Here is a 57,671-nt window from a genome sequence, read left to right as displayed (position 1 = left end):
GGCCGAAGAGATCGGATCGACGTACAGGGGGATATTTTCGTCCCGGCAGCGGTTGATCAGGTAAGCAAGGCTTTCTTCCGGAAAGTTCGTATCGAGAAAAACAGCGCGCGAGGCCGCGATATGCGACCACTTCTCCGCAATCATGTCGGGTACAACCTGATCGTAGATGTCCATATTTGCCAGGGCGACCGTCATCTCCCCATCCGAATCGAGCAGGGCGGTGTAGGTTCCCGTCCGTTCGGCAGGCAGCACCCAGACTTGACTCACATCAATCCCGTGCTTCTTCGACTCTTGCAGAATCCAGCCTCCCTCTTTATCATCGCCAAGACTGGTGATCAACGACACCGTGCAGCCGAGCCGACTCAGGTTTTCGGCCACATTGCGGGCCACTCCTCCACATGATTCAGAGATCGTGACCGGGTTGGATGAATGCAGCTGCACCTTCTGCTTGCCTGTGTGCCTTGCGGTCCAGATTGGCGCCGCCGATGCAGGTAACCAAGGCGTCCTCGCGGAGGATGTAAGCGCGCCCCTTGATTTCGCCGCGCTTTGTCAATGCTGCGATATAGCCGGCCACCGCCGAGCGGGAAATGCCGATCTTGCCTGCCAGCTCCTGCTGGGTGATAAAAGGATTGAGGCGGATATGCTGAAGAATCTGTTGCTCCTTGTCCAAGCGTTTCCCTCCCTTTGCGAAAGCGCCGCCCACCAAACATTAGTTTATCACGCAAACAAAAGTTTATCCAGTCTCCCTGCCCTCCCCGTTTCGCAGCATGAACGAAAAAAAGCCTGCAGACCCGTTTCTGAGCGAAACATCGCCTGCAGGCTGAACCTGTTTACAGCCGTTCCAACCCCTTATTCCGAATCCGCGGGGATTGTCGCGCGGGTATGCGCCGGCGTGTTTGGCAAGCGCATCATCAGAATCACGCCGATGACCCACCAGACAATCGCCATCACCCATTCATAGGGCCAGACCAGTGCGGCCGGCATCCCCGGCAAATACAGCACCGCGAGGAAAAAGCTGAGGACAACGGCGATGACTCCCACCGCGCTGCTCTTGCCGGCGCAAAAAGGCCTCGGCATATCCGGTGCTTTTTTGCGCAGGATCACAAATGCCAGTGATACCATCAAATACGTGATCACGATATTAAAACTGCCGGCGTCGCTCAACCATACCAGCATCTTTCTGCCGAACAGCGGCGCAAGGAAAGAGAGGATTCCGATAAACAGAATGGCGTTTGACGGCGTTTTGTATTTGGGATGCAACCTCCCCAGCCAGCTTGGCAGCATCCCGGATTCGGCCATGGCGTACAAGATGCGGCTGCCGCCGATGAAAAACGCGTTCCAGCTCGTCAAAATCCCGCCGATGCCGCCCAGGATCAATATTTTCCCGAACAAGGCGCTGTTGAAGACCGTCTGCATCGCATCCGCGGAAGCCAAATTGGACTTTTCCAGCGCAGCCTTGTCGAGTCCATTGGCGACGCCGAAAATTACCGCAATGTAAAAGACGATGCCCATGATGACGGATGCAAGCAGCAGCTTGCCCACTTGCTTGGCCGGTATATTGATCTCTTCTGCAGCCTGCGGAATCACGTCAAATCCGACAAACATGAACGGCGTCACCATCAACACCCCCGCGATGCCGCTGAACCCGCCGACAAATAACGGCTGCAGATTGGCCGGGTTGCCGCCGACCGCCGATCCGGCGAATAACAGCCCGCCTGCAACGAGGATCAAAACCGTGCAGATCAATTGAAACACAGCAGCCGGCTTAACGCCGATGTAATTGAGCCATGCGATAAACACCGAGCCTGCCATTCCGACGACGACCCAGGAAAAGTAGACATCCCAGCCCGCTATCGTCCACATGTACCCGACTTGATAATTCGGAAAGAGGTACTCCGTGACAGTCGGCAGCGCCACGGCTTCAAAGGCGACGACGGAAATATAGCCCAAAGCTATCGCCCATGACGTGACAAAAGAAGCTCTTATTCCCATCGCTCGCAAGGTATATTCGTGCTCTCCGCCAACTTTTGGCATGGCCGAGGTCAGCTCGGCATAGGTCAACCCCACGAAAAAAACGATGATTCCGCCGATCAAAAACGCCAGCATCGCTCCGATCGAGCCTGCCGAAAGGATCCAATCGCTGGACAAAACCACCCAGCCCCAGCCGATAATCGCGCCAAAGGCCAATGCCAGCACATCAAATCGCGATAATGTACGAATAAAACCGGATTGATTCTGTTGCATACATCCCCCACCTTTTTCAGTCTCGTTTCAAGCTGAGCTGATTTGCGCGTCCTGTTTTTATAATTTTTACAATATACAGACAACATTATACACGTCTCACCGGGAAAAGAAAACAAGGGGAGGGATCGGGACCGTCTCATAAGGGGGTTGAGATATGCCATGCGGCAAAGAAAAAGGAGGCAGCAGGCGCCTCCTTTAAAAGTTGAAATTGTCGGGGTCTTGTCCAACGCGTTTATTCTCGTTCAACCCGTCCAAAGCGGCCATGTCATCGGCGGACAGGACAAAGTCAAAGATCCCGGCGTTTTCAGCAATTCGCTCTGCACGGCTCGATTTGGGTATCGTCACCACGCCGTTCTGCAGGTCCCAGCGAAGGACGATCTGAGCCGGGGTCTTCTGATGCTTGGCTGCAATCGCCTGTACGGTCGAATTGTTCAAGATCTGTCCCCTGGCGAGCGGGCTCCACGCCTCCAGCTGGATTCCCTGTGCCTGGCAAAAACGGCGAAGTTCCTGCTGGGACAGCAGCGGATGGTACTCCACCTGGTTGACCATCGGCTTGATCTCACAGTCGACGAGCAGGTCTTCCAAGTGATGGACGTGGAAATTGCTGACCCCGATTGCCCTGACCCAGCCTTCTTTGTACAGCTTCTCGAGGGCTTTCCAGGTCTCTTTGTACTTCCCTTTGACCGGCCAGTGGATCAGGTACAGGTCGATCGTGTCCATCGCCAATTTTTTCCGGCTCGTCTCAAAGGCGGCCAGGGTCGATTCGTACCCCTGGTCTGTGTTCCACACTTTTGTCGTGATGAACAAATCTTCACGCCGCAAACCCGATTCTTTGACAGCCTGGCCCACTCCGGCTTCGTTGTCGTAAAGCGCAGCCGTGTCAATGCTGCGATACCCGTGTTCAAGGGCAAATCGAACGGCCCCTCGGACTTCTTCGCCATCCGGTATCTTGTATACGCCAAGGCCGAGCCAGGGCATTTTTACTTGGTTGTGAAGAACGGTACAGTCGCTCATGTGCTTCATCAGATCTCGCTCCTTTTCGGTAACAGGCTCTCCTTCCTTAAAGGTAACACGATATCCTGTCAGAATCTACCGACAAATACAAAGACCAACCGTCTGGCGGATATGGCGCTACGGTATGGCTCCAGCGGGGGGAGGCGGCGGGGTTTTGTCCAGTTCGAGCTGGTTTTGAAGCTCTGATTGTATCCGTGTTTGTTCATCCTGGTCCACGATATAATAGTAGATCCCATCGATGATGCTGCCTTCCCCGGCCATTTCGATCGAATTCACCTGTTCGAAGGCGAAGCGGTAGTCCTGCAGCATGTCCTTCCATTCGGAAAAGGTCACATTGGTCTTGACGTTTCGGCCCAATTGGTCCAGCACGCTTTTTGCCTTTGTCACGATATCTGGCCGTCCAACCTGTTTCAACATGCTTTTCACAATTTGCCGCTGCCGGCTGTTCCTGCCCAAATCTCCCCGGGGATCGTCATAGCGCATCCTGGCATAGGCCAGGGCAGCGCTGCCGTCCAGGTGCAGCGGCCCTTGGGGAAACGTGTGGTCCTCATAAGAAAAACTCATCTCGTTCTCCACGTCGACCCCGCCCAAGGCGTCAATCACCTGTTCAAACCCTTCCATATTGACAGAAATGTAATAGTCGATCGGGACCTGAAAAAATTGCTCGGCCGTTTTCACTGCCATGTCAACACCGCCAAACGCATAGGCGTGGTTGATTTTGTCAACAGTCCCGCGGTCCGCTATCTTCGTCCGGGTATCGCGGGGAATATTGACCAGAGTGGTCTGACCCCCGGCAGGGTTTACTGCAGCGAGAATGATCGCATCGGAGCGGCCGCGGTCGTTTTCCCGCTCGTCGACGCCTAATAGCAGGACGGATATGGGCTGCTGTTTTTGCACGGAGGCTTTCTGAGTCCTCAGCTCTGACTTTGCCGCTTGAAGCGGCTGGTACATTTGAGCTGCTGTTTTCTCCACGGCATGGTACAAGTAGTAGACATACCCCGCCGCTCCTGCCGCAAGCAGTGCAGCTGTACAAATCGCTATTTTCATCCATGTTCTCATAGGGCCGCCCCTCTTAGGCTACACATTCGTGACAATTTCCACTTTCGCATGGTGGGAACTGTTTTGCACCTGCAGCACTTTCTCTTGTTGTTCGGCTGAGAACGGCGCCTGATAATTGGGAACGATCTTCTGCAGCAGCTGCTTCATCCCCAGGTCGAATCGCTCTTCCACTTCATTCTCAACCAGTTGTTCCAATTGATCGAGATCACGCAAAAACTCATGCCAGGTAATCTGAAGCTGTTTTTCCACAAAAATCCTGCCATGCCTGGTAGCTGCGATCCCCTCTTCGTTCGTCAAAAGCTCCTCGTACAGTTTTTCACCCGGACGAATCCCGGTGTAAATGACTTTAATGTCAACTTCCGGCTCAAACCCGGACAGCCGAATCAGGTCCCGGGCCAATTTATCGATTTTGATCGGCTTGCCCATGTCAAGGATGAAAATTTCGCTGCCGGACGCCAGCGCACCAGCCTGGATGATCAGCTGCACCGCTTCGGGGATCGTCATAAAGTAGCGAACCATCTCGGGATGCGTGATCGTCACCGGACCGCCATGCTGGATCTGCCGTTTAAAAATCGGGATGACGCTCCCGCTGCTGCCCATGACGTTGCCAAAGCGCACAGCGACAAACTTGGTCTGACTCCTTTGGCCCAAACCGAGGACGAACATCTCCGCAACCCGTTTGCTCACACCCATGATGCTGACGGGATTGACCGCTTTATCCGTTGAGACCAGGACGAAGCGGGAAACGCCGTTGTGGTGCGACAGCTCAGCTACGTTCTTCGTTCCTATTATATTGGTTTTGATTGCTTCGACCGGGTTTCTCTCCATCAACGGAACGTGTTTATGTGCTGCCGCGTGAAAGACGACTTTCGGCAGATGAGCGGCAAAAACCGCTTTCATCCTCCTCCAATCCCTGACGTCGGCAATGACAGATTCAATCTGCAGCTGGGGATGCTGTTTTCGAAGTTCCAACTCGATCTCAAAGATGCTGTTTTCGCTATGGCCGAGCAGGAGCAGCTTCCACGGTTGATGGCGGGCGATTTGCCGGGATAATTCCGAGCCGATGGAGCCGCCTGCCCCTGTCACCAGGACCGTCTCGCCGCTGATGTAATTGGACACCTCGGTCAGGTCGACCGCCACCGGGTCCCGGCCAAGCAAATCTTCAATTTTCACATCCCGAATCATTTTCATGGAAATTTTTCCGCTAAGCAGGTCGGATACCTTCGGCAGAATCTTGATGCTTACCTTCATTCGATTGCAAATGTTCACGATCTCCGCAACCTCCTTTTTGGTCGCGGAGGGAATCGCGATAATGATGTCTTGAATGTCGTATTGTCGGATCACTTCAGGAATTTTTTCGCGGCCCCCCAGTACCGGCAAGCCCAAAATCTGCAAATTTCTTTTTGCCTTGTCATCGTCGATAAAAGCGACGGGATATTGTTCAGAGTCCGGGGAGTGGGTTAATTCCTTGGCCACCAAAACACCTGCGCTGCCCGCGCCGACGATCAAGGTTCTGCGCAGGTTGGGGCGCGATTTGGCCGAAGTGGCGGTAATGATTTTAAACATCATCCTGGCACCGCCAAGTCCAATCATCACAAATGCCCATGAGATCAAATAAATGGAGCGGGGAACGGCAAATGCGGGGACAACATACTGCAGCCCCCTTTGCAAGAGAAAGCAGCCAAGCTCAAGCAAGGTCGCAAGCTTAATAATCGAGATCAACTCAGCGACGCTTGCGAACATCAACACGGGGCGATACATGCGGGTGATGTACAAACCGGCCAACCCGAGAGCGACATGAGTGATTGCAGCATAAAGCAAAGCAGAGGTATTGGGGGCTCCTATGTCAAAATCAAATCTGACTTGATACGCCAGGACAACCGCAAGACAGATAATGCACGCATCTAAAAGTCCCATCAAGACCAAGCGGTTTTTGTAACTCATAATCACACCCCATATGACTCAATTTTCTCGGCACAGGCTTTACACATCACGGGATATTTGTATGAATATGTTATGTAGGTTTATGTACCTACGAAACGGGCTGGAAAACCGTCTCATACGATCATGATCTGGTCGTACTTCAGCATGACACTCCCCTCCGGTTGGCCTGTCAGGCGGCTGTCATTTGCCCGTCCCTGCAAATTCCGCAGGAGATAGCGGACAAAATTGAACCCGCACTCGTGCGCATGTGGGTAGCCCCCGCCAAAACGGGGGTTCATCTCCGAGACGACGAAGCCCTGCGGGGTGTAAAAACAGTCGATATCAATCGGCCCAACCGGCTTTACGGCTTTCAGTGTCTTCAGAACCAGTTCTGTCAAACGCTCATCTCTCACCGCCAGAGATTTGTCCGTCTCTCCGGCCCGCATCCGCAGCTTTTTTTTGCTGAAGATGGCGACCGGGGCGGCTGAAATCAGGTCCATATAAGCGTCCACACCGTATTCATCTCCGCTTACATATGGCTGAATCACGACTTCGCCGCTATGGGAACAGGCCGTTTGAAGCTCCGAAAGGCTGTCCGCCCGGCATAACCCCTGACTGGCACTTCCTTTCCTTGGCTTTACCAGCAGCGGAAAGGAAAGGGTCCCGGCTGCCAATGCCTCTTCTGCCGAAGCCAAACCTTGGTGCGTAGACACGCAGGGGACGCCGCTCGCCTGGAAGAATTGATACATCTTCCACTTGTCCAGGCACATCTCTGTCACAGCCGAATCTGACACGACCACCTGCACTTTTTCACGGAGAAAAGCCTCCTTGTAGCGCGACAGCACCACCAGCTCCGGGTCGATCAAGGAGAGGACTGCCGCGATCTGATGTTTTTTGCATATCTCCAGCAGCGTGTCTATGTAGTCGGCAGAGTCAATCCCCGGCACGATCTCAAAGCGATCCGCCGCGTGCAAGGCAGGGGCTGCTACGTCGCAATCCACGGCCACCACTTGCCCCAGATCTGCCCATTCGGCCTTAAAATACTGCAGCAGTCTCACCCGTCTGCCCACGCTGGCCAGCAAAATATTCATCGGACTCCTCCCGATCAGCGAATTTTTGACACAGACAACGGCTCAAAGCGGTAGAGCTGGTCGCTGAAAAATTGGGCCAACGTCTCCCGCCCTCGCAGTTCACGCCATTCGTTCTCACATCGCTGCACAATCGGAGGCCTGCCCTTGATAAACGGCGGATTAAACACCATCGTGTAGGCACCGGTATTTTCAAAGATGAAGTAGTCCCCCGCCCTGGGCAGCTTACCCGTTACCTGATGCAACAGGCAGTCCCTCTCCATGCAGGTGTACCCTACTACGTGAAACACCCCCGGTTCCCCGCCATTCTGTCGTCTGACGATCTGGTGCGGCAGGTTGTGACGGTGCATGGTGGGCTTGACGTTGTGGACGCTTCCGTCCACCAGGACAAACGTCTGCCCCCTCACATCTTTGACGTCGATCACTTTGCAGACGAATGAAAATGCATTGGCAGCCATCGCGATTCCCGGTTCCAGGATCAAGAGCGGGACATGTCCATAGGCTGCCATTTCCGCATGCATCACGCGGCAAACGGCCTCGGCGTAATCGTCAAACGTCGGCGTATTTTGAATCGGAAAAGATGGCGGCAGCTCTCCGTAGATGCCGCCGCCGACATCGATGTATTCAACCGTCTCCGGCAGGCAGACGCGGGCAAGCTGGCAGAGTTTTCCGGCGATCTTTTCGTAAACCGCCAAGCTGCGGTCGCTGGAAAAATGGCCATGCAACCCGCTAATCCTGAGGCTGGGAATGCGGGAGAGCTCCTCTACGGCGCGTTGAAAGGCCCCGTTTTCCACACAAAACCCGAACCGGCTCGCTTCGCGGCCGTCCTGCAGCGGGTTGACCCCGTTTTCCTGCAGGTCGAAATTGACCCGCAGGCCCACGCTCACCATCCGCTCGGGATAAGCTTCACAGTACCTTTTTACCAGTTCGATCTCGTAAAAGGAGTCCAGGTTGAGCAGGCTTTTGCCGTGCAGGGCCGCTTCGATGTCTGCTGCCTCCTTTACGGGGCCGTTGTAGATGATGCGGCTCGGGTCGACGCCGATTTTGAGAGCCAGATCGTACTCCAGCCGGGATACCACCTCGGCGTATCCGCCCAGTTTATTGATGAGGGCGCAGAGCTGCGGCAGGTAGTTGGTCTTGTACGAGTAGCCGATCAAAAAACGCGGGTAGCGGCTGGCAAACGCCTGATTGATTTTGCGGTAATTCTCCTTCAATTTCTCGCTGTCAAAAATGTAATAGGAGGATCCGAATAAACGATCCGCGCACGCTAATTGCTCGTAGGTGTACATGTGCCCTATCTACCACCTTTGCCGTATTCAAACATAGCTCCCTGAGCACCCGGCCCGTTTTGCAGTGATCGTCTCACACAGTCGATCACCCGCTCTTGCGCCGCTTCGGACAGATTGGAACCGGAAGGCAGGCAGATTCCGTTTTGAAACAACCGTTCCGAAACAGATTCGCCAGCGGAGTGGGGATAGTAGCGGCAGCCTTGGAACAACGGCTGCAGATGCAGGGGCTTCCACACCGGGCGAGCCTCGATGTTCTCCGCCTCCAGCGCTTCCACCAGTTGACCGGCTGTGACCGCGCACCGCCCGGGGTGCAGCCAGAGGGCAGTCAACCAGCGGGTAGCCCTGCCAAATGGCGCTTCCGGCATAAACTCTATCCCTTCTATGTCATGAAGTGCCTGATGGTATCGTTCGAAGACCAGTCTCCTGGCAGCGATTCTCTCTTCGATGACCTGCAGCTGCCCGCGTCCGACGGCAGCCAGCAGGTTGCTCAGACGGTAGTTGTACCCCAGCTCGCTGTGCTGGTAATGGCGGGCCGGGTCCCTCGCCTGCGTCGCCCAGAATTTCGCTTTCTCCAACGCTTGCTGATCATTTGACACCAGCATGCCGCCGCCTGATGTCGTGATCAACTTGTTTCCATTAAAGGAGTAGATCCCAAACTGTCCGATCGTTCCGCTTGCTTTGCCGCGGTACGTGGCTCCCAGCGACTCCGCGGCATCTTCGATCAACGGGACTTTGTATCGGCGGCAAATCTCGGAGATCGGGCCCAGGTCGGCACTTTGGCCGTACAGATTCACCACGATCACCGCTTTGGGCATCCGCCCGTCCTGCTCGGCATCGCGAAAGGCCCGCTGCAGGGCGTCTTTGGACATGTTCCACGTTGCCGGTTCCGAATCGATGAACACAGGTGCTGCCCCCAGGTAGAGGATGGGGCTGGCGCTCGCGACAAAGGTCAATGCAGAGCAAAACACCGTATCCTGGGCAGCCGTTCCGGCGAGGCGCAGGGCCATATGGATGGCCGCCGTTCCCGTGTTTGTCGAAACGCCCCCTTTTGCCCCGACGTAATCAGCCACTTCCCGCTCAAATGCATCCACCTGCGGTCCCAGCGGCGCAACCCAATTAGAGGCAAACGCGTCCCTGACAAACCGCTCTTCCCATCCGCTCAAATGCGGCGGCGACAGATAAATCCTTTCCTTCCCCACCATTCCGTTCGTCCCCCTGCAGACTCCTTTACTTTTCGCTGACCAGCTGCAGTTTTTCCAGCCTGCCGATCAACAGGCGCGCCACATCATCCCGCAAATCCTGCCGCTGCAGGGCGAAATCGATCGTCGCTTCAATGAAGCCGAGTTTGGTACCCACGTCGTAGCGCTTCCCTGTGCATTCATAAGCCATCAACGCTTGGTGTTTGGAGAGCGTCCGCAAGGCATCCGTCAGCTGGATTTCTCCGCCTGCCCCGGCTTCCTGCCGCTCCAAAACGGAAAATATCTCCGGACGCAGAATGTAGCGGCCCATGATCGCCAGACGTGACGGCGCATCTTTCGGGGACGGCTTCTCGATCAGATCGTTGATGTAGTAGATGCCTGGGCTGCCGAACAGGAGATTGGCCGCAACAATTCCATATTTTCCCACCTCAACTTCCTCTACCTGCTGCACTCCCACGATTGTCGTGTGAAAGTGTTCATACATGTCCATGAGAGACTGCAAATACGGCTTTTCCGCTACGACCACATCATCGCCAAGCAGGACGGCAAACGGTTCGTCCCCGATGAACTTCCGTGCGCACCAGATTGCATGTCCCAGTCCCTTCGCCTCTTTTTGCCGGATGTAGTGAATCTCTACCATGTTGGTGATGCGTTCGATCTCCTCCAGCTGTGCCTCCCTGTTTTTCGCCTGCAGGCTGGCCTCCAGTTCATACGACTTGTCGAAATGATCTTCGATCGCCCGCTTCCCCCTGCCGGTTACGATGATGATATCCTCGATCCCCGAGGAAACCGCTTCTTCCACGATGTATTGAATCGTCGGTTTATCGACTATGGGCAGCATTTCCTTGGGCTGCGCCTTCGTGGCCGGAAGAAACCGCGTTCCCAGCCCCGCCGCCGGAATAATCGCCTTTCGCACCTTCATCCGGTTGCCACCCTCCTTTGCCTTGTTCGCATGCCGCGAGCAGTACCGCTTCCACTTGCCTGGCCAGCTGGATTCGTTCGTACTTTTCTTCGGCAAGCCGGCGGGCACGTCTGCCCATCTCCGCCAGATCCCAGATACCGCTTTGCAAACGGAGTAACAGGTCAGCCAATTGGCCGGGATCAGCCGGATCGACGTAAAAACCAACCTGGTACTCCTCGACAAGCTGTTTCGTCCAGCCGGCTGAATTTACGATCACGGGTTTGCCGGCCGCGAGCGAATCAAAAAATTTATTAGGCGAGTTCGTAGCAAGGATGGGGAGATTTTGAAAAGAGGTAATGGTGACGTCTGCAGCAGCGAACAGCGCAGGCATTTTCTTTCGCGGAAGCGGCCCGGTAAAGATGACATTGCCCAACCCGTGCTGTGCGCACATCGCTTCCAACAGCGGCCTTGTCTTTCCGTCGCCTGCCAGCACGAACACGATGTCGTCCCTGCTTTGCTCCTGCAGCTTGATCGCTGCGTGGATGAGGTAATCCAGCCCGTTGGCGATCCCCATGGAACCGCCGTGCAGGACGACCAGTTTGCCCTGCAGCTGGTATTGCTCCCGCAACTCCGCTCGGCCGGCGATTTCCGGCCCAAACAGATCCAGATCGCAGCAGTTGGGAATCATCGTCACCTTGCGGGGAGAAATCCCCTCATCGATTACGCCTTGCAGCATCCCGGGGGACAAGGCGATAATGTGCTCCGCTTGTTGGTACGTCTTCCGTTCCAACCCTTTTAACAGACCGATCAGCAAACGGGAGCGGATGGCCCCGATCTGCCTGGGAGCCTCCGGCCATAAATCCCTGACCTCAAAAGTGAATGGTATTTTATTCCAAACCTTGATCAGCAGTGCCGGTATGGCTACCGTCAACGGTGTGGAGGTAGCCAGCACGACATCGTACTCCTTCAGGGCGAGGCCCTTGAGGCAGGAAAAGAAGACGAACTGCAAAAACGACAGGACCCTGCGGAAATACCCCATGTAATTGGAATAGTGATTTTTCACGGCGATGATGTCGATTCCGTCGATGGAGTAGAAGCTGTAGAACCGGCTTTGCCGCTCCGGAGAGTTCGACGCGAGCGAAGAATCTCCTGTGATCATCGTCACCTGATGGCCCTGCCCGACCAGGTATTTGGCGAACTCGTACGACCTTGTCCCCAGGGAACCCTCCCTCGTGCTAAAGTACTGATGGATATACAATAGCTTCATCTCACACAGCCCCTAACCATTCCCTTCCCCCGTCCGCATCGCTCCTGCCGACGCCGCAAACGGTAAAGCCGGCATCTGTCAGCATCTTTTGATCCAATACGTTCCGTCCGTCGAACAGCAGCTTTGCCCGCATCCGCTCTCCCAGCTCGGCGTATGGCAGATGGAGAAACTCTTCCCACTCGGTGACGAGCACGACCGCATCACATCCCTCAAACAGACTTTCGGCCGTCGGGCAGTACTCCACGGAAAGCATCGGATGCTCGCAGGCCAATTTTTCCATCGCTGCCGGATCGTACACCTTGACACGGGCGCCGCCGCCGACAAGCTGGCGGATGATGTCGAGCGAAGGGGCGTCCCGCAGATCATCGGTGCCAGGTTTGAAGGCCAGGCCCAAAAGCCCGATCGTCCTGCCGGCAAGCGTGTCAAGCCGGGCTCCCAATTTTTTCGCCACCTGCCCCCGCTGTGTTTGATTTGCATCAAGGGCGGCCCGAACGATTGACAATTCCGCCTGATGCCGTTTTCCGGCGTGAAGGATCGCCCGCGCATCCTTCCCGAAGCAGCTTCCCCCCCAGCCGATTCCAGCCTGCAAAAATTGGGGGCCGATCCTTTGGTCCAGGCCGATCCCCCGTGCCACGGCGGTGATGTCAGCCCCAACGCTTTCCGCCAGGTTGGCAAACTCGTTGATGAACGATACTTTCACCGCCAAAAAGGCATTGGCCGCATATTTGATCAGCTCGGCGCTGGTCAGGTCGGTGGCGACCAAAGGCGGCAGGCGAGTATGCCCCGGACGCGGGATCGCAAGCGGCGGTGTGAAATCCTGCAGCAAGACAGGCCGATAGAGCGTGGCCAGAAAGGTCTCTTCCTCATCCGATTCAATCCCGACGACAATCCGATCCGGGTAAAACGAGTCAAACATGGTTTGGCCTTCCCGCAAAAATTCCGGATTGGAGACGACAGATATCCTGCTCTTCATCCCCCGCATGGCCAACTTCTGCTGCAGCAGAGCTTTCATCTCGCTGCCGGTGCCGGGGGGGACGGTCGATTTTAGGAGGATAACCGGCATGCTGCCGCCGCCCACCCGGGCCCCAATCTCTTGGACTGCCGCCTCGACACAGGTGAGATCCACCCCTCCGCCCTCTCCTATGGGAGTGCCTACAGCGATGATGACAGCGTCAGCGCCTGAATCAAAGCTGTCCCAATCATCGGTAAAGCTGATTCTTCCTGCCGACGCCCGCAGTACCTCCTGCAATCCTCGTTCGTAAATCGGCAGTTCTCCCGCCCGCAGTTTTGCTATTTTTTCCGCATCGCTGTCGATCAAGGTGACTTCGTGGCCGATATAGGCCAGAACACTGCCAGTAGACAAGCCGACGTATCCGCAGCCAATCATGATGACCTTCAAGCTGCCACCCCGCTTACATCATTTCCTGATGATTCCGTGAACCGGTAAAATCCTGAACCGTAGCGCATCCGTCTTCGCTGATCCCGCGCGGATCAAGCACTTTTACGAGCGTAAGACAGAGGATTTTCAGATCGAGGCAAAAGGACTGATTTTCGACGTACCAAACATCCAACTCAAATTTCTCTTCCCAGGTAATCGCATTTCTGCCGTTGATCTGCGCCCAACCGGTGATCCCCGGCTTCACCTCATGTCTGCGGGCCTGGCGGGGAGTGTAGAGCGGCATGTACTCCATCAGCAGCGGACGAGGTCCGACGATGCTCAACTCCCCGTTCAGCACATTAACCAACTGGGGAAGCTCATCGATGCTGAACCGCCTTAACCACCGGCCAAACGGGGTGAGACGCTGTTCGTCGGGCAGCAGCCTGCCATCGGCGTCCGTCTCACTTGTCATCGTCCGGAATTTGTAGATCGTAAAAGGCTTGCCGTGCAATCCCGGGCGCTGCTGCTTGAACAGCACCGGCGATCCCAGTTTCCAGCGGATCATGAGGGCCGCAAGTATGAGTACGGGCAGAGCTGCCAGCAATAGAATGGCCGCGACAGCAATATCAAACCATCTCTTCACATGCCTTCCTCCCTGAGATTGTCAGCTGCCCTTTTCCACTCCGGCCTGTCTGATTTCTCCCCTGTTTTCCTGGTACATTTTCCGGCACACCCTACTTTAGACCTAGTCCCGCAAGCCAAACCCTGATGTGTCCTTCTTGCCGGCGTGACGGCCAGTCAGAGATCCCACCCTACAGTCTCCAAAGCGAAATGGATGCAGGACAGCTTGCTGGATCAAGCAACCCTTTGAGATCTGCGACAATTCCTTGCTTCTCTTGCAAGCAAGGCAGAACCCCTTCCCACCCCAGACTGGCGTATTCATCATGCGGGACTGCCAGTATGACAGCGTGAGCCTGCCGCAATTCCTCCGGCTTGCTCAGTCTCACCCCGTACTCTTGTTCTGCCTGGATGGGATCGGCCAGGGGATCGGTAACCTGTACATGTATCCCGAATTCCCTCAGTCCGTATACGATATCCAACACCTTCGAATTGCGCAGATCAGCTACATTCTCTTTGTACGTCAGACCCAAAATCGTTACAACCGCGCCCTTTATCCTATAATTCTGATGGATCAACTGCCTTACTACAGCCTGAACGATAAACACAGGCATGCCATCGTTGATTCTCCTGCCGGCGAGGATCACTTCCGGATGATAGCCAATGCTTTCGGCCTTGTACGTCAGGTAATAGGGGTCGACGCCGATGCAATGCCCGCCGACTAGGCCCGGTTTGAACGGGAGGAAGTTCCACTTGCTGCCCGCCGCTGCCAGGACTTCGCCGGTGTCGATGCCCATCCGATCAAAAAGGATCGCCAACTCATTTATCAGGGCAATATTGATATCCCGCTGTGTATTTTCGATTACTTTGGCAGCTTCTGCCACTTTGATCGAAGGTGCCCGATACACACCCGCTTCCACAACCATTCCATAGACATCGGCAATCATGTCGCAGGTCGCTTGGTCTTGCCCGGAGATCACTTTGACGATGTTGGAAAATCTGTGTCGCTTGTCTCCCGGGTTGATTCTTTCGGGCGAATAACCGACGAAGAAATCCTTTCCTGCACGCAAGCCAGAATGCCGCTCCAGAAGCGGTAGGCATACTTCTTCCGTCGCCCCCGGATACACCGTAGATTCATATACAACGATCGCACCCGGCGTCAGATTCTCTCCCACGGTCTTGGATGCCTGTATCAGCGCCGACAGGTCCGGCTGTTTCGCTTGATCGATCGGGGTAGGTACGGACACAATCACAAAGTCACAATCCCGCAACGAGTCCGGTGACACCGTGTAGGTGATGTTCGCCCTTTTTAGCTCTTCGGCCGTTAGCTCGCCGTAGATATCGATTCCTTGCGTCAAGGCAGCGATTCGCTTTGGATTAACATCAAAGCCAATGACTGGCTGTATCTCGCCAAATGCCGCAGCGACCGGCAATCCGACATATCCCAGTCCAACCACGCCGATTCGTCTATACATACTGAACTCCATAATATTCTGTATACCAATCGACAAACCTGGAAATCCCCACCTCGATGGGGGTGGCCGGCGAAAAGTGGATCAGTTCTGTCAGTTCGTCCACCGCGGCATACGTCTCGGGAACGTCCCCCGCCTGCAGGGGCAAAAATTCTTTTACTGCCCGGCGATTTAATTTTTCCTCCAAGATCGAAATAAATGATAAAAGATCGACCGGTTGATTGTTGCCGATGTTGCAGACTCGATAGGGAGCGTAGCTTGATCCAGGGTCAGGCCGGTCTTTGCGCCACGCCGGATTTGCTGCAGGCTTTAGAGGAAGCAACCGAACCACCGCTTCCACGATGTCATCGATATAAGTAAAATCGCGCTTCATCTTGCCCTCATTGTAAACCTGGATCGGCCTCCCCTCTACGATGGCTTTCGTAAAGGTTAACAGCGCCATATCCGGCCTGCCCCAAGGTCCGTACACCGTAAAAAAACGCAGGCCCGTCGTCGGCAGGCCGTACAGATGGCTGTAGGTATGCGCCATGAGCTCATTTGATTTTTTCGTCGCGGCGTACAGGCTGACGGGGTGATCCACATTGTCGCGAACGGAAAAGGGCATCGCCGTATTCGCACCGTAGACTGAACTCGAGGAAGCGTAGATGAGGTGCTCACATTGGACTTGTCTGCAGCCTTCCATGATGTTGAGAAACCCGACGATATTTGACTGGATATAGGCATGCGGATTTTTCAAACTGTACCGCACGCCAGCCTGTGCCGCCAAATGAATCACCACAGAGGGCATATACGACTGAAAGATCTGAGAAATGGTGTCTTGATCCTCCACATTCGCCCTTCTAAATGCAAAGGAGGGGTAGCTTTGCAGCATGTTTAACCTCTCTTGTTTGAGGGAGGTGTCGTAGTAATCGTTCAGATTGTCAATGCCAACCACGAAAAAACGATCTTCCAACAACCTCTTTGTCAGGTGAAACCCAATAAAACCGGCGGCCCCTGTCAGCAAAATCGTCATCATCACCATCTCCATCACATAATGTGTCGGAAGAAAATTGGTCGTAATATTCGCTCAATGTTGCCCCTTTGAAATAGCGGGAAGCAAGCTGGAACAGAATTTCCAAATCGCGGTACAGTCCTTCAATACTTTTATCTGACGGAAAAGTAGGACTGCCGCCCGGCATCAGTTCGGAGGAGTGAAGCATAAATTCGACATAGTCGCGCTTCTCCGCCAAAGCTATGGACAGGATCCTGAGCATATCGTTCCCGTTTTTGCCGTCCGGACGCAGCCACATATTGCGCAACAGTCTATTTTTAACACGTTCTCCCGCCACTTTTTCGATCAGCCGATCGTATTTTTTCAGATAGCGGAAACGCCTTGCCGGAATGATGGTAACCGGTACCTGGAGCAAGGCGGATCGACCGGATTGTCGTATCTGATGCAAGTCCATATAATAAGCGGTCGACGGATAATGCGTATAGTCAGTGCCTCCGTTTCCCCCTGGAGCGCCCGGATGGGATCGCCAAGAAACCCCTGGTGTCACAGAACAATCGACATGGTAGCCATTTTCCCCCAATATCTGGGCGTACGTCTCATTAAAGGCCCATCTTCCTGCGCGATGACTCCGCATTTTTACCTGGAAAATATCTTCGAGGGTACGGGTCAAACATTTCACTTTCTCCCGGATCTGCTGCTCAGGATATTCGATCAAATAGGGATGATGCCGGTTGTCGTTCTCTGTCAAAGGAACCAGCGGCGGCGAGTTCCAGGCGTGCAGATGCATCCCCACTTCGCCTGCCCCCCGGCGGATAGCATCTCTGGCCAATTCTTGGAACACGTCGCTATTCGCCATCTCCCAATTGGTTAAATACGTCGGTTTCAAGCCGTATTTTTCGCTCAGTGCCTGAAATCTGAAGAGAAATTTTGCATTTTCGGTTGTGATCGTGTCACGTCTGGCCCACAAGTTATCCCCTTCCGTATCGATCGTGATGATGAACGCTGGTTTTCTCATTTCCACGGAATGCCAATCACCCCTTTCCCTGTTTGGAGATGTACTTCGCAAACCGCCTCAACCATATTTCCAAGGCGAGCGGATTGAAGATATCCTTGTACCAGATCGAACCTTTCCCTGGAGCCTGCCGGCAAAAATAGTCGTATTTTTTTAACAGGCGGTTTCGATCAATAATCCCGTAGGTAAAAATCAGGCTGTCTTCGCCAAAGTAGGAAAGCGTCCTCTCGCGTAATTCGCGCTTTAACCATTCGCTTTGCGGGTTGATAAAGCCTTGCTTGTCTTTTCTCCACACGATTTCTTTGGGCAGATAGACTTCCAATGCTTTGCGAAAGATATACTTTGTCCAGCCATGGTTTAATTTGTGCTCCATCGGCAAAGGAATGAACGTCTCAATCAAGCGATGATCAAGGAACGGATGGCGAACCTCCCGAGACCAGGCCATCGACATCCGATCTTCATACTGGGCAACGACCGGCAATGAGAATCTCTCGAGGTCAAACATCTGCCTGTCTTGTACGGTGACGCCGGACGGCAGCCCTACCTGCAAGGGTTTGAAGTCTTGCAATGCCTCACCTGAAACGTCGATTTCCGGCGGCCTGAAAGAACCGGGAAAATAGCGCTTTGCCTCAGACAAGGAAAATTGGGCGAGAACAGTCCCCTGTCGCCAAAAATCGATGAATGCCTGTGCAGCTTTCCCGTATCTGCCGCGTCTTAGGAGATGTTGGATATAGAACCCCAGATATTTCCTGTAACCGCAAAGCAGTTCATCTCCCCCCTGCCCGCTCAACACCACTTGAATGCCTAATTGATGAGCGTGTTCCATGAGAAGATAATGGGCAATCGTAGAAAAACTGCCAATCGGTTCATCGTGATATCAGGTGACCGTCTCCAGAAAATCAAAGGCTTGCATGGGATTCATGTCAAAGACGATCTTGTGGATGTCCCGTTGGAGATAGCGGCCCATGAGGTTGATGAACGGACTCTCGTCAAAGCGCGAATCATTGCTGACAATCGCCAGTACTTGCATGTTTTGCTCTTTTCCAAGGAGAAAATCCATTGCGGCCGCAATGGCCGAGGAATCGACCCCTCCCGAGAGCAGTAGCCTGTCGGAACATCGCTGCACAATTGCAGCCTGACCGAATCCAAAAACAATTCGCGAATCTGTTGGGCAAGGACTGATTCCTCGACATCGTTTTCGGAGTAGAGCTGTATCGCCCAGTACCGTTCGAACTGCAATTTGACTTCAGCTGAGCTCAGGTCTACTGTCACAAAATGATGGGGCGGCACCTGTTTGATACCGTGAAAAAAGGTATCCTGCGAGGTCGATGACAAAGACTGGAGGATGTATTCGCCGACAATTTGATGGTTTAAAGCAAAGGATTGACCAGCCATTTCCAGAATCGTTTTGATTTCGGAAGCAAAGTAGAGTTCCCCATCGTTTACGTAGTAATACAACGGCTTGACACCCACGCGATCCCGGCACAAAATCAGCCTTTTTTTCGTTTTCTCCAGCCAGGCAAAGGCCCACACCCCGTTAAACCGGGACAAGGCTGCACCCGAATGATGCAGGGCTGCCAAAACAACCTCCGTGTCCGTACGGCTCTGAAAAGAATAGCCAAGAAGTTCCAACTCGGAACGAATTTCATGAAAGTTGTACACCATGCCATTATGGATAATCACGCCTTTCTCATCCTGATAACTCATGGGCTGATTTCCCGATGCACCGGCATCCAGGATGGACAGCCGCTGATGGCCCAAACCAATTCTCCAATGCCCTATGCTGTATTCCGCTATTCCTTGTGCATCTGGTCCACGGTGCTTTTGAACCTCCTGAGCCCGAAGCAACCTCTCTGTCAATGGAGGCTCATGCAAAGAGACGATTCCGGTAACTCCAGACACGCAGCGCTCACCCTCCCTCCAAACTCATTCTTTGCTCTACTCTTGCCGAGGATGTTCCAAGCAGAGGCAGTAAGATCTCTCCCACTACTTTTTCTTCCGTAAAGTGATGCGCAGTTTCGTTTGCTGCCAGACACATCTGGATATATTTCTGCTCATTCTCCGCCATGAGTCGAAGCTTTTGGACGATCTCTTCAGGCGAGCGGACCGATACCAGGTAGCCGTTGTGACCGTCAAGAACAATTTCCGGCAGCATCCGCCAATTTGTCGCGATGACCGGTATGCAGGAGAAAAACGCTTCCAGGATCACCCCGGGATACCCTTCTCCGATATGATAGGAGGGAAGTAACAAAACGTCATATCGGCTGATCGTCTCAATGACTTGATGTTGATCCAGAACCCCGCAATAAACGGCATTTGGCACCGCCTCTACCTGCCGTAAAAACTCCTCCTTATCCGCCGCGTGGAGCGGGCCATAAAAAAAACAAGCCGTCTTCGGCTCTTTTCTCAGCGCTTCGAGGATATCAAAAACCCCTTTTTCTTTTCGGATCTGGCCAACAAAAACACAATTGACCCGACCGGCTAATCCCCTTCGTTCGCGGGTGACGGGATGAAACGGGAGGAAGTTGGGAAAGTGAACGACGCTGCTTTCCGGAAGTCCCAGGACATCGATAAAAAAGCGGCAGAAGGCCCTTGTCTGCAGGAGGAAATAATCGGCTCGCGAGAAGATTTTTTTGATCAGGAGCTGGTACCAGGCAGGCAATAAGCGATACTCTTCGATAAAGCATGTGCCAAACTGTTTCATGATGACCTGTTTCCCATATGCTTTAAACAACAAAACGATCAGAAGGCCAAGGGTATAAGAAAAACGGGAGTTGGCCCAAACCAACACCCCGTCTACTTGCTTTCGATAGCGAAACGCCTGGAGGAAAAAGCGGACTCCGTTTTTCAAATCCGACAAGTCCAGCTTCCGTCCCACTTTGCTCTCTTGTTCTTTTCTTGATGTATCCAGGATCTCCACATGCAGGTGGGCTTCCTGTAGTACTTTGCTTTCCACTAACCTGGAAAAAGAAACGGTATCTCCTCCAATCGGCGGTGGGAGCGGACCGATTGCCAGCCACCTGCTGCATATACGGTCTTCTTCCATTCGTTAGAACACCCCCTCGTATGCTTCCGCAATCTTCCTGGCGTGAAAAGATTGTGCCCGTTCCATACCCGCCGCTTCATGCCGGGCGAGGCTTAAACAAGCCATCATCCCGTCAGCCAGCGCCTGAACTTCATTTTCTGCCACTAACAGACCGAATTCACTGTTGCCCAGGATTTCCCGCGGACCGCTCCGGCAGTCTGCCGCTACGATCTTGACGCCGCAGGCTAAAGCTTCCGTCAATACATTGGGAAATCCCTCCGTTCGGGAAGGCAAAACAAGTAGATCTGCATACTTCATGTAAGGATAAGGATTTGATTGAAATCCCATAAACGTCACATTCCTTTCGATACCAAGCGAGACAGCAAGTTGGTGCAATTCCGCTTGCAGGGGTCCTTCTCCGAGGAGGTATAGACGAGTACTGGGGTTCACCTCGTGCACTTGTCGAAAAGCGTTTAGCAGCAAGTCAAATCCCTTCACGTAAATCATCCGTCCGACGGCAACAATGATTTTGTCTTCTTTTACCTGTTCGTATGGGTTGAACGCTTCGGCCTCGTTCGTTACGTAGTCTATGTCCAAGGGGTTGAAGATTCTCACAACTTTTTGAGCCGGTACGCCCTGCAGAAGGGAGAGTATATCGTGGCGCATGCCATCAGATTGCGTCAGGATGATATCTGCCTGCGGGTACAGCCATCGGTACAGACCTCTTAAGATCATTCGTTTCCACCAAGCGAACGATTGCAGGGATTTCGATAATGTATTGGTTTGCCGGACGATGATTTTGGGCTTGACCGCAAAAAACTTTCGCACGAGTAATACGGCTAAATTCATATAGCCAATGGTCGAGAGAATCGTATCGGGGCGAAGCCGGTTTACTTCTTTTATCAATGGCAGCAAGGCGTAACGAATTCGTTTTTTCTGTAAGTTGATTACTTGAATGTCTCCGGGGATGCGCCCTGCAAACGGCCCTTCCAAATTGGTTACCAGCAAAATCGGTTCCACTCTCTCTCGATTCAGATGCCCGAGCAGTGTAACAATCACCTTCTCTGCTCCTCCGCCTGCCAGATTGGGAATCATCACTAACACTCTTTTCACCTTGGACATGGATTGTCACCTATTATCTCATTTGTATGAATCAGCCTTTCGCATCGGCAGCCGAGACCAAGTGAAAGGCCAGAACCATCATGAGCCACATGCTCTTTTCACTGTAGCTGACCACCCCGACCTCCCACAAAGCCATCGTTATGATCATCATGAGCGCAAAGTAGGCATGTTCGTAACCCGCTACTATGCCTTTGATACTTTTTGCCGTAATGACAAAATAGCTGAAGTAATAAAGAAAGAGACCGCTGATTCCGAAATCGCATAAAAGCTCAATATAATTATTGTGGGCGTAGGTACCGTAGGAACCGAGAACACGGAATTGATCGATGCCGTTCCCCATAAAGGGACTTTGCATCCACAGAGTAAGCCCCTCATTCACCATCGCCAAGCGAGTGATTCCGCTGGTATTTTCCCCCTCCAGAAGCTGAAAGAACCGCTTAAACACGGTAATTCCTTCAAGATTTTGGAACAATAAGCTGCCCAAGTAGACGGCCGCGATCGCCAGGAGCAGCAGGAGACCGCTGCACAGCGCTTTCATCAGATGCGATTTTTTCGCGATTTGATATCCCTTCAAGACCAAGTAGAATAGAAAAACGATCCAAAAGAACAGCATCTTGATACTTCCCGAAAAAACTGTCGCAAAGATGACAAAACAAAGCCCGGTTGTTTTGCACAACACCCTTTTTTTCTCGCTGAGGAACATGATAAAGGCCGCGATGGTCAAATTCATCGCAAGAAGGTTGGGATTGCCCAATATCCCGGAAAGCCTTAGGTCTCCTGCAGAAGTGTACAGCTCCAGGGATGCTGTAGCCATGATGACCACCCCGCTCAAAAACGAGCTGGCGATTAGAGCGGACAGCGAAGCTCCGTTTTGTAGAGCCAACCAGACACATCCGGCGCCCCATACACCCGCCGACAGGCTGATGGCAGAATAGATCGCCGACAGTTGATCTACCGACCACATAACAGAGGTGAACGCAAAAAGCGCAAATAACATCGGCAGGATGAACCACTTGGGAACATACAGCGATCTCATTTTCAGATAATGAAAACCCAACCCAAGTAACATGGCGAGCGAGAGGATGGCTCCTAATCGTGAGATGACCGGTACTGCTGTTAATACCAATACGGTGAATACGTAGAGCATCGCAAGTCCGTTCATGAGCGGCCAACGCCTGGTCTTGGCTTCTTTATGCACCATACTCGTACCTCTTGCATTTGTCTGGAAATCCAGTTATCGGCTTACCTTGGAAATGGTATATCGGTACTTTCCGGATGAAGCAGGCAGGATTTCTTCCATAAGCTCAAATGTTACCTGGCAGGTTTCCCCCATCACCATCTGGATTTTTTTGGTAACGTCATCAAGTTCCTCTTTATGGTATGTAAACGGATTCCGGTTTTGATCGACCGGGACGATTAAAATCCTGATCTTTTCATACTCTTCCTGGATGACCTGATACTTCTTCACAAACGGCTTGTCATCGAGGAGAAGATTAAACATGCTGCCGTCGATCTGGACGCCCTGCTTGTCAAGAAACATATCCGTCACTCGGCCGGCAACCTCTTTTAACAGGGGTAAACCTCGTCGGCAACTGCAAGTATGTTCGCTCCAACTGCCCACATCGCCAATGCGGTACCGAATGAATGGCATGGAATAATTGAACAGGACTGTAATCACAAGTTCCCCAAGTTCGCCCGGCTCCGTCGCCGTGCCGTCAGGCCGCAGGATTTCCACGTAGTGCGTTGCTGAAGAAACGTGCAAGCCCTTGTGTTGATTGCACTCACAAGCGACATCCCCCACTTCCCTGGAGCCATAGCAGTTAAAACAACGAGTCTGAAACACTCGTTCAATCACTTCCCGCATGCGGGGATACAGCGTTCCAGCCGATGTCATGATGGCTGTCGGGGAATAAACGGGCATTTTTTCCCGCTCGATAAACCTTGCCAGCTCATAGATACTTTCTGCGTACGCTAAAATTTGCATAGGTTTGTACTGATTGATTTGGTTCACATAATTCGTCATCTGTTCCGCCGTCATGCGCAGCGAATACAGCCACAGCTCATTTCTCAGCCATCTCCCCAACTGTGTTTTCGCTGATTCTTTCCCGGCAAAAAGATCTCTTGCTGAGCCCCATAATCTTATTTGCCGATCGACCAAAGAGCGATCCGTCCATTCATCGTTGACGATCTTAATCGCTTCGTTCCAGAAAAAATATTCTTTATCCTGAAGGAAACGGACAGGTTCCCCCGTAGAGCCGCCCGAAGTGTTCTCATACCACATACGGGTGTGGATATCGGCAGATTGCAACTGTTCGAATTGGGTTCGCATAACGTTTTTATCGAGCAAGGGAATCCGCGAAAAATGTTCCAGTTGCACCTGTTCTTGCCGATCAATCACGCCGCTCTCCTTTAGAACAGTGCGGTAATACGGGACGTTGCGGCAGGCGTGTTTTAGGAGCGAGGTCAGGTTTTCCCGCTGCATTTCCAAGACTTTCTCTCGAGGCAGCCATTGCCAAGCTCTTAGCTTATCTGCATATTTTAAAGAGTTGCCTTGCAACGAAAGCCTTGCCCTCCACAGTTTTTCCTTCACCTTCATCACTTTAGGTCGCTCCTTCGTCAGTGATATCGCCGGGCAAACTTGACCGTTCCGCGTCATGGCGCATCTGCTTTTTCACGTAGAACATCACCGCCACGATCAGGAAACAATTGAATACTCCCCCTGTCACGCTGAATAAAGCGATCGCCGAAAGCGCGTCGGCAGACAGAGCCCCCCAATATAGTACGGCTGTCCGCGAGATAAATAATCCGATCTCATAACAGAGCAGGAACCGCTGCAAACCATACACCTGAGCGGTTACAAATGACGGCGTATTCAAGAAACCGAAGAATACCCAGACCGCCATCCATTGCGCGTACAAACCGGATTGAAACCACGCTTCTCCCAACACGAACGTAAATAATTGCGGGCCAAACCCGACCAAAGCGATCGTCGGCAGCATTGCAACGGCAGCAAGGGTCAAAGTTGATCTCTTGACCGTCTGGTAAATGTTTTTCCTATCGTGATAATCCTTGGACACCTTCTGATAAAACACCTGGGTGATGGATTGGCCAATCAGATTATACGGCAGTTGGATGAGCCGAAGTGCCAGGGAATAGTAACCGACTACGCCTGTGCCAAACGCATACGTCAGGATAAATGCCGGGACGTTTTGGGAAAATTCATTTAACAGGGTTTGCGGTGTGCTGTATAAGGGGAAGCGGACATAATCCTTCGCCAGCTTCTGGATTTTCGCAAAGCAAAGCGCATCGCGAATAATCCTTTTGTCTTCCCGCAATACCTGCCCGAACAAGATGGACGTTGCGAGGATTTGCCCCGCAACCTGTCCAAACACAAGCCCCGGTGCACCAGCATGCAAGATTCCGCCAGTCGTTTGCGTGCCCGCGACTCCCACAGAACGGAAGATCTGGAAAATCGAGAGTCTGGCAAAGGCCTGCTTCCTCGTACACCAATAGGCGAGGGACTGGTACACTCCCATGGCAAAAACGCTGATGGGAATCATCCATAGCCACGGAACGCCTCTTGCTCCAGGAACATACTGCGAAAAATGACGGCCCATCGACGGAAGTATGAGTATCGATGCAGCAGTCAGGCCAAATGTAATCAGCAAAGCCAGCATAAGGATATTGACGGCATCGTCATCCTTTTCGGGCAATACAATCGCCAGCTCGTACCGGCCTGCCATCATGACAGCCAGGATACTTACGATCGATGTGTAGAGGGATAAGACGCCAAAAGCTGATGGATCGTACAATCTGCTCAACAGAGGCGCAGTCAGTATCGTGAGGCATTGGCCAAGTCCCGTACCCAGTACTAGGACCGCAACATTTTTGACGAACTTCGCATAAAACAGATTGCTCATTAGCGTCAGGGCTTGTCTCATACGCCCACTCATCCCACATCCCCTCACCTGCCGGGAGACGAACGATCCCACATTCAACCGACACAACCACCTTTTTCTGCTCAGCAGTCGTAAAGCGGTTCCGGGACGCTGCATGTCACCCCCTGCAGGACGGCTTCTGCATTACGGCGATATGTTTGCACGACATCGGCTGGGGCGATCTGAAGCAAAGATTGATACGCCGCATTCAGCTCCAGCTTTCTTATGAGCGAGTCATGCCCATCGCTTGCGATAAGCTGCACCAGACGATGTCGAACCATGAACTCAGCCCACTTCCGGGCACTTTTGCCCATCTTCCCTGCCAGACTGCTCGCAGTAAGCTGCGCGACAGCCCCTTGTCTGATCCACCTTGCCAAGCGATCCGGCTTCCTTCGCAACACCTGGTTCCGCTCAGGATGGGCGATAATCGGCGTCATTCCCGATGCATGCAGATTCGCAAGAACTTCGTCCGTGAACAGCGGCAGATGAAGCACAGGGAGTTCAAGCAGTACATACCTCCTGGCGTTGCACATCGTCAAGAGAGTGTCAGACAGCAGATGTTCAACCATATTGGCATGCATATGAACTTCTGCGCCTGGATGTACGCGCAGCGGGATTCCTTCGCGGTCCAGGATGGCCTGAAATGCTTCAACCGCCTGCAAGACTTGCTCCGCATTGTTTACATATATGCCATCGTGCGAATGCGGAGTGGCAATCATCTGCGTGATCCCGTCTTCCACAGCAATACGCGCCATTTTTATCGCTTCTGTCTCTGATTGGGGACCGTCATCTAAACCAGGAAGAATATGACAGTGGATATCAATCATGGCTATAATCGTAGTAGCTGTCCCTGTCTACTTTCTTGTTGTTAAGCACGGACCCGATGACGTTTGCTCCTACATGGTCAAGCAGCGCTTTTGCTTTTTTCGCTTGTTCGATCAGCACCTTGCCGCTCTGGAGAACCAACAACACTCCATCCACATAGGCAGCTAGTACTTGACTGTCTGTTACCGGAAGGATCGGAGGGGTATCCAATAATACGATGTCATACTGATCTTTAAGCCGCTCCAGCAGTTCACGCATCGTTTCGGTGCTTAAAAGTTCAGTCGGATTGGGCGGAACGGGCCCGGACGGAACCACATCAAAGCCAATCAATGGAATGTTCTGAACAGCATCGGACAACTGGACTTCCTGCCGCAACAGGCTGGTTAAACCGACGTGATTTGGTAGTCGAAAAATTCGATGAATGGCTGGTTTCCGCAGGTCTCCATCCACTACAACGACTCTTTTTCCTGCCTGGGCCATGACGATAGCCAAATTGGTCACCGTGGTCGTTTTCCCTTCGCCAGGCACAGCGCTCGTAATCATTAACAAGTGAATTTTTTTGGGCCCTCCGACAAACTGAATATTCGTTCGCAGGGTTCGGTATGCCTCTGAAATCGGCGACTTTGGATTAACGTGACAGATTAACTTGCTTGGTGTCTTCCGAGATTTCAATGGTATCTTCACCTGCCTGACGAATACGTTTCTTCTGTTTTTTTCTGTTTTCCTGGAAATCTGTAATGGTTCCCAAGACAGGTATAAGCAAAAATTCCTCGATCTGTTCCTCTTCTTTTATCGTCTTGTCGAAATACTCCAGCAAAAAAGCCAGCCCAACGCTGATCAGCAGTCCAAGGACAAGACCTATTCCCATGTTCAGATAGGGCTTCGGGCGAACTGGTAGCGGATTCCCCTCCACCTTTGCTTCGTCGAGAATAGAGATGTTGTCAACCTTCATCATGCTCCCCAAATTGCGCTGGAAAGACTGTGCGAATTCATTGGCAATGGAGGCGGCCATGGCAGGATCGGAATCCGTAACCGTAATGGTAGTGACGAGCGATTGATCAGACTCTTCCACCTGTACGTGTCTGAGGAGCAGCTCTGTTGAGAGATTCAGGTGTAGGCTGCGTATCACATCTTCGGCAATCCTGCGGCTTTTGATGATCGAGCTGTAAGTCTTCACAAGCTCCTGATTCGCTCGTACATCATTTAATAACGTATCTGCATCCTGGTTGGCGCTGTGTGTTTGAATCAATAAACTTGTTGATGCCTCGTATTCCGGTTTTAACAGAAAAAAACTTAGCCATCCACATACTGCTACAGAACCAATGGAAATAATGAGGATCAAAGCCAAGCGCTGCCGTATGATCTTCCTAACATCCGTGATTTGAATGTTATCCATTAGTTAAGTTAACTCCCTTACCGCGAAGTGTTGAACCGGCTGGAAATATACCCGTTATCGGATTGTATGTGTAAACTCTCGATGATATAACATTTGCAATCTTATTGTCCGAAATTTTGATTCTTTTGGATGTTTGCAGCATGGCTTTTATTAGTCAGGATTGGGTTTCCTTGAAAACAGGAATACGGCGCATCTTATCCGTCTGGCTTCCATCTAGCTTCCCGGTAGCCGTCAGGCCTCCACCGAGGTTGTGCTATTCAAGCTGGTGAGCACTATCGCCGCTCCGCCTTTGTGCGTCCAACACCCAACAGGAACATGTGCCCGGGTCCGGGAGACTACTATGGGGTTTTCATAACGTAGCCTATTTTAATCTATGTCCCATCCGGCTGTATTTGACTTTATTTTTTGGGTATTTTGTCATTTGCATTTCAATCGTTTTATCAAAATTTGTTATTTTTGTTAAATAAACACAAAAAATCAGGCTTCCAATTAGGAAGCCTGTCATGGGCAAATGGTCTGGAAGGCTATTTTTCTGAAACAAAGAGCTCAATATCCTGCTCGATCAATTGCAGCGACGAGCGCCAAAAATCTGCGGAATGGACATCGATCCCCATGATTTTGGCTACATCGGCAATGTTCATTTTGCCGGTGACGGAGAGAAGCTGGTCGTACTGCTCCACAAAGGATGGGCCGCGATTCAAATATTCCGCGTAAAGCCCTTTGGCAAAGAGCAGGCCGAACGCGTATGGGTAGTTGTAAAAATTGGCGTCGGCGTAGTAGTAGTGCGGCTTGCAAATCCACATTTCAGGATGGAGATACTGCGGGTCAAGGCCGTCGCCGTACGCTTCTTTCTGGGCCCAGAGGAACAGGTCCTTCAATTCTTTGACGGAGAGGGAACCTCTCTCCCGGCGCTTAAACAGTTCGGACTCAAACAGGAAGCGGTTGTAGATATCGACGATAACCTGCCCGGCATTGGACAGATCGTGTTCCAGGATTGCAATCGTCTCCGCCTTCGACGCCTTTTTCAGAGCCGCATTGGTGATGATGGTCTCGCAGAAGATCGAGGCCGTTTCTGCGATCGGCATCGGGTAGTCGCTGTTTAAAATGGACTCCCCTGCCAGACATTCACCGTGGTAACCGTGGCCCAATTCGTGGGCCAGCGTGCTGACGTCATTGAAACTGCCCGTAAAGTTGGCCAGGATTCTGCTCTCGCCAATGACGTGGAGATTGTAGCAGAAAGCGCCTCCGCGCTTCCCTTCGCGGGGCTCGGCATCGATCCAGTAGCTGCGGAACGCCTTGTCGGCGTAGCGGGCCAGCTTCTCGCTGAAGCTGCCAAACTGCTCGACGATGAACTCCCTGGCTTCGTCGTAGCTAAACTTCATGTCTGCGCCGCCGAGCGGAGCGAACAGGTCGTAGAACGGCAGCCCGTTTTGATGGCCGAGCATCTCCGCCTTTTTGCGGAAGTACTTGCGGAAGGCGGGCAGGCTTTCACGAATCGCCTGCAGCATCGCATCGAGGGATGCCTGATCCATTCGCGATTCGATCAGGGTGCGCTCCAGGGGAGAAGCGTAGCCGCGCAGCTTGGTGGTCGTGATCACTTCCCCTTTTATCCCGTTCAGACAGGCTGCCGAGGACTCCTCGATTTTCTCGTAAGCCTTTCGTTCCGCCTCGTAGGCGGTTTTTCGCACCTGCGGATCTTTGTCGTAAGCCATGTTTCTCACGATGGGCAGCGGCAGCTGCCTGGCTTCCCCGGCGATGGTGATGTCCACCAACAAGTTGGAGGTCAGCGTCTCCTGCAGCTTTGACCAGGCGTTTGAGCCGGTGTTGCGCATTTTGGCGATAAGCACCTCTTCCTTTTCACTGAGCAGGTACTTGTTTCGCTTCGCGGTTTCTGTGAGAAAATAGCGGTGCTCCTCCAAACGCGGCGAGGAAGCGATGATCGCGTCGAGGTTCGCCAAAGCTCCCAGCCACTTCTGGAATTTGACGGCGGGCTCTACCAGCTCGACACTTTTTTCCTCCAGCGCTTCGATGGTTTGCCGGGCTTTTTCATTTTTGGCATCGGTGCTGAAGGTAAGCTCGGCGAAGGCCATCAGCCGGGAATACAACTGTTCGTACTTCGTCAATTTGGCGAGGTACGCTTCGATCTTCTCTGCCGGGTCAAGGCCGTCTCCAGAAAGCTGCTCGGCAAAGCCGCGCAGATCGCCAATCAATTCCGGCACCTTGCCCATATCTGTCTGAAATTCTGCTGATTCGAATGATGGATACAGGGCATCCAAATTCCAGCGCATCTGATTCATGCGATTCCTCCCGCTTTGTTTCTTGTTGTACTTCTTGTACTTCACTTTTCATCGAGAAATTTTACCCGTTCAAATACTTTTTCGTTGTTGGGATAGACGACTCGCTCGTTGCGGGGATTCTTGCAGTACACGACGATCCAATCCTGATCCACAAACTCGATGACTCCGCGCTTTTTGACGTTATTCACGACGATTTGCACCCTCCTGCCGATCAGTTCGTCCATTCTCCTTCCCCTCCTTCGGCTGTGATGCTTCCGCAAGTGTGCGAGACAAGAAATGCTCGGTTTTGCCGCCATTTCGCCCTGCAGGCTGAATCCAGACAAAACCCGGCTGTTTGACCCGCCGGTGATAGGCGAAGGTGCCCCTTACCCCCTGCAGGTAAAAATAGCCCCAAATCACCAGGGAGGGGATCACGCTCAGCGCAGTCGTCCCGGCAAACAGCAGCATGGTCAGTTTGGATGTGACGAAAAACAGGAACAGAACCACGGCACACACGCGGCTTTTCCGGTAGACGCCATACGCCAGCGCGAGGATCAGCGCGATGTCGAGGAAGACGGTTGAATCCAAATCCAGAAAGGCGACGCCGCCTGCGGAGCCGAGCAAAGCGGCGAATGCAGTGATTCCTGTGGAGACGAGCGCCGCACCCCAGCCCAGATTAATCATATGCTGGATTTTTGCCGACTCTTCCCGGTTGGACTGCGCGGTTTTCCGGTTTACCTCAGCCTGATCAGACATTCTCCTGCCACCTGCTCTCCCCAGATGAGCGAAAGCTGGTCTCCGTCTGCTACCGGCCCTACCCCGGCCGGCGTCCCAGTGTAGATGATATCCCCGGCATCCAGTCCGAAATGCTGCCCTGCAAATTGGATAATCGTCGGCAGGTTGAACAGCATCTCGCGCATTTTGCCGTGCTGCACCTGTTGGCCGTTTTTCAGCAGGGAAAAACCTGTCTCAAGGCAAGCTTCCAGGCCTGGAAACTCCCACGACCGGGTGATCACGGCCGAGTTGGGAAACCCCTTGGCCAGCAGCCAGGGATGGCCTTTTTTCTTCAATTCGGATTGCACGTCGCGCAGCGTAAAGTCGATCCCGAGCGCCATCCGGTCGATGACATCGGACAGACTCATCCCAGGTTCGTAGGGGCGGGCGATATGTACGACGACTTCCACTTCATGATGAATTTCCCCCCGGCCGGCCGGCAGGACGATCTCCCGTCCATCCGCAAGCACCAGCGCGTGGGTCGGCTTCGAGAAGAGAAAGGGCGTGGTCGGCACCTCATTTCCCAACTCCTCGGCGTGCAGCCTGTAATTTCTGCCAACGCAAAAAATATTTCGACAGCTATCCATTTCATTTCCCTCTTTCAGGCGTTTATTTTGCTACAAATTTACAGATTCATTATCGCAAAAAACGGCTCTTTTTGGTAGATGGGCGTTTGCGAAGCGATTGGCCCGCTTTCCCGACCCCGTAAAAGCAGAAACAAGCCTGCTTGCGCTCACTCGCGAGACCAGGCTTGTTTCGACAGCGCCTTTTGCTTTACTTTTGCGTGTAGTAATGAATGAGATCCATTTTTGTATCCCAAACTTTTTGACTTAAATCGACAGGGTACCGCTCGGGATTTAGCTTCCGCAGGTACTCCTCCCAAAAAAGGGAATACTGTGATCGATGGTAGCTGCGAATTTCATCCAGACTTGGCAATTCATAGACCTGCTTGCCGTTCACAAACACCGGTTCCAGCAGGTTGATCGCATCGTAATCGACCACGAATTTGTGCATGTAGGTATGGACAGGGTCGAACAGCTTCAGCTTCGGCAGATCCTCCACCTGTTCGTCCACCATGGCGATGTAATCCCCTTCACTCTTGCCCGTATTGCGGTTGACAATCCGGTAGACGCTCTTGAATCCGGGAGTGGTAATCTTCTCCGGGTTGCCGGAGATTTTGATGGTCGGCAGATATTCGCCGTTTTCCTCTTTTGCGACGACCTTGTACACACCGCCGAGCGCCGGATCGTCAGCAGCGGTGATCAGCTTGGTGCCGACGCCCCAGGTGTCGATCTTCGCTCCTTGTGCCTTGAGGTTGAGGATCACGTTTTCGTCAAGGTCGTGCGAACTGATGATTTTCACATCTTTCAGCCCCGCGTTGTCCAGCATCTCGCGGGCCTTGATCGAGAGGTAGGCCAAATCGCCGCTGTCAATCCGGATGCCCTGCAGCTTTTTACCTGCCGCCTGCAATTTTTTGCCGATCTTGATCGCGTTGGGAATGCCGCTTTTCAAGGTATCGTAAGTATCGACCAAGAGCGTCACTTCATCGGGCAGCGCTTCGGCAAAACGCTCGAACGCCTCCAACTCGGTGGCGTGATCCTGCACCCAGGAGTGGGCGTGCGTTCCCTTGGTCGGAATCCCGAACATCATCCCGGCAAGCATGTTGGACGTCGCGTCAAAACCGGCTATGTAGGCCGCCCGCGCCCCCCATATCGCCGCATCCGCCTCCTGTGCCCGGCGGGAGCCAAACTCAAGCAGGATTTCATTGGGAGCCACCAACCTGATGCGCGCCGCCTTGGTGGCGATCAGGGTCTGGTAATTCATAAAATTGAGCAGCGCCGTCTCCAGCAGCTGGGCTTCAAAGACCCTGGCTTCCACTTGAATCAGCGGCTCATTGGGAAAGACCAGCGTCCCTTCCTTGACCGAGCGCAGGTTGCCGGTAAACCGCAGCTCTCTCAATTCCTCCAGAAAACCGGGATCGTAGTTCTCCTCCTGCTCTGCCAAGTAAGCGATTTCCCGGTCGGTAAAGCGCAGTTGGTTGATGTAGTGGACGATTCGCTCCAGACCGGCAAAGACGGCAAAACCGTTGCCGAACGGAAGCTTGCGAAAATACGCTTCAAACACCCGTCTTTTGTTGTGCGTGCCGTTTTTCCAATGCGCGTACATCATGTTAATTTGGTATTTATCGGTATGAAGCGTCAAATTATCATAACACACGGATGGTTACATCTCCTTTTAGATAAAGAACACTTGTTGTCAGTCGACGATCTCAGCTCCCAGCGCAGAGGCAAAGTGACCCAGCGCCCATTCGTGGCCGGCCTGATTGAAACTCTGTACGGCCCCGCGGTGGATGACAAGCTGAAACCCCTTGTTGTAGGCGTCGACCGCAGTATGAAGGACGCAGATGTCCGTGCAGACTCCGGCCAGATGGAGCTCGGTAATCCCGCGGGAGCGCAGGCGAATTTCCAGGTCGGTGCCGGCAAACGCGCTGTACCTGGTTTTGTCCATCCAGTAGACCCGCTCTTTGTTGCGTTGATAGGTATCATTCAGCTTCCCGTACAGGTCGCGGCCGCTCGTCTGGTAAATGTTGTGCGGCGGAAACACCCCGACTCCGGATGATAAGGGTCGCCGGGCTCATGGCCGTCTACCGCCATTACGACGTAATCTCCATTCCGGATAAACTCCTCTGTCAGTGCCGTGATGCGGTCTTCGATGGCCTGGCCGGGTTTCCCGCAGGTCAGCTTACCATCATCTGCTACGAAATCATAGGTATAGTCGATGACAATCAGACATTTTCCCACTTCACAGCCCCCATTATTTCACCGTTTCCCTAAATTGTACACGAACAAACTCTTTCCGTTAAGGCTTTTTCTTCAATTATGCAGAAAAGCCGTTCCTTCCAAAAAAGAACGGCTTTTGGCATGGCTGTATTCAATTCGTGCCAGACGAGCCAAATCCGCCGGCACCGCGTACCGTTTCATCCAACTCCTGCACGAGTTCAAAGCTGGCCTGCGGCACTTCGGCGATGACGCCTTGCGCAATCCGGTCCCCTTTGCGGATCAGGTAGGATCCGCTTGCGCAGGCGGTGTCGACCGCTTCCCGCTGATTTTGCAGTGTGGTCACTTCCCGCGTCCGCACGATCTGCAGCTGGCCCTCTTCAAGGCTGTACTGTGGCGTGGCAATGTTGTCGATCAGGACGCATATCTCTCCGCGGTAGCCGCTGTCGACCGTCCCCGGCGCATTGCTGACGCGCAGCTTCGTCTTCAGGCTGATCCCGGATCGGGGCCGCACCTGCAACTCGTACCCTGTAGGGAGAGCGACAGCGAGGCCTGTCCGCACCAATTTTGTCTCTCCAGGCTGGATGATTGTGTCCTCTACTGCCACCATGTCAAACCCGGCGTCCCCCGGACGGGCATATGCCGGAACCGCCGCATCCGGGTGCAGTTTCATCACGTTTACCGGTATCTGTTTCATCTCTCTCCTCCGTGTCTTTCCATCATGCTGCTGAGAGGGAGGCCATCCTGATCAGCGGATCGGGCAAGCCCCTGCTTCACAGGCCTCAGCCAATTCCAGATCGGACTCCCCGCCCTTTTCATACTTCTCCAGGATAGCCGGATCAAACGGCTTCATCGACGCTTTCAACGCTTCGTACTCTTCCTTGCTGCAAGCCTCGTACGGCGCCAGCTGGTAAGTGCCGCCGTCCAGCTGCAGGAAGGAAACGCCGACGAAGTTGTCCCAACCGTCCCAGACGATCTGTTCCACTTCTCCCCATTCCTCGGGGCGAACAGTAATGGTATTGGACGAGTTGTGCTCCGTATAATGCGACTGGAAACGGAAGTAGGTCTCAAACTGGCGGGCAGCGCTCACTTCGTTTTTCGTTTCCTTCGCACCGCTGGCTACCGGGAAATCAATGACCAGCGTCCGGGCATTGGCCATCCGCTCTTCATGGGTATCGCCCGGCGTTCCCACTTCCGGGTGAACGGTCCAGCCGAGATCTTGCACGGCTTTTGCGAGCGGGTCGGCGCTGTTGATGCGGATCCGGCGAATGTAGTACGGCGAGTGGGACCAGTGCAAGCCGCTGGACACCCCGCCTGCCACCTGTGACAGCGTCCCTTCCGGCTTTACCGTCGTCACCAGAAGCGGCGAGGTCACCCGCATTTTGTGGGCGTATTTATCCGCCTCTTCCCGCGCCGCGCGGCCGAGCAGGCTGAGCAGTTCGCGCTCCTGTTCTTCGTCGTAGCCGACTGCCGCCAGCGCGTCTTTCACGCCGGTAAGCGACGTGCCCAGGAGCCTGTCCCGCTGCTGGACTTCGTTCCAGTGGGGAATCTCCAGCGTCACCAGCGTCATCCGCAGGCCGGCCCGCGCCGATCTGCGCTGGGCATCAAGCAGCCCTTCCAAATCCAGGTACTTCGTGCCATCCGCACGTTCTTTGACAAATTGCACCAGATTGACGGTCGTCAGGTTGCAGACGCCGTAGGAATCCAGCAAGATTTCCGCACACGGATTCAATCCTTCGGCATTGGGGCGTCTCCGGTTCGCCTCTTCCAGGTTGATGAATCCCGGTTCGCCCTCGAGCTGCATGATCGTGAAGACCAGGTTGAGAAACTCGCGGGACGGCTTTGAGGTAAATGCCATCGAATTGTTCGACATCCGGCGGTGATCCAGGCCCCAGCGCCCGTCCCCCACCTTCGTAATCGTGTCAAACCAGGCGGGCTTGCGGCTGCCCAGCAGTTCGCCAACGCGGCGGTGGTGAGCCAGCTGCTCTTCGGTCCAGATGCCGTTGATGCCGTACTTGGCAAACATGCACTCGTAATCTTCCGGGTCGAACAGGAAGATCTCTGCCGTGCGCCGTACGCCGCCGACGACGACGTTGGCTCCGACCAGGTTGCCGATATCCAGGATGTGGATCGGGCGAACGCGGCCATACCCGCGATCGTCGATTTGAATCGGTTCCAGATACGGATCGACCTGGTTTTTCAACACGCGGTCGATGCCTTCAAACATCTCCCGCAGCGGCTCATGGCCGCTGGCCGTGCCGCCGAAAGTCAGCAGCCGCTCGCCCTTCGGCCGGACGCTGTTGTAGTTGATCTTCACTGTATGAATTTGCTCGTACTTGGGATCTGTCAAGATCCGCAGGTAGATCCGCAGCGCCTCTACCCAGCCTTCCTTGCTGTCGCCAACGTAGATTTTCGCATAGCCGTTGTCCAAAATGGTAAGCTGCGAATTTTCCAGGCGCTGGGAGCGCGGCAGCGGCCTGTAGCTGGAGGACAGCAGCGTCGTATTGGTCCGAATCGGCGCCAGGTTGGCTGCCATCTCCCGGGTGCACTTGAAGCCTACGCCGGTCCCTACCAGCAAGAGGTAGAAGAGATCGCCCAAATCATCCCACGAGCGGATGTTGAGGAAGGAGCAGTTGAAGTTGGCGAGCGGATACTTGTCCGCTACCCCGTTTTCCGCTCCGCCTACCCAAAGCGTCCGGCCGGAGAGGAATTGACGCAGGTGAAACATGTTGTCGAACAGCTTTTCCGCTTCCTCGCGAAACTCGTCTACGTTCGGGGTGTACCCGATCTTTTTCACATGCCGGTACGCCAGACGGACGTTGTACTCCACAGAGCGGCGGCAGGTCTCCTTCCACGTTTCGCGGCGGTTCTTGTCCGGCAGGAAGCGTGAGTAGGTCCGATAAAAGACAAACTGCCCAAGCGGGTTCATCTCCGCTGGAAAATCAGGATATGTAGAAATAAATTCATCAGTCAGCAGTTGCACATCGTCAACTGGAACAACAGGGATACTCATACGATGATTCGCTCCTTTTCTAAACGATCGGTTCGCACGCAAACAAGTTGCTAGAAGGTTAATGATATCGTAATATGAAAGTCTGGGTAAACAAACCGCTTCTCGGCTGCCCTCACAAAGATGATAGTTTTAAGATACCACAAAATCAATATATAGTTAAGAAATAAATTTTTCGACAAAAACAACACAATATATTGACAGGACGTTCTTCCTATTTTTTCTGTCTTGCTTTACTTGCCTGGGGAAATAGGGTAAAGTATAAGACTTGATTTGACACCGTTCCCTACATTTTTCTTAGTTGAGGCGAAACTATGCGATACTTCTTTCTCGTACTTCTCGGAGCTTGCTCCTACGGTATCCTCTCCACCTTTATTAAATTCGCTTACGGCGAAGGTTTTACAGTAGATGAAGTAAACGGCTGCCAGGTCTTCCTGGGGTCACTCTTCATCTGGATTCCGACGCTGCTGTTCAAGCGGGAGCGCGTACCGTTGAAACAAGTGCTGGTGCTGCTCATGGCAGGGATACCGACGGGGCTGACCGGCTTGTTCTACTATACGTCTCTTCAGTACACGCCTGCTTCGCTTTCGATCGTCCTGTTGTTTCAGTTCACGTGGATCGGGATCCTGCTCGACTCTCTGCTCCGCCGTTCGTGGCCGTCCAAGGACAAGCTGTTTTCGCTGGCCCTTTTGCTCGCCGGAACGGCAATGGCTGGGGGTGTCGGAGGAGAGGGTCTCGGATTAAAGCAGCTGACGACAGCAGGTTTGGTGTTTGGACTTCTGTCGGCGATGACGTACGCGCTGTTTATTCTCGGCAGCGGCAGGGCGGCGCTTTGCGTAAATCCGCTGATGCGCAGCTCGATCATAAGTACGGGCTCCATGCTGACCGTCTTTGTGATCTATCCGCCGAAGTTTTTCACAGACGGCACGTTGTTTGACGGGCTGCTTGTCTGGGGATTTTTACTGGCTTTCTTTGGCGTGTTGATACCGATCCTGTTCTTCAGCATCGGCATCCCGAAAATCGGCGCTGCGATGGGTTCCATCCTCGGGGCCGTCGAACTGCCGATGGCCGTCTTCATGTCCTCCGTCGTCTTGGGTGAGACGGTCACACCTGTCCAGTGGACGGGAGTCGCTGTCATTCTGGTCGGGATCGCACTGCCGGAAGTCAGCCGAAAACGCTTGGCACAAAGAGCGGCTAACGCAAAATAAGCACCCCTCCGGGGGTTTTTCTTTTTGCCCTCCGCCCTGGCAGCGCAAGCATCATCTGGCTCAAAATGGACATACTCCATAAAAGCAAGATGTTTTCCACTGCCGACTAGCGGCATACCTAAGGAGGAAAATCAGATGGACCAATCTTACCTGTACTCATCTCATCAGCCAGGTTACAGCGGACAGCAGGGGCAGTCTCCATACACGCAGCAAGGGTTCGGACAGGGCTACCAGACTGCCCATCAAGGCTACGTCTCGCAGGCGGCGCTGGCCTACCGCGGACACGCCCCCCATCCAGACGAGTATTTCGCGCAGCATCAGCAAACAGCCCCTACAGCCGGGTATGCGTCATATGCCAACCCTGCCGCCGGCCACGCCCGGCAGATGCACGCGTCCCCTGTCCCCGCCCTTACGGAGCAATATCCCTACGGGCCCAAACAGACGGCATACGCAAACAACGTCTCCCCGGTTGCCCTGGTCTACCAGGGACAGGTCTCTGCGGAGGCGATGAATTCGCTGTATCAGTTTCATAATCCATTTACCACCCAACCGGGCTATCCAAACAGAAATCTTGCCTCGCACGCCGCCCACGCCACGGAAAACCAGGCGGCGCTGCAGTTTCACGCCAGGCCCTATCAGTGAGACGACAAAAAAGGGAAGGACACTTTGCCGGCTGATCACAGCATTGTGGCCTTCTCCCTTTTGCTGCTTTTAGGTTACATAACATTTGTTATGTTAAATGAACTTTGCCTGACAGGGAAAGTCACCCTGTCTTACATCACCGGCGGCTTAAATCCGCCGGCCGTTCCTCTTGGAAGAGCAGGGAGGATCAATCTGGATGAGACTTTAGGTTACATAATATTCATTATGTAACCTAACCTGCTTGGCAATCGCGACCGGTCTGCAACTCCCCTTTCTCCGATTCGGTCTTTCACAGCCTGTTGCTCTGCGGAGACGGAGACTGAAAGATCAATCCTCCGTCCCGGCCGTATGCGGCAATCCAACCGTACTGGTCACCTTCGCTGCTGTCATCAATCGCGACATACCACAGCGTGACCCCTTTCTGATTCACCAGTTTCGCCTCATGCGTCTTTTGTCCAAGCGTCAGAACCACTTTCTCGATATTGGTGTCAAATATTTGACCCAAATGTACCGTTGCATATGTATTTTCCACCTGGGCCTGGTATTTGTTCGTGATCCAGGTAGATGCCCCGTACGTGATGGGCACGGCATCTGCAACTCCAAAACCGGAATTGCCTTGGTAATGCCACCCCTCGTCGTCACGGGAAAAATGAAGCAGTGTAAGGTACTGTTTTGAACCTTCTTGCGAATGGGCGAAGGAAAAGGCGTACCGATCCCGCTCAAATGTATCGATAATATTCGCTACTCCGCTCTCCTGCACAGCCTCCTGCAGCGATTTCGGCTGGTGATTTTCCGCGGGTCCGGCACCGGGTTCTTTCCCTTGGCATCCGGTGACAAGTGTAATAAAAAGGAAAAATATGAAAAAGAGATACTTCACTGGCAGAAACTCCTTTCGTTCATCTATTCGTCTAACATGAAAGAATACCCTTGGGGGCACCTGGCTGATATGAAAAAAGTAGTAAAATTTGTACAGCGAGAAAAATAGACGACTTTTCCCCGTTGCAGAAAAATCGTCTTTTCCATTGGCTTCCTACAACACCTTGGAGAGGAACGTTTTGGTCCGCTCGTTCTGCGGATTTTTGAATATCTGTTCAGGCTGCCCCTCCTCTACGATGTACCCGCCGTCCATAAAAATGACGCGGTCGGCTACTTCGCGGGCAAAGCCCATCTCGTGGGTTACAATCACCATCGTCATGCCTTCCGCCGCCAGATCCTTCACGGACGGACCGATTACACAGATCACTTCCTGCTGGGCGACAGTGACGCTGATATCCTTCAAAACCTCGAGATTGCCAAAAGACTTCTTTAGATTTTTTACTTGGATCACGGGTTTGCCAACGTCCCTTTCCGCCTTTTCTTGCGCGCCTCTACTCTTTGCCTGTCGGCTTGCCGGCAAGCATTTCGTGCGCGCCGTCGCAGTAGGGCAGTTGTTTTGACTGGCCGCAGCCGCACAGCGCCACTTGCTTCGGCTTGTCCACTTTGGTTATATACGGCCGGCGCTTTACTTGTTTTCCATTATGGGAACCGTCGCAGTACGGCGGTTCTTCCGACAGGCCGCAGCAGCAATACGTTTTGACGCCGGGCAGCTCACAGTAGAGATAGGGCCGTTTCTTGTCGTACATAGCCATGATGCTGTTCCCCTTTCCTTGATCGTCTCATGCCGATCGAAACCAAATGGTCATGACCGTTTTGTTGACCGCAAGCGGTCACATCTATGTTTTATGAAAAACGTCGAGACGTTTTTCACAGAAAAAGCCATCCCGATCGGATAGCTTACTCTTTACCGCAGAGAAATCACTTTGGTCACGTTCGGCAGTTGATCGATTTTCGCAATAACATCAGGTGGGATCGCTTCGTCTGTCAGGGAGACCAATAACGCGTTTTTCCCTTTCTGCTCACGCGATACGTTCAGTTTGGAGATGTTGATCATGTACTCGGCAAGAATCCGGGATACGTCGCGGACGACTCCGGGATAATCGATGTGGTACACCAGCACCCCATTGGCGTCCGGGGTGATCCGGCACGAGTATTCACCGATTTCACTGATGAACGTTTCCCGGTAATCTTTTGCAAATGTATATTTACGATTGCCGATCCGAAGCACGGCGATATGACTCGCGTACTCGCCCGAACTGGCCTCCACTTTTACGTCCGGTCGGGGAGTCACATCGGCGAGCCCATCGAGCAGCAGCCGGGTAATCTCTTGACGCTGCTCGGCGGCAAGAATCGTCAGCACAGCTCCATCCAAAGCAGGCTCAAAACGGTGAATCAATCCAGCCAAGGAGCGCAGCCCCGCATAATCCGTCATAGCCAGCACTCGCACCTCCTGTGTCCATTGGCATACCCTCACCGGGCAGGTAACGCTTCATTTATTATACGATGAACTTCCCTGCCCGTTCCAGCAAATCATTCGTCAAACTTCCACTGTTCCTGTTCTCTGATGATCGAGGAGTCGTTGATCGAGCAGTACCAGGCAGTGTGTCTCCGGCCGGCTTTTTCGTAGTCGATTTTAAAAATGGTGTTGCCCTTCCCTGCAGTCGGAAACGGACTCTCATCCGGCGGCATCACTTCGATCTTGGTCACTGTCCCGCCGCGTGCTTCAATCTCTTGGTGAATGAGCGCCACTTGCTCCTTCGCGCTGTTTTTCATCCCAAAGTAGGCGACAAGACCAAAAATGATCGCAAGACCGAGAAAAGTCAAAATGATCAGCTTTGATTTTTTCGTTTCGTCCAAGGTTCTCACCATCCTATGCCGTTACTCCTGAAATGACAAAAATGAACGACTCCATTCTACCACAGTGCAACAAAAAAAGCAGAGAAGTCTCCTTCCCTGCCTCTTCTTTTTATTGGTTCGCTTCGTCTCTGATCTCCTCGCGAAAGCCTTCGATGCTCTCTTCCCGGCGCTGATTTTTCGCCTGGATGTCGGCTCGGTCCTCCTGGGACATCTCTTCCCCGTGAGCCTTCAGATCATCACGCGCTTCACGCATGTTTTCCATCGTATTTTGGACCATTTCCTGCAGTTTTTCCACGTTGTCGGATCGATCATCCGGTTTTGCCATATCCTCTTCACTCCTGTCATTTCAAATTCCTTGCTACCCTTACATTTTGTGCATGGCGAGGAATTTTTATGTGAAAGAGGCTTATTCGCTTTTCTCTACCTGATCGATCGTTCCTCCGCCCAGGCAGACCTCCCCGTCGTAAAAGACGACTGCTTGCCCTGGTGTGACAGCTTTTTGCGGCTGATCGAACAGCACTTCCACGCGATCGCCGTCCAAGGGACGCACCGTAACCCCTTGATCAGGCTGACGGTAGCGGAACTTGGCCGTGCAGTGAAACTCCGCTTGCGGGGCATTGCCGCTGATCCAGTTGACACCCGTCGCGATCAGGCTGGTGGAGAATAAGCGGGGGTGCGTGGCTCCTTGGGCGACGATCAGTTCGTTCTTCTCCAGATCCTTGTCGACGACAAACCAGGGTTCCCCGCTGCCGATTCCGCCGATGCCGAGCCCCTGCCGCTGGCCCAGGGTGTAGTACATCAAGCCGTCGTGGCGGCCGATCTCCTGTCCGTCCACCGTTTTGATCACGCCGGGTTGGGCCGGCAGATAGTGCTGCAAAAACTCGCGGAAATTGCGCTCCCCGATGAAGCAGATTCCCGTGCTGTCTTTCTTTTTCGCCGTAGCAAGACCTGCCCGCTCCGCGATTTCCCGCACCTGCTGCTTGGTCAGATGGCCGATCGGAAACATCGTCTTGGAGAGCTGATCCTGATTCAAGGCGTTGAGAAAATAGGTTTGGTCCTTGTTTTGGTCGACGCCGCGCAGCAGCTTGTATACCCCGCCCTCGTACTCCACGCGGGCGTAATGGCCGGTCGCGATGTAGTCGCCTCCCAGCTTCTGCACTTTGGACAAGAGCTCGCCGAACTTGATTTCCCGGTTGCACATGACGTCGGGATTCGGCGTGCGGCCCCGGCGGTACTCATCGAGAAAGTAAGTAAACACCTTGTCCATGTACTCTTTCTCAAAGTTGACCGTATAGTACGGGATGCCGATTTGGTCGCATACCCGCCTTACATCTTGAAAGTCTTCCTCGGCTGTACAGTGGCCAAACTCGTCTGTGTCATCCCAGTTTTTCATGAAAATCCCGACTACATCATATCCCTGCTCTTTTAAGAGCAAAGCCGTCACAGACGAGTCTACACCACCTGACATCCCGACGATAACGCGCGTTTCTGCTGGTGATTTCTTCATGTGTCTTTCCCTCTTTCACGAAACGTCTGGCGCCAGTTTATCTTATACGGCACTGTACATCAACTGGCGCTGCTTTTGCACCTCTTCGTTCGCCAAATAATCGTCATAGCTCATTTCCTTATCGATAAGGCCCGCCGGAGTGATTTCAATAATCCGGGTGGCCACGGTCTGGATCAATTGATGGTCGTGGGAGACGAACAAGAGCGTGCCGGTAAATTCGGCCAGCCCGTTGTTCAGGGCCGTAATCGACTCCAGATCCAGGTGGTTGGTCGGTTCGTCCAGCAGCAGCACGTTGGCTCCCGAGAGCATCATCTTCGCCATCATGCAGCGCACCTTTTCTCCTCCGGACAAGACATTGGCACTCTTCAGGGCTTCTTCGCCGGAGAACAGCATCCGCCCCAAAAACCCGCGCACAAACGTCTCATCCTGCTCTTTGGAGTACTGCCGCAGCCAATCCACCAGCGACAGGTCGGTATCGAAATAGGCAGAGTTGTCCTTGGGAAAGTACGCCTGCGAGGTGGTGACCCCCCAGCTGAACTCTCCGCTGTCTGCGGCCAGTTCGTTCATGATGATCTTGAACAAAGTGGTCTTGGCCAACCCATTCGGTCCGACGAAGGCGATCTTATCCCCTTTGTTGACCGTAAAACTGATATTGTCGAGAACCTTTTCGCCGTCGATCGTCTTGCTGAGCTGTTCGATCGTCAAGATCTGCTTGCCCGCTTCCCGGTCCGGTTTGAAATGGATGTACGGATAGCGGCGGGAAGACGGCTTGATGTCTTCGAGCGTCAGTTTTTCCAACTGCTTCTTCCGCGAGGTGGCCTGCCTGGACTTGGAGGCGTTGGCGCTAAAGCGCTGGATAAAATGCTCCAGCTCCTTTATTTTCTCCTCTTTTTTCTTATTTGAATCTTTGGCAAGCTGCAGCGCCAGTTGGCTGGACTCGTACCAGAAGTCGTAGTTGCCGACGTAGAGCTGAATTTTGCCAAAGTCGATGTCTGCGATATGGGTACATACCTGGTTGAGAAAGTGACGGTCGTGGGAGACGACAATCACCGTGCCCGCAAAATTGTAGAGAAAGTTCTCCAGCCAGTTGATCGATTCGATATCCAGATGGTTCGTCGGTTCGTCCAACTGCAGGATCCCCGGCCGTCCGAACAGGGCCTGAGCCAGCAGTACGCGCACTTTTTCGTTTCCGCTGAGGTCTTTCATCTGCTTATCGTGAAGCTGTGTCGGAATCCCAAGCCCGATCAAGAGCTCCGCGGCTTCCGCTTCCGCCTGCCAGCCGTTCAGCTCTTCAAACTCGCCCTCCAGCTCGGATGCCCTGATGCCGTCCGCTTCGGAAAAATCAGGCTTGGCATAAAGCGCATCCTTTTCCTGCATGATCTGGTACAGTCTGCTGTGCCCCATGATGACGGTTGTCAAAACCGGGTACTCGTCGTATTCGAAGTGGTTCTGTTTGAGCACCGCCAAGCGTTCACCCGGCGTGATGAACACTTCCCCTTTGGTCGGTTCGATTTCGCCGGAGAGTATTTTCAGAAAGGTGGATTTCCCCGCTCCATTGGCCCCGATAAGCCCGTAACAATTGCCGGGCGTAAACTTGATCGTAACATCCTCAAACAGCACCCGTTTCCCGTACTGCAGGGAAACTCCACTTGTACTAATCATTTGTGTACCTTCCTTTTACCCATATTTCTGCCTTAAATGATTATTATAACAGATTCTCTTCCGACGAGAAATGGGGATTCCAGACGGTGTTTTGGTTCAAAATGATAGCGGGGCAATGGCATATTGTCTCCTTTTACTTAGGTAACACAACCGCAATGACAGCGAGAAACAGAATGATTTTAGATAATCGTTCAACCTGCCGATGCCCGGCATTCTGCTCTGCACTTCCTGCTGCAGCTAAAGGTTTTTCTTGCAGACGAACGCTTAACTGACGATCAATCTGGAATTTTCTTAAGAAAGCAAGGACAATGATGCCTAGAATACCCATATGCCATAGGGGATTCCCCAATCCTGCGAAGTACCGGATCAAGTCTAGAAGCAGTAATAAGAGGCTTGAAAAGAATGCATAACGATTGTATCGATTCCACGCCTTTATCGAGATACCTTCTACCGTTGAAACAAGTTCCCGATTGCCACCACCAGATAGTACCTGAAGCAAAAAAGGACGAACACAAGCTGCCATGATCACTCCTCCACCAATGATAAGACCGATGAAAAGAGTTTCGAGAAAATGGAACAGCATCTCTATCATATAAGCTCCTCCTGTCATTTTGATTAGGTTGGTCATCCAACCAAATGCAATCAAAAGATACCCTGTGATTATCGGGCATCCTGTAAAGACAACGCCCATTTTTCTAGAACAGCATATGCTTTATCAAGATCAAGTTCTGGATGCAATAACTTTTGCAGGGCCAATCCATCAAAACAGGCAAGCAGAATGGCGGCCATGACATCCAGATCTTCGGGTTCCGGGAAAATCGAGGACAAGATACCAGCTATGCCGTTACGTCCATTTTCTAAAATACGATTGACTCCTTCAGTCATACTGGAGTTTCGAAGACCGATAGCAAACAGTTCGTAACGCAGCTTGTACCATTCCGGATGTTTCACTACACGATCCCTTGTTTCACGAATAGCGACATGAGAGAGACGCCCAACGGGTACAGTTTGTTTTAAGGTTTGCATGTCGCGCGTGTACTGATTTGAAGCTTCAAGCAACAACTCCGACAAAATCTCTTCTTTATTTCGAAAGTAATAATGGACAAGTCCAGGTGTTATCCCGGCTTCTCTGGCAATGTCCTTGATGGACGCCTTCTCATACCCTTTCTCGGCCAACACTTTGGAGGCTGCCTCAATAATGATTTGTTTCTTATTCTGATTCCTCAAAAGGATCACCTCTAAATTTGGTTGGTCAACCAATCAAAAATAACTTATCAAATCGTCAAGTGTAATTCAAGTATTTTATACAAAAAAGTGCGAAAGGTCCCGCGTTGCTGCAAACAGGATGAAAAACAATCGTCATATCTGGAACTTGAACGTATGAACCATTATGATATAGGGAGATCCCGTGATTTTATCAACTGATCGAAAGCGAAAAGAGGAGACTTTCCTCTTATAGCCCGAGAGTCGTTCCCGATTTTCCCATGGAGATGATGAGCTTTGTCCTCTCTGGACCTATTGGAGCGAAAGCTGCTGAAAATCTTTGCCGAGGCGCAAAAACTCAACATGAAGCATCGGCAGTATCAAAAAAGGCGATATCCTCAATTAGTCGACCGCGAGATGACCGATGAGGAAAAGCGCGAGATGCTGGCCCTGTTCATTCGGCGCATCGAGACCCTGCCGGCGGAAAAACAGCAGGAGGTCTTGGAGCTTCTCCGCCTTTACGACATCCATATGAAAAGCAACGACTGAAGTCGTCCAAAGCTGTTGCCGGTTCCTGCTTCGCAGACATTCTTGCTCAGAGGAATAAAGTCCGAGAAGAAAGAAAAAAATGGGGCGAGCGCGGGCCTTGGCAGCGCCCACCCAGTCGGAACGGAAAAAACGGCACACGCTTGTCGACCAAATTCTACGTTGAGATGCTTTCCGTAATTTTTGGTCGACGTGCCGTTTTTTGGAGTGCAGACGGACAGCACAGCTTCCCTGTAGACGTGCCACGAACGGAGCGAGCCCATTTTTTCTTTTCCACCACAATGTTCCCAAACGTAAAAAAGGACGCGGGGTGCTTTCCCCGCGTTTCCCGTTTGCCTACATATTCCAGTTCAACTGGCGGCCGCCAATCAGGTGGTAGTGCAGGTGGAAGACCGTCTGCTGCCCGTGCGGCCCGATGTTGGTCACGACCCTGAAGCCGTCCTCGTCTACGCCGAGCTCCTTGGCTACCTTTTGCAGGACGAGGTGCAGATGCCCGACCAGTTCCTTGTCCTCCGGCTGGATGGCCATCAGAGAAGGGATATGCTTTTTGGGGATGGCCAGCACGTGCTCTGGCGCGATTGGCTGAATGTCGCGGAAGACGATCACCTGGTCGTCTTCGTATACGATGTTCGCCGGCAGTTCTTTGTTGCTGATTTTGCAAAAAATACAATCCATCGTCAATCTCTCCCTTCGAATGGTCACTGCTCACAATCACAATTTGTCTATTTTTGCGCTTTCCCAGGAAAAGCTGAGCTGCTCATAGCGCGGTTGGCTGCCCTCGTCCTGGGTCGGCGGGGCAAAATCGGAAAACCCCACCCCCACCAGCCGCACGCCTGCCGAGTAGTCGAAAGCGTCGACCAGCTCTTCCAGCAGCCTGTGCCAATTCACGTCACCGCTCGTCTTGCGCCGCTTGCTGCGCTGGGTGAAATCGGAGTACTTGATTTTCAGGATCATCGTCTTGGGCCGGACCCCTTCCGCTTCCACATCCTCCAGCACCTTCGCGAGCAGGCTGCGGGCCGCCGCCAGCACTCTCTCCCGCGTGTAGATGTCGACGGACAGCGTCGTTTCCCTGCTGACCGATTTGACCGGCCGGTTCATCACGATATCCCGCGAATCTTCGCCGCGAGCCAAGCCGTAAAGCGTATGACCGTATTTCCCAAACAACCCGACGACCTCTTCCCGGGACAGGGCCCAAAAGTCCTCAACGGTGTAAATCCCGCGCGACGCCAACATCTCTTGCGACTTCTTGCCCACTCCGTGCAGGCTGCCAATTGGCAGCTCCCGCAGGATGTCCAGCGCCTGCTCCGGGCGGATGACTACGAAGGCGTCCGGCTTTTTTAAATCGCTGCCGATCTTGGCCAGCGACATGTTGTAGGAAAGTCCCATGCTGCAGGTCAGCCCGCAAAAATGCAAGCCTTCCAAGCCACTGCCTACACAGGCACATCGCCGCCGGAGCTGCCCGTCCGGCCCTGCAAAAATGAGACCGCAGACTGGATCATCTCCGACTCCCATACCGCGCTGTTAAAGGTGTGGTCCGCTCCTTCGATGAAGTGAACCTCGGCCCTTGGGCCGTATACGCGTTCCTTGTAGCGAAGAGATACCTCCGCCGGGACGGTCGTATCGCTGGTGCCGTGAATCAGCAGCACCTCGCCGGAAAACGGTTTGGACCGTTCAAAGATGTCAATCTGTTTCAGTTCCTCGGCAAACGCCCGCCCGACGAGGTTGCCGCCATAGTCCGCCACTTTCACCTCCGGATCGGCCAGATACTCTCCAGCCACATGCTGGACAATCTCATACATGTTTCCCGCGGGGGCCAGCAGCACCAGCTTCTCGATCTCGTCAGGACGGTCTCCAGCCAGTATACTGGCCACGGCTCCCCCCATGCTCAAGCCAATCAGGCTTGTGCGGGCGGGATCAAACCGGCGATGTCCTTTTACGTAGTCGAGAATGCTGTGCGCTTCGGCGATTTCCTTGGATAGCGTCATCTCTTCAAAGTGGCCGTCGCTCTCCCCGCTGCCCAGAAAATCAAAGCGGACGCTTGCGATGCCAACCGCTTCCAGTGCCCGCGATAGCTTTAAAAACATCCGGTGGGGTTCCAGCTTGGTACCGGTAAAGCCGTGAAACAGAATGACGGCGGGTAAGCGCTCTTGCGACGGGATATCGGGAATGTGTTCCATCCCCCGCAGCGTCATGCCCGCATGGGTCAGGGTAATCGCTGTCTGCATACATCTCCTCCTCTTTACGGTCAGATTGGCAGCAGAGGAATCGTCTCCTTCTCTTCCAGCTGCTTCACCATATCGTGCCAGGCCTGCGGCTTGTTGGGCAGAACGCTGTAGTACCGCTTGACGAACGAGGCGACCAACTCCGCATTCAGCTCGGACAGGTCAGTCGCGATCGGCAGAAAGCAAAGGTCGAGTCCGCTGACCGCCTCTCCGTCGTTGGTCCACGACGGGTGTACATACGGGAAGTCCAGCCGCTTGTATCCCAGATGCGACAAGACTTCACGCCGCACAAACGGATCCATCGGCTTTACGCCGCCAAAGGAAAGCTGCTCCACCCGGTACGGATCGTAAATCTCCGCAAACATGCCGTACAGCTTCTTGCCGCACGATTCTGCCCAAGCGTTGAGATCGGCTTTTCGCTGCTCAGCCAGGAAGCGTCCGACTCCCAGCCCTTCCCGGCCGATAATCGTAAAATCAGTCATGGCGACGTTAACATCCTCGTAGTAGCGGTATTCCGTGGCTCCGACCACCTCCCCCTGATGGACGGCGACACAAACGCGAATGCCATCATCGGCCAGCGGCCCTTCCCATAAGGCAAACTCCAGCACCTCTTCAGGCGGAAATACCGTTTGCATGAGCTGGTGCATTTTTGCAAAGAGCGGATCGTGAATATCTGTAATTCTGATGTACTGCATGTCGTGTTTCCCCTCTCGATCGATATCTTACGTGTTCTAGATTCAACGGCAGCCTCGGCAACTCCTGCCGCCCTTAGCAGGATTCCACAGCCTGGTGTCAAACTTACATTAAGTACAAGAAAAATGTGACTGCGAGCTGGATGGACAGAAAAAAAAGGAGGCTGGATGAAAATGGCGAAAAATCTCAAAGAAAAACTGGGCAGCGGCATTTCTCCCCGGGAATTTATGGACGGCATGACCAAAAACAAGGAAGCATTTCAAGAGTGGTACGACGCGTTTGAATGGAAGGATGAGGCCGACCGTCAGTTTTTCCGTTCCTGCCGCCGGGAGGGTGGATTGCACTGCCTGATCCTGGCTTCTGACTGGTGCGGCGACGTCGTTCGCAATGTCCCTGTCGTCTTCCAGGCACTGGCGGAGTCGGGCATGCCGGTAGAAGTCCTGATCATGGAAGAGAATCTGGACGTCATGGAGCAATTCCTGACGATGGGCGGACGGGCGATTCCGATCGTCATCTTCACTGACGCCAGCGGGAATGTCCTCGCCCAGTGGGGTCCCCGCCCGAAGCACGTGCAAGCGGTCATGGTCGCATTCAAGCAAGCCAACCCCGACCGCAACGCCGCGGATTACGAGGAAAACATCAAGGTGGCCCGCGCAGAAATGCTGCGTCAATACGGAGAGGGCAGCGGCTATCAGACAGTTATCGTCAAAGAGCTTCGCGACCTCCTCGCCCCGCTCGTAAGCTGAGCACCGCATCAAATGAAAAAAAGCCCTTCGACGGAAACGGTGACCTGTGTTTCGTCGAAGGGCTTTGCCATGCGGCCAGTGAACTTTCTACTCCTCTTCAATCAGCTTTCCTTCTTGCATAAACAGTTTCCCATCGAAGTAGACGGTCGGCTTCAGCATGACGCCGTCCAGGTGTACCCCCGCTTCCACTGTTCCGCCAAAAGTGGCATTGCTGCCAAAGGCGATGTGAATCGTCCCAAACGCTTTTTCATCTTCGAGAATAACGCCTGTCAGACGGGCTTTATGATTGGTGCCAACGCCGAATTCCGCGACGTTGCGAGCCTCAGCCGAGTCACCAAGCTTGCCCAGCCACTCGTCGGCGCGTTCGCCCGCAGCCTCCGTCAGCAAACCGTTTTTCACGGTCAGGGTAAGCGGACTGTTCAATAAGCCCAGCCCGACGATCGAACCGTCGATAATCAGCGTGCCTTCAGCCGTTCCCTCCAGCGGAGCGATGTACGCTTCGCCGGACGGGAGGTTGCCGCCCTCCCCGCTTTCCCGGTAAAGCCCTGTACTGGCAATCCCTTGACGGCCCTTCAAGCTGAACGTAAAGACAGCCCCGTCCTTTTCAATTCGCACCTGTTCGGCTGCGCTGAGGCGATCGGCCACCTTGCGTGACAGCGCGGCCACCTCTTCGAAGTCGGCGGTTATCGGCCCGTTCTGGAACATGTCCAGGGTAATTCCCGGCATGGTCGCAACCCGCGCTCCTTGTTTGCAGGCCTCTTTGCGGGCTGCTGTATGCGTGAGTGAGTGCTGGGTCGGGCAGATCACCACGTCGGCGCTTTTCATCGCCGCCGCTACTGCCCGCGGCGGTTCCTCGCCGCTTTTTGCCCGCTGCTTCATCGCGATGATCAATGCCTCGGCACCCAGCTCGATCCCTGCCTGGTAAAGAGCCTCGCAGATTTCCGGACGGGTGCCGTCAGAGACCACCAGCAGCGTTTCACCCGCTTTCAGATTTAAGCTTTGCGTCAACAGCCGCTTCGCTGTTTCAGACAAACTACTCATCCTATCCCCTCCGCTCTGCTTACTTCGTTACTTTATACAGGGAGTTTCCAAATCCGTACAGCGCATCACCGGCGATAAATCCGGCAGCCATGATGCTCATCGTGCTTTCTGCGCCCTTGCCGAACTTCTTCAGCACGAACAGGCGAATCAGGATCCCGACCAGCACTGCCCAGCCTGCGATCGGATTTGTAATCAAAAGACCTGTCGCAAACATGATTCCGATCTGACGGGATGGTCCGCCGATCAATTGAACGATTGCACCGGGGATCGCCCACAGCAGCAGGTTCATTCCGATGTGTCCTCCCGTCAACCCTGCTTCGATGGTTGCGACGAACACTTTGTCGACAGGCGGGAAGAGCCCGTTTGCAAAATAGCTTCCGTGAGCAATCGCTACCACGATGAAGGCTGCTGCAAAGCCCATCAGCGATGCCCAGTACTGCTGCTTGCGCCCCTCTAATTCGTAGGCGCGGTCATTACTTGAACGCAAAATCCAACCCGTTTTGAAGTCGTAGCCCATGTCGGCAAACGCCGGACCCGTCGATGCGGCGAACGCGACCAGAATGGCCAGCGGGATAGAAGGGAACCCGATGATCATGCCCAAAACCAGTGAAATGAGAGCTACGGCAAATGCAGGGAACCAGCCGGCATGCATCGCGGACAGTCCGACGATCAATTCGTGGGCAAATGCGACCAATGCGGCAAACAGCACCCAACCGATCAGCATGCCCGCGGACATGTGTGCATATAATCCGGTCAATACGGCAAGGACAATCGCGCAGATGATGTAGGCAATAAATCCGTATTTAATCGCCTTGGACACGTCCTTTGCGGTCCGGGTCTCCGGCAAATCGAACTGGGTGGAGCCTGTTTCAGCCTTCGTCTGGGCTCCTGCCGTCGCCGCCTCGGGAGAGGTGACAGGCTTGGCATCTTTTGGCTTTTTAACCAGCATCCAGATTACCTGAAGCAGGGCAACAAGTCCCGCTCCCACCATAAAGCCGTGCGGAATGTAGTACTGGTCGATGCTCGCGCCGAACAGACTGGTGTCATACCCTTTTACGAGCAGGCCGATCCCGAACATGGCCAGCGCCCAGATATTTCCGATAAAGGCGACGCCAAATGCCGACATGGAGACGCCGAAGTATGAACCGATAAGACCAATTCCAGTTCCGTAGAGCAGCAGCTTTCCGCGTTTGCCGCCCTTGTCGCCCGCGAGAATCGCTTCCCCGGTTGCCACTCCCGGCGGCCAGGCGTTGGAGGCTGGAAACAGTTGTGAGTCAAATACTCTGTACAAAATCGTTGCGTCGATAATCGTCGCGATCAATACGCCGATCAGCGTCGGAAACACCAAGCTGGAATCACCCATCAAATAGGGGATCCCGATCGGCAGGAGCAGCGCATTGGCCGCGCCAAAGGTAGCCCCAGAAATAGTCGTCTGAACCAGATTTTGCCTGTGAATTGAACGGAATTTTGAGAATCCCGCAAGTGGTACACGGGAGATCAGCATCGCGATAATGGCCCCGATAATAGCCGTATTGGGCGTAACCCCCAGGGTGACGATCAACTGCAGACCGATGATCGCTCCCAAAAGGCCTACCACGATGTTTACGACCATGCTTGAAGGCTCAAATAAGCGAGGATGTTTCTCCTGTTGTGTCGTGTATTCCTTCATCATATCTCCCCTTTTACTGCGGTACACTTTGCCGGTGAAGTCAGGCCAGTTCGGCGGCAAATCGCGCCAAAACGGAACGCGACAGGATCACTGGACACGGCAGCACCTCTTGTAAGATCTGTTTCATCTCGGCGGTATAGCCCATGCAGTCAAGCACTACAGCATCGACACCGTCAGTGGCGAATTTTGCCGCTTACTCCTTCAGCTTGGACAAGCTCTCATAAGGGGAGGCAGCGCGCAGGACCACCCGGGCAACGAAAGAAGCCCAGCGTTTTTCCTGCTGTGGGAACTGCCCTTCATCGGGCGTCAGCAACGCGTGGGATGACTGCTTCGTCGGAGATCGTCACCGAACTGCCGTCTGCCAACCGGGTAACCAGGACTTCCGTCTGTTCCGTCGGGGCCATGGCTGCAACCTGTTCGGCAGACAGCCCGTCCAGCGCCCCCTTCTCGACTATCTCTGCATCGCTGCCAAGCATCTCCAGCAGTTCAGGGACGATGTCTACGCGCGGCGACTGTCCGATCGTAACAGTTCCAATTCGCTTCAACGACCCTCTCCTCCCTTGGGGGACTGGGCGGAGGCACTCATCAAGGCGTAGGAGGCAAACCAGCCCTCTACCTCGACCGGGTCGATGACGGGGATACCCAGCTCTTGGCGAATCTCGCCCGCAAGTCCAATCGTGGCGTAACCGGTGCAAGCAAATGCCAATACCTTCGCACCCTGCTCTACCAATGACCGGGCCGCGGCCAGACTATTCTTCCTGCCTGCTTCCGTGAGCAGATCAGTCGTTTTGCTAACCCCTTCCGGTCTGCCGTAGGCGACGAGCTGGTCGCCAAGGAGTTCCTTCATTACGTTCGGCAGATCCGGGGTGATGCCCATCACTCCCACCGGCTGGCCGTAGCCTTTGGCGGCAAGCGCCGTGGTGCTGCCGGCCCCGACCACAGGAATCGAGACTTGCCGGCGAAGCTCCGCGATGCCGGGATCAGCTGCACAGCTTAAAACAAGGACTTTGCATCCCTGCTCCTCTAACTCCTTGCCCAGGGCAACAATTTTCGGTATCGCAATCCGTTCGGTTTCGTCGTTGTGAATGCCGAATGGCTGATCGGGAATGCATTTGTTCACCGTTGGAATCCCGTACAGCGACTCGATCACTTTTCCATGCTCCCTTAGGATTGTCTGATCCTCCGTGGTAAATACGCGAATGACTCCGATCATGCTCTCATCCCCCGCCTTATTGTGTGACTTTACTGAAATTAGGGTATTATCATTATACATTTGTGCCGAAAAAAATCGTATGGCCCACGTTCCAAAAGTAAAGCACCGTATTTGGGCAGCGAAACAAAAGGCGTGTCAGGAGAGAATTCCCAGCTTCCACGCCCGCAAGATCAGGTCGAGCCGAAGCCTCGTTTCCGGATCGCCAAGGTGAGCCCCGACGATGCTCTGGATCCGCTCGAGCCTGTAGTTGACAGAGTTGCGGTGAACGTACAATTCCTCTGCCACCTGCTTCGTATTGCCGCCGCGCCGAACGTAGCACTCGAGGGTTTTAAACAAATCTGTCCCGTTTTCCTGATCGTATTTGCGAACCGGCTTGAGCAGTCGTTCGTACATCGACGTCAAGGCGGGATGCTCACGCAAGCTGATCAGCATATCCTCGACGTAAATGTCGGAATAATGAATGATTTTCCGCTCCCGGCGCACGCGCCTGCCCGCCTCCAACGCCCGCCTTGACTGGTCAAAGCTGTCTTTGATTCTGGACAGCTTGTCTGTCATCCCGCCAACGCCGATGTACAGGTCAACATCAGGCAGGCGGCTGTGTATGCGCCGGTACAGTTCATCAGCCACTTCGAGCGATTCCCGCCATTGGCCGGCAGGGTCAAGCTGGTTGGTGGTACAGAAGACGGCGATATTCTCCCCCATCGCCATGGCGGCACTGATCCGCTTGGTTCGCCTGATCTCCTTTAAGATGTCGTCACGTGTATGCTCCCATTTCTCGACCGTGTCAACTCCGGCCTCCTGCCCTTCCGCTGCGTAGGTTTTTAGCGAGATGATGTACTGGTGGCGTCCACGTGAAAACTGAAGCTCCCGGGCCCGATAGCGCAGGATGTCTTCCATCCGCGTGGTCCCGGAGAGCAGCTCGATCAAGAAGTCCTCGCGGGCGTGTTCTTTCCGGTGCCGGGCCGATTCACGGATGGTAAATTCCAGTGCAAGCATCGTCAGTGCCTGATCAATGCACATCTTAAGAAACGGGTCTTCGTCGTCGAGGGGCTTTGTCATGTGCAGATATCCAAGTATCTTGCCGCCAATTTGGACAGGCTTGGTGACAGCCACCGCATCCGGCGAAAAAAGCGGCGTCGCGCTCTCGATTACGCCGTCGCTGTTCATGATGGCCGTCTCGCAGTCGAGCAGTTTCCCGATCATGCTCACCAGCTCAGACCCACGGCGGTTCAGCACGAGATCTGTAAACATGCTGCTGACGTCGTTGACTTTTCGCAGCAGCACCAACTGTTTATTCAGGATGTTTTCCATCACAGAGTGGGTGATGTCGATGTACGTCACTTCCGGAGGGATGTCGATAATCGGAATCTGGTACTCATTGCTTTTGGCGATCGCTTCGGCCGGGGTCTTTTGCAAGAAACGCTTGGACTTCAAGCCGACTGCCGACCCGCCCACCCGCTTCATCTCTTCCAGCAGACGGCTGAGGTGCAGCGGCTGATCCTGAAACGAGTACCCGGTCGTCAGCACGAATTCTTTTGGCCGCAGCCACCCCTCCATATCGGGTATTTCCATGATGTCGACGTAGTAGATCTCTTTTTGGATCCCTTCCTCGCCGCTCACCAATTTGGCGTCTTTCATCACGGGCAGCCGCAGCAGGTCTTCAACGGTAAAAGCCGATTTTTCCAATCTTGATCACCCCTTTTTGAACAACCCTATTATAAAGGAAAGCTTCTTTTGAAGCGTTTGCGATTCATGAAAAAAAGGGAAGATACGTTTCCTATATCTTCCCCAAGCTGAGTCGAAACATTGCTTATCGAATTCGTGTCTACGCGTCTTTGCCCAAGGTCTGCAGGTGGCTCATATCACCGTACAGCTTGACGATTCGGGCAAATTCTTCCTCGTTGTAGAACGAACATTTGCCTTCCCCGAAAGCTTTGGCCACTTCTATCGAGAATTTGACTGCCAGCGCGATATCCACCTCGTGGCTGGCTCCGGTAGCGCAGCCGGGAACAGCGGTCTGTGCCGTGATCGCGACGCCAACCACTGGTGCCGACGTAGCTACCGCCGGCTGCAGAATGCTGTTGATGTGGTAGAGACCGTTGCCGTACGGTGTGATATCCTGCATCGTCACCGCAAACGTATGGGCGAATTGACCGGTGCTCATCTCCATCAGGGAGACCAGGTCGTCGCTGATGCGCAGGATGTACCCCTGTTTTACGGTCGGCGAGATGGCGATTCCGCGATGGTTGAAGACGCGGTTCCCCTTTGTCGTGTCGATGGAGAGGATCGCTTCCATCTCCTCCGTCACTTCGTGTTGGTTCATCGCCAGGATGTCAACCGGAGAGTCCATGAATGCGACAGGCTCGTGCGGTCTGGTCGGCGCATTCGGACAAATGTGCGTTGTGATGATCACATCTCCGTCCAACACGTCGCCTTTGGACTGCATGTCCACCAGTTTGAGCGCCGTCGCTAGTGCGGCAACGGCACCGTCTGCATCAGATACCAGACCGATCCGCTCCGGACGTGCCCCGATGCCGCCGAGACGGCCGACTACGCCGAGCGTAGGAGCTTTTCCGCCGTACACTTTCCCCTTCTTGCCGGGAATTACGATCTTGATGAAATCGGTCGTTCCCTTTTCGCCTTCTACGGTCGTATAGGAGACGTTGCTTGCCCCCCGCTGCTCAAAGAACGCTTTTACCTTTTCACCTGATACCGTAGCGTCATCCAACAATTCGAATACTTCAATCGTCTGTTTTAACGACATCCTTGCTCGCTTCCTTTCGATGGAGATGGTAATGAAAACACGTAGGAAATGATTTCTTTGTTGACAATTTCTTCAACCGGCTTGAACAGCGCTTGATCGCGCATGCCGGCACCCAGCGCCAGTTTTTCTTTCGGCACCGAAATCACGGCGACGTCTTGTCCCTTGCTGATCTCTGCGGTAATGATCGGACGCCCGGTGGCAAGATCCAGGGTCATGATCAGATCGGGGAAGGTCCCGAGGCGCAGTCCGTTGTGTTCGAGCGTCATGTACTCGTTCCAGAAGGTCATTTCGTAGCTGCCCAGCTTGACAAAGCCGACGTCGAAACCGCCCTCTGTCTTCAGTTCGACCGCTTCGACGGTTCCTTCGGTGACGATCTGGCCGCCCAGATAATCGACGACTGCTTCTATCACGGCACGTCCTCCGTTCTGCTGTTGCGCCAGCATGCGGTGCCCCAGATTGATCGCTTGTTCGATGGCACCGACGGCGCAGTGCTTCTTCGCATAACCGACCGTGAACGGGTTGCGCGCGACGGCCACGAGCCCGCCTGCTTCCACCGACACCTTGCGCACCATGGATGCGCAGGTCGAAAGCGAGCCGCTGATGACCATTTCGACGAAGCGCTCTTGATATCCCCCGACTGCTGTCTGGACCGAGGTGTAGCCGGGCAGTCGATCGAGGCCGACTGATCCCATCACGCCAGTGGGATGCGCTCGTCCGTTGCAGGGGGCGTCGACGACGGGAATACCCAGGACTGCCGACTGAATCCAGCCGTTGACGGTAGTGCCCGCCCCGTTTTCATTTGTGATAATCCCGGCAATTTCTTTCCCGAGGTAGGTTTGCAATTGTTCTACTGCCTGAACGTAATGAACCGGCTTCACGTATTGGTCCTTTGCTGCCGGCGCGCCTACCAGTGCGACCGTGACCAACAAGTCATCGTCATTCAGTTCGTCCAGCGTGATCAGAGAGGGGGTACCCATTTCCACGGCCAGTTTGCCGATGGTTTCACCCTGGTCGATCCACCCGCCTCCACCGCCGCCGAGTACCGCACCTCCGATAACGGCAGCGTTTGCGTCTTCTTGCGTGAGCAGACGTCTTGCCATGAGAACATCTCCCTTCTGTGTACAAAAACCTACCCTTACCATACCCAGAAATGAAGCAAATAGGCTATGGCTCATGAACCAAAAAAACAAAGACGGAATTGTGCAACGAAACAGATGAAAAGAA

Annotated in this window: 53 protein-coding genes and 6 pseudogenes (1 of these 59 running past the window's edge); 4 read left to right on the top strand and 55 right to left on the bottom strand. The window is 53.5% G+C overall.

Going from position 1 to position 57,671, the window contains the following annotated elements; translation table 11 throughout:
• From HGBM_RS26265 to nrdJ, 33 genes and pseudogenes are all read right to left on the bottom strand, one after another.
• Positions 1–670, bottom strand: a pseudogene (locus HGBM_RS26265) (carbohydrate kinase) (it extends 426 nt beyond the left edge of the window).
• 179 nt (positions 671–849) lie between these two features.
• Positions 850–2,244: an APC family permease gene (locus HGBM_RS26260; protein WP_019119402.1), complete on the bottom strand. Its 1,395-nt coding sequence runs from the start codon at positions 2,242–2,244 to the stop codon at positions 850–852.
• 195 nt (positions 2,245–2,439) lie between these two features.
• Positions 2,440–3,267, bottom strand: coding sequence for an aldo/keto reductase (locus tag HGBM_RS01825; RefSeq protein ID WP_019119401.1), 828 nt, complete (start codon positions 3,265–3,267; stop codon positions 2,440–2,442).
• Between the two features lie 108 nt (positions 3,268–3,375).
• Positions 3,376–4,317, bottom strand: coding sequence for an LCP family glycopolymer transferase (locus tag HGBM_RS01820; RefSeq protein ID WP_019119400.1), 942 nt, complete (start codon positions 4,315–4,317; stop codon positions 3,376–3,378).
• 18 nt (positions 4,318–4,335) lie between these two features.
• Positions 4,336–6,261, bottom strand: coding sequence for a polysaccharide biosynthesis protein (locus HGBM_RS26255; protein WP_019119399.1), 1,926 nt, complete (start codon positions 6,259–6,261; stop codon positions 4,336–4,338).
• A 113-nt stretch (positions 6,262–6,374) separates the two neighbouring features.
• Positions 6,375–7,331: an ATP-grasp domain-containing protein gene (locus HGBM_RS01810; protein ID WP_019119398.1), complete on the bottom strand. Its 957-nt coding sequence runs from the start codon at positions 7,329–7,331 to the stop codon at positions 6,375–6,377.
• A 14-nt stretch (positions 7,332–7,345) separates the two neighbouring features.
• Complete coding sequence (locus tag HGBM_RS01805) at positions 7,346–8,617, bottom strand: type III PLP-dependent enzyme domain-containing protein (protein WP_019119397.1); 1,272 nt, start codon at positions 8,615–8,617, stop codon at positions 7,346–7,348.
• A 5-nt stretch (positions 8,618–8,622) separates the two neighbouring features.
• On the bottom strand, positions 8,623–9,819 hold the full coding sequence (locus HGBM_RS01800; protein WP_019119396.1) for a DegT/DnrJ/EryC1/StrS family aminotransferase: 1,197 nt from the start codon (positions 9,817–9,819) through the stop codon (positions 8,623–8,625).
• 25 nt (positions 9,820–9,844) lie between these two features.
• Complete coding sequence (gene galU / locus HGBM_RS01795) at positions 9,845–10,738, bottom strand: UTP--glucose-1-phosphate uridylyltransferase GalU (RefSeq protein WP_019119395.1); 894 nt, start codon at positions 10,736–10,738, stop codon at positions 9,845–9,847.
• Positions 10,638–11,984, bottom strand: a complete 1,347-nt coding sequence (locus HGBM_RS26250) for a glycosyltransferase family 4 protein (protein ID WP_019119394.1) — start codon at positions 11,982–11,984, stop codon at positions 10,638–10,640. Before HGBM_RS26250 ends, galU begins: the two co-directional genes overlap by 101 nt.
• A 1-nt stretch (position 11,985) precedes the next feature.
• Complete coding sequence (locus HGBM_RS01785) at positions 11,986–13,383, bottom strand: UDP-glucose dehydrogenase family protein (protein ID WP_019119393.1); 1,398 nt, start codon at positions 13,381–13,383, stop codon at positions 11,986–11,988.
• Between the two features lie 13 nt (positions 13,384–13,396).
• Positions 13,397–14,005, bottom strand: a complete 609-nt coding sequence (locus HGBM_RS01780; protein ID WP_019119392.1) for a sugar transferase — start codon at positions 14,003–14,005, stop codon at positions 13,397–13,399.
• Positions 14,006–14,174: 169 nt separating this feature from the next.
• Positions 14,175–15,455 (bottom strand): nucleotide sugar dehydrogenase, encoded by a 1,281-nt coding sequence (locus tag HGBM_RS01775; RefSeq protein WP_019119391.1) that lies wholly within the window; start codon positions 15,453–15,455, stop codon positions 14,175–14,177.
• Positions 15,448–16,464: an NAD-dependent epimerase gene (locus tag HGBM_RS01770; protein WP_280990807.1), complete on the bottom strand. Its 1,017-nt coding sequence runs from the start codon at positions 16,462–16,464 to the stop codon at positions 15,448–15,450. The genes HGBM_RS01775 and HGBM_RS01770 overlap by 8 nt, the downstream gene beginning before the upstream one ends.
• Complete coding sequence (locus HGBM_RS26245) at positions 16,373–17,236, bottom strand: polysaccharide deacetylase family protein (RefSeq protein WP_218916977.1); 864 nt, start codon at positions 17,234–17,236, stop codon at positions 16,373–16,375. Before HGBM_RS26245 ends, HGBM_RS01770 begins: the two co-directional genes overlap by 92 nt.
• 238 nt (positions 17,237–17,474) lie before the next feature.
• Positions 17,475–18,515, bottom strand: a pseudogene (locus HGBM_RS01760) (asparagine synthase-related protein).
• A 350-nt stretch (positions 18,516–18,865) separates the two neighbouring features.
• Positions 18,866–19,357 (bottom strand): annotated as a pseudogene (locus HGBM_RS31440) (asparagine synthetase B family protein); the annotation flags it as partial.
• 7 nt (positions 19,358–19,364) lie between these two features.
• Entirely contained in the window at positions 19,365–20,501 is a 1,137-nt protein-coding gene (locus HGBM_RS28705) for a glycosyltransferase family 4 protein (RefSeq protein ID WP_019119388.1), read from the bottom strand.
• Positions 20,502–20,504: 3 nt separating this feature from the next.
• Positions 20,505–21,602, bottom strand: a complete 1,098-nt coding sequence (locus tag HGBM_RS01745) for a glycosyltransferase (protein WP_019119387.1) — start codon at positions 21,600–21,602, stop codon at positions 20,505–20,507.
• A gap of 31 nt (positions 21,603–21,633) precedes the next feature.
• Positions 21,634–22,803 (bottom strand): O-antigen ligase family protein, encoded by a 1,170-nt coding sequence (locus tag HGBM_RS01740; RefSeq protein WP_019119386.1) that lies wholly within the window; start codon positions 22,801–22,803, stop codon positions 21,634–21,636.
• 33 nt (positions 22,804–22,836) lie between these two features.
• On the bottom strand, positions 22,837–24,090 hold the full coding sequence (locus tag HGBM_RS26235) for a phenylacetate--CoA ligase family protein (RefSeq protein WP_147512775.1): 1,254 nt from the start codon (positions 24,088–24,090) through the stop codon (positions 22,837–22,839).
• Positions 24,091–24,202: 112 nt separating this feature from the next.
• Positions 24,203–25,555 carry a lipopolysaccharide biosynthesis protein gene (locus HGBM_RS01730; protein WP_161604994.1) on the bottom strand — a complete coding sequence of 451 codons (1,353 nt, stop codon included), beginning with the start codon at positions 25,553–25,555 and terminating at the stop codon, positions 24,203–24,205.
• A gap of 68 nt (positions 25,556–25,623) precedes the next feature.
• The gene (locus HGBM_RS01725; RefSeq protein ID WP_026074133.1) at positions 25,624–26,367 is read right to left on the bottom strand and encodes a tyrosine-protein phosphatase; all 744 of its coding nucleotides are present in this window, start codon (positions 26,365–26,367) and stop codon (positions 25,624–25,626) included.
• Positions 26,360–27,049 (bottom strand): CpsD/CapB family tyrosine-protein kinase, encoded by a 690-nt coding sequence (locus tag HGBM_RS01720; protein WP_147512774.1) that lies wholly within the window; start codon positions 27,047–27,049, stop codon positions 26,360–26,362. Before HGBM_RS01720 ends, HGBM_RS01725 begins: the two co-directional genes overlap by 8 nt.
• Positions 26,994–27,761, bottom strand: coding sequence for a YveK family protein (locus HGBM_RS26230; RefSeq protein WP_019119381.1), 768 nt, complete (start codon positions 27,759–27,761; stop codon positions 26,994–26,996). Before HGBM_RS26230 ends, HGBM_RS01720 begins: the two co-directional genes overlap by 56 nt.
• Before the next feature lie 524 nt (positions 27,762–28,285).
• Positions 28,286–30,058, bottom strand: coding sequence for a M3 family oligoendopeptidase (locus HGBM_RS01710; protein WP_019119380.1), 1,773 nt, complete (start codon positions 30,056–30,058; stop codon positions 28,286–28,288).
• A gap of 41 nt (positions 30,059–30,099) precedes the next feature.
• Complete coding sequence (locus HGBM_RS30145; RefSeq protein ID WP_147512773.1) at positions 30,100–30,282, bottom strand: hypothetical protein; 183 nt, start codon at positions 30,280–30,282, stop codon at positions 30,100–30,102.
• Positions 30,239–30,793 (bottom strand): hypothetical protein, encoded by a 555-nt coding sequence (locus HGBM_RS01700; protein ID WP_019119378.1) that lies wholly within the window; start codon positions 30,791–30,793, stop codon positions 30,239–30,241. The genes HGBM_RS30145 and HGBM_RS01700 overlap by 44 nt, the downstream gene beginning before the upstream one ends.
• Positions 30,772–31,398 carry a fumarylacetoacetate hydrolase family protein gene (locus tag HGBM_RS01695; RefSeq protein ID WP_019119377.1) on the bottom strand — a complete coding sequence of 209 codons (627 nt, stop codon included), beginning with the start codon at positions 31,396–31,398 and terminating at the stop codon, positions 30,772–30,774. Before HGBM_RS01695 ends, HGBM_RS01700 begins: the two co-directional genes overlap by 22 nt.
• Before the next feature lie 187 nt (positions 31,399–31,585).
• Positions 31,586–33,028 (bottom strand): nicotinate phosphoribosyltransferase, encoded by a 1,443-nt coding sequence (locus HGBM_RS01690; RefSeq protein WP_019119376.1) that lies wholly within the window; start codon positions 33,026–33,028, stop codon positions 31,586–31,588.
• Positions 33,029–33,067: 39 nt separating this feature from the next.
• Positions 33,068–33,612 (bottom strand): annotated as a pseudogene (locus HGBM_RS26225) (cysteine hydrolase family protein).
• A 130-nt stretch (positions 33,613–33,742) separates the two neighbouring features.
• Positions 33,743–34,285, bottom strand: coding sequence for a dUTP diphosphatase (gene dut / locus HGBM_RS01680; protein WP_019119373.1), 543 nt, complete (start codon positions 34,283–34,285; stop codon positions 33,743–33,745).
• A 51-nt stretch (positions 34,286–34,336) separates the two neighbouring features.
• Complete coding sequence (nrdJ, locus tag HGBM_RS01675; protein WP_019119372.1) at positions 34,337–36,601, bottom strand: ribonucleoside-triphosphate reductase, adenosylcobalamin-dependent; 2,265 nt, start codon at positions 36,599–36,601, stop codon at positions 34,337–34,339.
• A 311-nt stretch (positions 36,602–36,912) separates the two neighbouring features.
• Here nrdJ and HGBM_RS01670 point away from each other — a divergent pair, with 311 nt between their 5' ends.
• Positions 36,913–37,806 carry an EamA family transporter gene (locus HGBM_RS01670; RefSeq protein WP_019119371.1) on the top strand — a complete coding sequence of 298 codons (894 nt, stop codon included), beginning with the start codon at positions 36,913–36,915 and terminating at the stop codon, positions 37,804–37,806.
• A gap of 135 nt (positions 37,807–37,941) precedes the next feature.
• The gene (locus tag HGBM_RS01665) at positions 37,942–38,448 is read left to right on the top strand and encodes a hypothetical protein (RefSeq protein WP_019119370.1); all 507 of its coding nucleotides are present in this window, start codon (positions 37,942–37,944) and stop codon (positions 38,446–38,448) included.
• A gap of 289 nt (positions 38,449–38,737) precedes the next feature.
• On the opposite strand, the gene HGBM_RS01655 is transcribed toward HGBM_RS01665, so the two are convergent.
• The 10 genes and pseudogenes from HGBM_RS01655 to HGBM_RS01610 form a co-directional block, all read right to left on the bottom strand.
• On the bottom strand, positions 38,738–39,325 hold the full coding sequence (locus HGBM_RS01655) for a hypothetical protein (protein WP_019119368.1): 588 nt from the start codon (positions 39,323–39,325) through the stop codon (positions 38,738–38,740).
• A gap of 153 nt (positions 39,326–39,478) precedes the next feature.
• Positions 39,479–39,664: pseudogene (locus HGBM_RS31435) on the bottom strand (peptide ABC transporter ATP-binding protein); the annotation flags it as partial.
• A 151-nt stretch (positions 39,665–39,815) separates the two neighbouring features.
• Positions 39,816–40,076, bottom strand: coding sequence for a CDGSH iron-sulfur domain-containing protein (locus tag HGBM_RS01645; protein ID WP_019119366.1), 261 nt, complete (start codon positions 40,074–40,076; stop codon positions 39,816–39,818).
• A gap of 152 nt (positions 40,077–40,228) precedes the next feature.
• The gene (locus HGBM_RS01640) at positions 40,229–40,756 is read right to left on the bottom strand and encodes an ACT domain-containing protein (RefSeq protein ID WP_026074130.1); all 528 of its coding nucleotides are present in this window, start codon (positions 40,754–40,756) and stop codon (positions 40,229–40,231) included.
• Positions 40,757–40,854: 98 nt separating this feature from the next.
• Positions 40,855–41,193, bottom strand: coding sequence for a hypothetical protein (locus tag HGBM_RS01635; protein ID WP_019119364.1), 339 nt, complete (start codon positions 41,191–41,193; stop codon positions 40,855–40,857).
• 97 nt (positions 41,194–41,290) lie between these two features.
• On the bottom strand, positions 41,291–41,506 hold the full coding sequence (tlp, locus tag HGBM_RS01630; RefSeq protein WP_019119363.1) for a small acid-soluble spore protein Tlp: 216 nt from the start codon (positions 41,504–41,506) through the stop codon (positions 41,291–41,293).
• A gap of 81 nt (positions 41,507–41,587) precedes the next feature.
• A complete protein-coding gene (mnmA, locus tag HGBM_RS01625) occupies positions 41,588–42,688 on the bottom strand; it encodes a tRNA 2-thiouridine(34) synthase MnmA (protein ID WP_019119362.1) in 1,101 nt (366 codons plus the stop codon).
• 42 nt (positions 42,689–42,730) lie between these two features.
• Complete coding sequence (locus tag HGBM_RS01620) at positions 42,731–44,350, bottom strand: ABC-F family ATP-binding cassette domain-containing protein (RefSeq protein WP_019119361.1); 1,620 nt, start codon at positions 44,348–44,350, stop codon at positions 42,731–42,733.
• 133 nt (positions 44,351–44,483) lie between these two features.
• A complete protein-coding gene (locus tag HGBM_RS01615) occupies positions 44,484–44,942 on the bottom strand; it encodes a hypothetical protein (protein WP_019119360.1) in 459 nt (152 codons plus the stop codon).
• Between the two features lie 68 nt (positions 44,943–45,010).
• Entirely contained in the window at positions 45,011–45,586 is a 576-nt protein-coding gene (locus HGBM_RS01610) for a TetR/AcrR family transcriptional regulator (protein ID WP_425358555.1), read from the bottom strand.
• A gap of 264 nt (positions 45,587–45,850) precedes the next feature.
• Between HGBM_RS01610 and HGBM_RS30140 the strand changes: the two genes are divergently transcribed.
• Entirely contained in the window at positions 45,851–46,102 is a 252-nt protein-coding gene (locus HGBM_RS30140; RefSeq protein WP_019119358.1) for a hypothetical protein, read from the top strand.
• A gap of 333 nt (positions 46,103–46,435) precedes the next feature.
• Here HGBM_RS30140 and HGBM_RS01600 read toward each other — a convergent pair whose 3' ends face one another.
• Genes HGBM_RS01600 through HGBM_RS01585 form a run of 4 tightly spaced genes read right to left on the bottom strand, consistent with a single transcriptional unit; the run spans position 46,436 to position 49,016 of the window.
• Positions 46,436–46,774 (bottom strand): histidine triad nucleotide-binding protein, encoded by a 339-nt coding sequence (locus HGBM_RS01600; protein ID WP_019119357.1) that lies wholly within the window; start codon positions 46,772–46,774, stop codon positions 46,436–46,438.
• 36 nt (positions 46,775–46,810) lie between these two features.
• The gene (locus tag HGBM_RS26220; RefSeq protein WP_315969936.1) at positions 46,811–47,485 is read right to left on the bottom strand and encodes a DinB/UmuC family translesion DNA polymerase; all 675 of its coding nucleotides are present in this window, start codon (positions 47,483–47,485) and stop codon (positions 46,811–46,813) included.
• A gap of 44 nt (positions 47,486–47,529) precedes the next feature.
• Positions 47,530–48,324, bottom strand: coding sequence for an alpha/beta hydrolase (locus HGBM_RS26215; RefSeq protein ID WP_019119355.1), 795 nt, complete (start codon positions 48,322–48,324; stop codon positions 47,530–47,532).
• 20 nt (positions 48,325–48,344) lie between these two features.
• Complete coding sequence (locus HGBM_RS01585) at positions 48,345–49,016, bottom strand: hypothetical protein (RefSeq protein WP_019119354.1); 672 nt, start codon at positions 49,014–49,016, stop codon at positions 48,345–48,347.
• Between the two features lie 171 nt (positions 49,017–49,187).
• On the opposite strand from HGBM_RS01585, the gene HGBM_RS01580 reads away from it, so the two are divergent.
• Positions 49,188–49,760 (top strand): thioredoxin family protein, encoded by a 573-nt coding sequence (locus HGBM_RS01580; protein WP_026074128.1) that lies wholly within the window; start codon positions 49,188–49,190, stop codon positions 49,758–49,760.
• Positions 49,761–49,847: 87 nt separating this feature from the next.
• Here HGBM_RS01580 and HGBM_RS01575 read toward each other — a convergent pair whose 3' ends face one another.
• The 8 genes and pseudogenes from HGBM_RS01575 to HGBM_RS26205 form a co-directional block, all read right to left on the bottom strand.
• The gene (locus HGBM_RS01575; protein ID WP_026074127.1) at positions 49,848–50,801 is read right to left on the bottom strand and encodes an aminopeptidase; all 954 of its coding nucleotides are present in this window, start codon (positions 50,799–50,801) and stop codon (positions 49,848–49,850) included.
• Positions 50,802–50,820: 19 nt separating this feature from the next.
• Positions 50,821–52,470 (bottom strand): OPT/YSL family transporter, encoded by a 1,650-nt coding sequence (locus HGBM_RS01570; protein ID WP_019119351.1) that lies wholly within the window; start codon positions 52,468–52,470, stop codon positions 50,821–50,823.
• Between the two features lie 40 nt (positions 52,471–52,510).
• Positions 52,511–52,651: pseudogene (locus tag HGBM_RS32360) on the bottom strand (AroM family protein); the annotation flags it as partial.
• A 115-nt stretch (positions 52,652–52,766) separates the two neighbouring features.
• The gene (locus HGBM_RS30640) at positions 52,767–53,015 is read right to left on the bottom strand and encodes an AroM family protein (RefSeq protein WP_019119350.1); all 249 of its coding nucleotides are present in this window, start codon (positions 53,013–53,015) and stop codon (positions 52,767–52,769) included.
• The gene (locus HGBM_RS26210) at positions 53,012–53,683 is read right to left on the bottom strand and encodes an aspartate/glutamate racemase family protein (protein ID WP_019119349.1); all 672 of its coding nucleotides are present in this window, start codon (positions 53,681–53,683) and stop codon (positions 53,012–53,014) included. Before HGBM_RS26210 ends, HGBM_RS30640 begins: the two co-directional genes overlap by 4 nt.
• A gap of 135 nt (positions 53,684–53,818) precedes the next feature.
• On the bottom strand, positions 53,819–55,369 hold the full coding sequence (locus HGBM_RS01555; RefSeq protein ID WP_019119348.1) for a PucR family transcriptional regulator: 1,551 nt from the start codon (positions 55,367–55,369) through the stop codon (positions 53,819–53,821).
• 139 nt (positions 55,370–55,508) lie between these two features.
• Positions 55,509–56,447, bottom strand: a complete 939-nt coding sequence (locus HGBM_RS01550) for a DUF1177 domain-containing protein (protein ID WP_019119347.1) — start codon at positions 56,445–56,447, stop codon at positions 55,509–55,511.
• The gene (locus HGBM_RS26205) at positions 56,438–57,547 is read right to left on the bottom strand and encodes an S-methyl thiohydantoin desulfurase family protein (RefSeq protein WP_019119346.1); all 1,110 of its coding nucleotides are present in this window, start codon (positions 57,545–57,547) and stop codon (positions 56,438–56,440) included. Before HGBM_RS26205 ends, HGBM_RS01550 begins: the two co-directional genes overlap by 10 nt.
• Between the last annotated feature and the right edge of the window lie 124 nt (positions 57,548–57,671).

Origin of the sequence: Brevibacillus massiliensis, from assembly GCF_000311785.1 — a bacterium.
GTDB classification, from domain to species: domain Bacteria; phylum Bacillota; class Bacilli; order Brevibacillales; family Brevibacillaceae; genus Brevibacillus_C; species Brevibacillus_C massiliensis.
Note: the sequence above shows the minus strand (reverse complement) of the source record. Positions and strands in the feature narration are given on the sequence as shown.

Bases quoted from the DNA above. Each gene is read 5' to 3' on its own strand.
- HGBM_RS26260 (WP_019119402.1), bottom strand. From the start codon at position 2,244: ATGCAACAGAATCAATCCGGTTTTATTCGTACATTATCGCGATTTGAT.
- HGBM_RS01825 (WP_019119401.1), bottom strand. From the start codon at position 3,267: ATGAAGCACATGAGCGACTGTACCGTTCTTCACAACCAAGTAAAAATG.
- HGBM_RS01820 (WP_019119400.1), bottom strand. From the start codon at position 4,317: ATGAGAACATGGATGAAAATAGCGATTTGTACAGCTGCACTGCTTGCG.
- HGBM_RS26255 (WP_019119399.1), bottom strand. From the start codon at position 6,261: ATGAGTTACAAAAACCGCTTGGTCTTGATGGGACTTTTAGATGCGTGC.
- HGBM_RS01810 (WP_019119398.1), bottom strand. From the start codon at position 7,331: ATGAATATTTTGCTGGCCAGCGTGGGCAGACGGGTGAGACTGCTGCAG.
- HGBM_RS01805 (WP_019119397.1), bottom strand. From the start codon at position 8,617: ATGTACACCTACGAGCAATTAGCGTGCGCGGATCGTTTATTCGGATCC.
- HGBM_RS01800 (WP_019119396.1), bottom strand. From the start codon at position 9,819: ATGGTGGGGAAGGAAAGGATTTATCTGTCGCCGCCGCATTTGAGCGGA.
- galU (WP_019119395.1), bottom strand. From the start codon at position 10,738: ATGAAGGTGCGAAAGGCGATTATTCCGGCGGCGGGGCTGGGAACGCGG.
- HGBM_RS26250 (WP_019119394.1), bottom strand. From the start codon at position 11,984: ATGAAGCTATTGTATATCCATCAGTACTTTAGCACGAGGGAGGGTTCC.
- HGBM_RS01775 (WP_019119391.1), bottom strand. From the start codon at position 15,455: ATGTATAGACGAATCGGCGTGGTTGGACTGGGATATGTCGGATTGCCG.
- HGBM_RS01770 (WP_280990807.1), bottom strand. From the start codon at position 16,464: ATGACGATTTTGCTGACAGGGGCCGCCGGTTTTATTGGGTTTCACCTG.
- HGBM_RS28705 (WP_019119388.1), bottom strand. From the start codon at position 20,501: ATGGAAGAAGACCGTATATGCAGCAGGTGGCTGGCAATCGGTCCGCTC.
- HGBM_RS01745 (WP_019119387.1), bottom strand. From the start codon at position 21,602: ATGTCCAAGGTGAAAAGAGTGTTAGTGATGATTCCCAATCTGGCAGGC.
- HGBM_RS01740 (WP_019119386.1), bottom strand. From the start codon at position 22,803: ATGGTGCATAAAGAAGCCAAGACCAGGCGTTGGCCGCTCATGAACGGA.
- HGBM_RS01730 (WP_161604994.1), bottom strand. From the start codon at position 25,555: ATGAGTGGGCGTATGAGACAAGCCCTGACGCTAATGAGCAATCTGTTT.
- HGBM_RS01725 (WP_026074133.1), bottom strand. From the start codon at position 26,367: ATGATTGATATCCACTGTCATATTCTTCCTGGTTTAGATGACGGTCCC.
- HGBM_RS26230 (WP_019119381.1), bottom strand. From the start codon at position 27,761: ATGGATAACATTCAAATCACGGATGTTAGGAAGATCATACGGCAGCGC.
- HGBM_RS01710 (WP_019119380.1), bottom strand. From the start codon at position 30,058: ATGAATCAGATGCGCTGGAATTTGGATGCCCTGTATCCATCATTCGAA.
- HGBM_RS30145 (WP_147512773.1), bottom strand. From the start codon at position 30,282: ATGGACGAACTGATCGGCAGGAGGGTGCAAATCGTCGTGAATAACGTC.
- HGBM_RS01700 (WP_019119378.1), bottom strand. From the start codon at position 30,793: ATGTCTGATCAGGCTGAGGTAAACCGGAAAACCGCGCAGTCCAACCGG.
- HGBM_RS01695 (WP_019119377.1), bottom strand. From the start codon at position 31,398: ATGGATAGCTGTCGAAATATTTTTTGCGTTGGCAGAAATTACAGGCTG.
- dut (WP_019119373.1), bottom strand. From the start codon at position 34,285: ATGAAACAGATACCGGTAAACGTGATGAAACTGCACCCGGATGCGGCG.
- nrdJ (WP_019119372.1), bottom strand. From the start codon at position 36,601: ATGAGTATCCCTGTTGTTCCAGTTGACGATGTGCAACTGCTGACTGAT.
- HGBM_RS01670 (WP_019119371.1), top strand. From the start codon at position 36,913: ATGCGATACTTCTTTCTCGTACTTCTCGGAGCTTGCTCCTACGGTATC.
- HGBM_RS01665 (WP_019119370.1), top strand. From the start codon at position 37,942: ATGGACCAATCTTACCTGTACTCATCTCATCAGCCAGGTTACAGCGGA.
- HGBM_RS01645 (WP_019119366.1), bottom strand. From the start codon at position 40,076: ATGGCTATGTACGACAAGAAACGGCCCTATCTCTACTGTGAGCTGCCC.
- HGBM_RS01640 (WP_026074130.1), bottom strand. From the start codon at position 40,756: ATGACGGATTATGCGGGGCTGCGCTCCTTGGCTGGATTGATTCACCGT.
- HGBM_RS01635 (WP_019119364.1), bottom strand. From the start codon at position 41,193: ATGGTGAGAACCTTGGACGAAACGAAAAAATCAAAGCTGATCATTTTG.
- tlp (WP_019119363.1), bottom strand. From the start codon at position 41,506: ATGGCAAAACCGGATGATCGATCCGACAACGTGGAAAAACTGCAGGAA.
- mnmA (WP_019119362.1), bottom strand. From the start codon at position 42,688: ATGAAGAAATCACCAGCAGAAACGCGCGTTATCGTCGGGATGTCAGGT.
- HGBM_RS01620 (WP_019119361.1), bottom strand. From the start codon at position 44,350: ATGATTAGTACAAGTGGAGTTTCCCTGCAGTACGGGAAACGGGTGCTG.
- HGBM_RS01615 (WP_019119360.1), bottom strand. From the start codon at position 44,942: ATGATAGAGATGCTGTTCCATTTTCTCGAAACTCTTTTCATCGGTCTT.
- HGBM_RS01600 (WP_019119357.1), bottom strand. From the start codon at position 46,774: ATGGATTGTATTTTTTGCAAAATCAGCAACAAAGAACTGCCGGCGAAC.
- HGBM_RS26220 (WP_315969936.1), bottom strand. From the start codon at position 47,485: ATGGGACTTTCCTACAACATGTCGCTGGCCAAGATCGGCAGCGATTTA.
- HGBM_RS26215 (WP_019119355.1), bottom strand. From the start codon at position 48,324: ATGCAGACAGCGATTACCCTGACCCATGCGGGCATGACGCTGCGGGGG.
- HGBM_RS01585 (WP_019119354.1), bottom strand. From the start codon at position 49,016: ATGCAGTACATCAGAATTACAGATATTCACGATCCGCTCTTTGCAAAA.
- HGBM_RS01580 (WP_026074128.1), top strand. From the start codon at position 49,188: ATGGCGAAAAATCTCAAAGAAAAACTGGGCAGCGGCATTTCTCCCCGG.
- HGBM_RS01575 (WP_026074127.1), bottom strand. From the start codon at position 50,801: ATGAGTAGTTTGTCTGAAACAGCGAAGCGGCTGTTGACGCAAAGCTTA.
- HGBM_RS01570 (WP_019119351.1), bottom strand. From the start codon at position 52,470: ATGAAGGAATACACGACACAACAGGAGAAACATCCTCGCTTATTTGAG.
- HGBM_RS26210 (WP_019119349.1), bottom strand. From the start codon at position 53,683: ATGATCGGAGTCATTCGCGTATTTACCACGGAGGATCAGACAATCCTA.
- HGBM_RS01550 (WP_019119347.1), bottom strand. From the start codon at position 56,447: ATGTCGTTAAAACAGACGATTGAAGTATTCGAATTGTTGGATGACGCT.
- HGBM_RS26205 (WP_019119346.1), bottom strand. From the start codon at position 57,547: ATGGCAAGACGTCTGCTCACGCAAGAAGACGCAAACGCTGCCGTTATC.